Source organism: Scandinavium sp. (assembly GCF_051650185.1).
Taxonomy (GTDB): Bacteria; Pseudomonadota; Gammaproteobacteria; order Enterobacterales; family Enterobacteriaceae; genus Scandinavium.
Genome location: NZ_JBOFIN010000104.1, coordinates 1 through 50838, shown reverse-complemented (window position 1 = coordinate 50838; position 50838 = coordinate 1). Strand labels below are relative to the sequence as shown.

The 50838-nt window shown below is 53.4% G+C and carries 53 protein-coding genes; 32 read left to right on the top strand and 21 right to left on the bottom strand.

Annotated features, from left to right (window positions below; translation table 11 throughout):
• From fabF to ptsG, 7 genes are all read left to right on the top strand, one after another.
• Positions 1-1199 (top strand): beta-ketoacyl-ACP synthase II (fabF, locus tag ACRCWW_RS13750; protein WP_438682914.1); only part of this gene is annotated, 1199 nt, incomplete at its 5' end.
• Positions 1200-1310: 111 nt separating this feature from the next.
• Positions 1311-2126 carry an aminodeoxychorismate lyase gene (gene pabC, locus ACRCWW_RS13745; RefSeq protein ID WP_438682913.1) on the top strand — a complete coding sequence of 272 codons (816 nt, stop codon included), beginning with the start codon at positions 1311-1313 and terminating at the stop codon, positions 2124-2126.
• Complete coding sequence (gene yceG / locus ACRCWW_RS13740; RefSeq protein ID WP_438682912.1) at positions 2123-3145, top strand: cell division protein YceG; 1023 nt, start codon at positions 2123-2125, stop codon at positions 3143-3145. Before pabC ends, yceG begins: the two co-directional genes overlap by 4 nt.
• Entirely contained in the window at positions 3135-3776 is a 642-nt protein-coding gene (gene tmk / locus ACRCWW_RS13735; protein ID WP_438682911.1) for a dTMP kinase, read from the top strand. Before yceG ends, tmk begins: the two co-directional genes overlap by 11 nt.
• Positions 3773-4777: a DNA polymerase III subunit delta' gene (holB, locus tag ACRCWW_RS13730; protein ID WP_438682910.1), complete on the top strand. Its 1005-nt coding sequence runs from the start codon at positions 3773-3775 to the stop codon at positions 4775-4777. Before tmk ends, holB begins: the two co-directional genes overlap by 4 nt.
• A gap of 26 nt (positions 4778-4803) precedes the next feature.
• Positions 4804-5598 (top strand): metal-dependent hydrolase, encoded by a 795-nt coding sequence (locus tag ACRCWW_RS13725; protein ID WP_438682909.1) that lies wholly within the window; start codon positions 4804-4806, stop codon positions 5596-5598.
• A gap of 300 nt (positions 5599-5898) precedes the next feature.
• Entirely contained in the window at positions 5899-7332 is a 1434-nt protein-coding gene (gene ptsG / locus ACRCWW_RS13720) for a PTS glucose transporter subunit IIBC (protein ID WP_404659065.1), read from the top strand.
• A gap of 166 nt (positions 7333-7498) precedes the next feature.
• On the opposite strand, the gene fhuE is transcribed toward ptsG, so the two are convergent.
• Positions 7499-9682, bottom strand: a complete 2184-nt coding sequence (fhuE, locus tag ACRCWW_RS13715) for a ferric-rhodotorulic acid/ferric-coprogen receptor FhuE (RefSeq protein WP_438682908.1) — start codon at positions 9680-9682, stop codon at positions 7499-7501.
• A 298-nt stretch (positions 9683-9980) separates the two neighbouring features.
• Between fhuE and hinT the strand changes: the two genes are divergently transcribed.
• The 8 genes from hinT (at position 9981) to ACRCWW_RS13675 (ending at position 16071) form a co-directional block, all read left to right on the top strand.
• Positions 9981-10337: a purine nucleoside phosphoramidase gene (gene hinT / locus ACRCWW_RS13710; protein WP_438682907.1), complete on the top strand. Its 357-nt coding sequence runs from the start codon at positions 9981-9983 to the stop codon at positions 10335-10337.
• A gap of 4 nt (positions 10338-10341) precedes the next feature.
• Positions 10342-10716: a YcfL family protein gene (locus tag ACRCWW_RS13705; RefSeq protein ID WP_438682906.1), complete on the top strand. Its 375-nt coding sequence runs from the start codon at positions 10342-10344 to the stop codon at positions 10714-10716.
• 13 nt (positions 10717-10729) lie between these two features.
• On the top strand, positions 10730-11374 hold the full coding sequence (gene lpoB / locus ACRCWW_RS13700; protein WP_438682905.1) for a penicillin-binding protein activator LpoB: 645 nt from the start codon (positions 10730-10732) through the stop codon (positions 11372-11374).
• Positions 11355-12188 carry a thiamine kinase gene (gene thiK, locus ACRCWW_RS13695; RefSeq protein WP_438682904.1) on the top strand — a complete coding sequence of 278 codons (834 nt, stop codon included), beginning with the start codon at positions 11355-11357 and terminating at the stop codon, positions 12186-12188. Before lpoB ends, thiK begins: the two co-directional genes overlap by 20 nt.
• Positions 12189-12190: 2 nt before the next feature.
• Positions 12191-13216: a beta-N-acetylhexosaminidase gene (nagZ, locus tag ACRCWW_RS13690; protein ID WP_438682903.1), complete on the top strand. Its 1026-nt coding sequence runs from the start codon at positions 12191-12193 to the stop codon at positions 13214-13216.
• A 39-nt stretch (positions 13217-13255) separates the two neighbouring features.
• Positions 13256-13798, top strand: a complete 543-nt coding sequence (gene ycfP / locus ACRCWW_RS13685; RefSeq protein WP_330982020.1) for an alpha/beta hydrolase YcfP — start codon at positions 13256-13258, stop codon at positions 13796-13798.
• Positions 13799-14035: 237 nt separating this feature from the next.
• The gene (locus ACRCWW_RS13680; RefSeq protein ID WP_438682902.1) at positions 14036-15340 is read left to right on the top strand and encodes an NAD(P)/FAD-dependent oxidoreductase; all 1305 of its coding nucleotides are present in this window, start codon (positions 14036-14038) and stop codon (positions 15338-15340) included.
• Between the two features lie 191 nt (positions 15341-15531).
• A complete protein-coding gene (locus ACRCWW_RS13675) occupies positions 15532-16071 on the top strand; it encodes a glycine zipper 2TM domain-containing protein (protein ID WP_438682901.1) in 540 nt (179 codons plus the stop codon).
• A gap of 81 nt (positions 16072-16152) precedes the next feature.
• Here the strand turns inward: ACRCWW_RS13675 and ACRCWW_RS13670 are convergent, their stop codons facing one another.
• Positions 16153-16788: a TetR/AcrR family transcriptional regulator gene (locus ACRCWW_RS13670; RefSeq protein ID WP_438682900.1), complete on the bottom strand. Its 636-nt coding sequence runs from the start codon at positions 16786-16788 to the stop codon at positions 16153-16155.
• Between the two features lie 246 nt (positions 16789-17034).
• Here ACRCWW_RS13670 and bhsA point away from each other — a divergent pair, with 246 nt between their 5' ends.
• On the top strand, positions 17035-17292 hold the full coding sequence (bhsA, locus tag ACRCWW_RS13665) for a multiple stress resistance protein BhsA (protein ID WP_438682899.1): 258 nt from the start codon (positions 17035-17037) through the stop codon (positions 17290-17292).
• A 94-nt stretch (positions 17293-17386) separates the two neighbouring features.
• Here bhsA and ldtC read toward each other — a convergent pair whose 3' ends face one another.
• The gene (gene ldtC, locus ACRCWW_RS13660) at positions 17387-18352 is read right to left on the bottom strand and encodes a L,D-transpeptidase LdtC (RefSeq protein WP_438682898.1); all 966 of its coding nucleotides are present in this window, start codon (positions 18350-18352) and stop codon (positions 17387-17389) included.
• 141 nt (positions 18353-18493) lie between these two features.
• Complete coding sequence (gene mfd / locus ACRCWW_RS13655) at positions 18494-21949, bottom strand: transcription-repair coupling factor (protein ID WP_438682897.1); 3456 nt, start codon at positions 21947-21949, stop codon at positions 18494-18496.
• Positions 21950-22257: 308 nt separating this feature from the next.
• On the opposite strand from mfd, the gene ACRCWW_RS13650 reads away from it, so the two are divergent.
• The 6 genes from ACRCWW_RS13650 to cobB all read left to right on the top strand — a co-directional run bounded on the left by ACRCWW_RS13650 (position 22258) and on the right by cobB (position 28572).
• Positions 22258-23379 carry an OmpA family protein gene (locus tag ACRCWW_RS13650; RefSeq protein ID WP_438682896.1) on the top strand — a complete coding sequence of 374 codons (1122 nt, stop codon included), beginning with the start codon at positions 22258-22260 and terminating at the stop codon, positions 23377-23379.
• A gap of 234 nt (positions 23380-23613) precedes the next feature.
• On the top strand, positions 23614-24813 hold the full coding sequence (lolC, locus tag ACRCWW_RS13645) for a lipoprotein-releasing ABC transporter permease subunit LolC (protein WP_438682895.1): 1200 nt from the start codon (positions 23614-23616) through the stop codon (positions 24811-24813).
• Entirely contained in the window at positions 24806-25507 is a 702-nt protein-coding gene (gene lolD, locus ACRCWW_RS13640) for a lipoprotein-releasing ABC transporter ATP-binding protein LolD (protein WP_438682894.1), read from the top strand. Before lolC ends, lolD begins: the two co-directional genes overlap by 8 nt.
• Complete coding sequence (gene lolE, locus ACRCWW_RS13635; RefSeq protein WP_438682893.1) at positions 25508-26752, top strand: lipoprotein-releasing ABC transporter permease subunit LolE; 1245 nt, start codon at positions 25508-25510, stop codon at positions 26750-26752.
• A gap of 72 nt (positions 26753-26824) precedes the next feature.
• A complete protein-coding gene (nagK, locus tag ACRCWW_RS13630) occupies positions 26825-27736 on the top strand; it encodes an N-acetylglucosamine kinase (protein WP_438682892.1) in 912 nt (303 codons plus the stop codon).
• A gap of 14 nt (positions 27737-27750) precedes the next feature.
• Positions 27751-28572, top strand: a complete 822-nt coding sequence (cobB, locus tag ACRCWW_RS13625; RefSeq protein WP_438682891.1) for a Sir2 family NAD+-dependent deacetylase — start codon at positions 27751-27753, stop codon at positions 28570-28572.
• Positions 28573-28621: 49 nt separating this feature from the next.
• Here the strand turns inward: cobB and potD are convergent, their stop codons facing one another.
• From potD to potA, 4 genes are read right to left on the bottom strand one after another with little or no spacing between them, the layout of a single operon-like run.
• Positions 28622-29656 carry a spermidine/putrescine ABC transporter substrate-binding protein PotD gene (potD, locus tag ACRCWW_RS13620; protein ID WP_438682890.1) on the bottom strand — a complete coding sequence of 345 codons (1035 nt, stop codon included), beginning with the start codon at positions 29654-29656 and terminating at the stop codon, positions 28622-28624.
• Positions 29653-30444, bottom strand: a complete 792-nt coding sequence (potC, locus tag ACRCWW_RS13615) for a spermidine/putrescine ABC transporter permease PotC (RefSeq protein WP_438682889.1) — start codon at positions 30442-30444, stop codon at positions 29653-29655. Before potC ends, potD begins: the two co-directional genes overlap by 4 nt.
• Positions 30441-31298, bottom strand: a complete 858-nt coding sequence (gene potB / locus ACRCWW_RS13610; protein ID WP_438682888.1) for a spermidine/putrescine ABC transporter permease PotB — start codon at positions 31296-31298, stop codon at positions 30441-30443. The genes potC and potB overlap by 4 nt, the downstream gene beginning before the upstream one ends.
• Positions 31282-32418 carry a spermidine/putrescine ABC transporter ATP-binding protein PotA gene (gene potA / locus ACRCWW_RS13605; RefSeq protein ID WP_438682887.1) on the bottom strand — a complete coding sequence of 379 codons (1137 nt, stop codon included), beginning with the start codon at positions 32416-32418 and terminating at the stop codon, positions 31282-31284. The genes potB and potA overlap by 17 nt, the downstream gene beginning before the upstream one ends.
• A 254-nt stretch (positions 32419-32672) precedes the next feature.
• Between potA and pepT the strand changes: the two genes are divergently transcribed.
• Positions 32673-33899: a peptidase T gene (gene pepT / locus ACRCWW_RS13600; protein WP_438682886.1), complete on the top strand. Its 1227-nt coding sequence runs from the start codon at positions 32673-32675 to the stop codon at positions 33897-33899.
• Between the two features lie 80 nt (positions 33900-33979).
• Here pepT and ACRCWW_RS13595 read toward each other — a convergent pair whose 3' ends face one another.
• From ACRCWW_RS13595 to rluE, 8 genes are all read right to left on the bottom strand, one after another.
• Positions 33980-35101 (bottom strand): ribosomal protein uL16 3-hydroxylase, encoded by a 1122-nt coding sequence (locus ACRCWW_RS13595; protein ID WP_438682885.1) that lies wholly within the window; start codon positions 35099-35101, stop codon positions 33980-33982.
• Between the two features lie 85 nt (positions 35102-35186).
• The gene (gene phoQ / locus ACRCWW_RS13590) at positions 35187-36650 is read right to left on the bottom strand and encodes a two-component system sensor histidine kinase PhoQ (protein WP_438682884.1); all 1464 of its coding nucleotides are present in this window, start codon (positions 36648-36650) and stop codon (positions 35187-35189) included.
• Positions 36647-37321: a two-component system response regulator PhoP gene (gene phoP, locus ACRCWW_RS13585; protein WP_438682883.1), complete on the bottom strand. Its 675-nt coding sequence runs from the start codon at positions 37319-37321 to the stop codon at positions 36647-36649. The genes phoQ and phoP overlap by 4 nt, the downstream gene beginning before the upstream one ends.
• Positions 37322-37452: 131 nt before the next feature.
• A complete protein-coding gene (gene purB / locus ACRCWW_RS13580; protein WP_438682882.1) occupies positions 37453-38823 on the bottom strand; it encodes an adenylosuccinate lyase in 1371 nt (456 codons plus the stop codon).
• A gap of 3 nt (positions 38824-38826) precedes the next feature.
• Positions 38827-39468 carry a high frequency lysogenization protein HflD gene (gene hflD / locus ACRCWW_RS13575; RefSeq protein WP_330981999.1) on the bottom strand — a complete coding sequence of 214 codons (642 nt, stop codon included), beginning with the start codon at positions 39466-39468 and terminating at the stop codon, positions 38827-38829.
• A 30-nt stretch (positions 39469-39498) separates the two neighbouring features.
• Positions 39499-40605: a tRNA 2-thiouridine(34) synthase MnmA gene (gene mnmA / locus ACRCWW_RS13570; protein ID WP_438682881.1), complete on the bottom strand. Its 1107-nt coding sequence runs from the start codon at positions 40603-40605 to the stop codon at positions 39499-39501.
• Positions 40606-40646: 41 nt separating this feature from the next.
• Complete coding sequence (locus ACRCWW_RS13565; RefSeq protein WP_438682880.1) at positions 40647-41120, bottom strand: NUDIX hydrolase; 474 nt, start codon at positions 41118-41120, stop codon at positions 40647-40649.
• A 13-nt stretch (positions 41121-41133) separates the two neighbouring features.
• Positions 41134-41781, bottom strand: coding sequence for a 23S rRNA pseudouridine(2457) synthase RluE (rluE, locus tag ACRCWW_RS13560; protein ID WP_438682879.1), 648 nt, complete (start codon positions 41779-41781; stop codon positions 41134-41136).
• Between the two features lie 177 nt (positions 41782-41958).
• Here rluE and icd point away from each other — a divergent pair, with 177 nt between their 5' ends.
• Positions 41959-43209: an NADP-dependent isocitrate dehydrogenase gene (gene icd / locus ACRCWW_RS13555; RefSeq protein WP_330981994.1), complete on the top strand. Its 1251-nt coding sequence runs from the start codon at positions 41959-41961 to the stop codon at positions 43207-43209.
• 120 nt (positions 43210-43329) lie between these two features.
• Here icd and ACRCWW_RS13550 read toward each other — a convergent pair whose 3' ends face one another.
• Positions 43330-43500 carry a YnfU family zinc-binding protein gene (locus ACRCWW_RS13550; protein ID WP_438682878.1) on the bottom strand — a complete coding sequence of 57 codons (171 nt, stop codon included), beginning with the start codon at positions 43498-43500 and terminating at the stop codon, positions 43330-43332.
• Positions 43501-43816: 316 nt separating this feature from the next.
• On the opposite strand from ACRCWW_RS13550, the gene cspE reads away from it, so the two are divergent.
• The 3 genes from cspE (at position 43817) to ACRCWW_RS13535 (ending at position 44520) form a co-directional block, all read left to right on the top strand.
• On the top strand, positions 43817-44029 hold the full coding sequence (cspE, locus tag ACRCWW_RS13545; RefSeq protein ID WP_438682877.1) for a transcription antiterminator/RNA stability regulator CspE: 213 nt from the start codon (positions 43817-43819) through the stop codon (positions 44027-44029).
• 10 nt (positions 44030-44039) lie between these two features.
• Positions 44040-44228 carry a cold shock small protein YmcF gene (ymcF, locus tag ACRCWW_RS13540; RefSeq protein WP_438682916.1) on the top strand — a complete coding sequence of 63 codons (189 nt, stop codon included), beginning with the start codon at positions 44040-44042 and terminating at the stop codon, positions 44226-44228.
• Between the two features lie 64 nt (positions 44229-44292).
• On the top strand, positions 44293-44520 hold the full coding sequence (locus ACRCWW_RS13535) for a hypothetical protein (RefSeq protein ID WP_438682876.1): 228 nt from the start codon (positions 44293-44295) through the stop codon (positions 44518-44520).
• A gap of 58 nt (positions 44521-44578) precedes the next feature.
• Here the strand turns inward: ACRCWW_RS13535 and ACRCWW_RS13530 are convergent, their stop codons facing one another.
• Together ACRCWW_RS13530 and lysM are read right to left on the bottom strand one after the other, a co-directional pair.
• Positions 44579-44974 carry a YidB family protein gene (locus ACRCWW_RS13530; protein WP_438682875.1) on the bottom strand — a complete coding sequence of 132 codons (396 nt, stop codon included), beginning with the start codon at positions 44972-44974 and terminating at the stop codon, positions 44579-44581.
• Positions 44975-44984: 10 nt separating this feature from the next.
• On the bottom strand, positions 44985-45437 hold the full coding sequence (gene lysM, locus ACRCWW_RS13525) for a peptidoglycan-binding protein LysM (protein WP_438682874.1): 453 nt from the start codon (positions 45435-45437) through the stop codon (positions 44985-44987).
• A 241-nt stretch (positions 45438-45678) separates the two neighbouring features.
• Here lysM and ACRCWW_RS13520 point away from each other — a divergent pair, with 241 nt between their 5' ends.
• On the top strand, positions 45679-45939 hold the full coding sequence (locus ACRCWW_RS13520) for a DUF2534 family protein (protein WP_438682873.1): 261 nt from the start codon (positions 45679-45681) through the stop codon (positions 45937-45939).
• An 85-nt stretch (positions 45940-46024) separates the two neighbouring features.
• The gene (locus ACRCWW_RS13515) at positions 46025-47512 is read left to right on the top strand and encodes a GGDEF domain-containing protein (RefSeq protein ID WP_438682872.1); all 1488 of its coding nucleotides are present in this window, start codon (positions 46025-46027) and stop codon (positions 47510-47512) included.
• Here the strand turns inward: ACRCWW_RS13515 and ACRCWW_RS13510 are convergent.
• Positions 47488-48495, bottom strand: coding sequence for a sensor domain-containing diguanylate cyclase (locus tag ACRCWW_RS13510; RefSeq protein ID WP_438682871.1), 1008 nt, complete (start codon positions 48493-48495; stop codon positions 47488-47490). The genes ACRCWW_RS13515 and ACRCWW_RS13510 overlap by 25 nt on opposite strands.
• A gap of 313 nt (positions 48496-48808) precedes the next feature.
• On the opposite strand from ACRCWW_RS13510, the gene ACRCWW_RS13505 reads away from it, so the two are divergent.
• Complete coding sequence (locus ACRCWW_RS13505) at positions 48809-49033, top strand: putative hemolysin (protein ID WP_438682915.1); 225 nt, start codon at positions 48809-48811, stop codon at positions 49031-49033.
• 69 nt (positions 49034-49102) lie between these two features.
• Positions 49103-49408: a hypothetical protein gene (locus tag ACRCWW_RS13500; RefSeq protein ID WP_438682870.1), complete on the top strand. Its 306-nt coding sequence runs from the start codon at positions 49103-49105 to the stop codon at positions 49406-49408.
• On the opposite strand, the gene ACRCWW_RS13495 is transcribed toward ACRCWW_RS13500, so the two are convergent.
• On the bottom strand, positions 49398-49748 hold the full coding sequence (locus ACRCWW_RS13495; RefSeq protein WP_438682869.1) for a DUF488 domain-containing protein: 351 nt from the start codon (positions 49746-49748) through the stop codon (positions 49398-49400). The genes ACRCWW_RS13500 and ACRCWW_RS13495 overlap by 11 nt on opposite strands.
• 160 nt (positions 49749-49908) lie before the next feature.
• Between ACRCWW_RS13495 and ACRCWW_RS13490 the strand changes: the two genes are divergently transcribed.
• Positions 49909-50616, top strand: coding sequence for a CTP synthase C-terminal region-related (seleno)protein (locus ACRCWW_RS13490; protein WP_438682868.1), 708 nt, complete (start codon positions 49909-49911; stop codon positions 50614-50616).
• Positions 50617-50838: the final 222 nt, after the last annotated feature.

The window sequence follows — 50838 nt, the reverse complement described above, 5'->3', positions numbered from 1 at the left end:
CTCCTGTCGGCAATACCGTAGAGTCCACCTGGAAATCTCTTCTTGCCGGTCAGAGCGGCATCAGCCTAATCGACCATTTCGATACTAGCGCCTATGCAACGAAATTTGCTGGCTTAGTAAAGGATTTTAACTGTGAAGACATTATCTCGCGCAAAGAACAGCGCAAGATGGATGCTTTCATTCAATATGGAATTGTCGCTGGCGTTCAGGCCATGCAGGATTCTGGCCTTGAAGTGACGGAAGAGAACGCCACGCGTATCGGTGCTGCTATCGGCTCCGGCATCGGCGGTCTTGGTCTAATCGAAGAAAACCACAGTTCTCTGGTGAACGGCGGTCCACGTAAGATTAGTCCATTCTTCGTCCCGTCTACGATTGTTAACATGGTGGCCGGTCATCTGACCATCATGTTTGGTTTACGTGGCCCTAGCATTTCTATTGCCACGGCGTGTACTTCCGGTGTGCATAACATCGGTCATGCAGCACGTATGATTTCCTACGGCGACGCTGACGCGATGCTGGCAGGTGGTGCTGAGAAAGCCAGTACGCCACTGGGCGTAGGTGGTTTCGGTGCAGCACGCGCACTCTCTACTCGCAACGATAATCCACAGGGCGCAAGCCGTCCGTGGGATAAAGATCGTGATGGCTTTGTGCTGGGTGACGGCGCAGGCATCATCATGCTTGAAGAGTATGAGCACGCGAAAAAACGCGGTGCGAAAATTTATGCTGAAGTGGTTGGCTTTGGTATGAGCAGCGATGCCTACCACATGACATCCCCGCCGGAAAATGGCGCAGGTGCAGCCCTGGCAATGGTTAACGCAATTCGCGATGCGGGCATTGAACCGGGTCAGATTGGCTACGTTAACGCCCACGGCACGTCTACCCCGGCAGGCGATATCGCTGAAGCTCAGGCTGTGAAGTCTGTGTTTGGCGCAGACGCAAGCCGTGTGATGGTCAGCTCCACTAAGTCGATGACAGGTCACCTGTTAGGCGCGGCAGGAGCGGTTGAGTCAATCTACTCCATCCTGGCTCTGCGCGATCAGGCTGTTCCGCCGACCATTAACCTGGATAATCCGGAAGAGGGCCTTGGCCTGGATCTGGTTCCGCACGAAGCGCGTCAGGTTAGCGGCATGGAATACACACTGTGTAACTCCTTCGGCTTTGGCGGCACCAACGGTTCTCTGATCTTCAAAAAGGTCTGATGGCCACGCCAGATGAAAAAGGCCTGCTTAGCAGGCCTTTTCTTTAGGTATTATCCTCTGGATCCCTTGAGCTTTCCTGTCAGACTGAAAGGCCATTGATTAGGAGATGCCATGTTTATGATTAATGGTATTAACCAGGATTTTCTGAGCGCCAGCGATCGCGGCCTGCAGTTTGGTGATGGATGTTTCACCACGGCCCGCATTCAGCACGGTGAAATCGCGTTTTTCACGCAGCATCTTGAGCGTTTAGAGAAAACTACCGCCGCATTGTTTATCCCCTTTACCGATTGGGCCACTCTCGCTGAGGAAATGCGGGCTCTGGCAAAGACGGCTGGCGAAGGCGTGCTGAAAGTCGTTATTACGCGCGGCAGTGGCGGACGCGGATATAGCACTAACGGCTGCCAGTCACCTACTCGCATTCTGTCGATCTCTCCCGCTCCTGCACATTATCCACGCTGGCAAAGTGAAGGCATCACGCTCGCATTAAGCCCTGTACGTCTTGGGCGTAACGCCCAGCTTGCGGGATTAAAACACCTCAATCGCCTCGAACAGGTCTTAATCCGCTCGCATCTTGAACAGACTACGGCCGATGAGGCGTTGGTCCTTGACAGTGAAGGGTGGGTTACGGAATGCTGTGCGGCTAATTTATTCTGGCGAGCCGGTGATACCGTATTCACGCCACGGCTGGATCAGGCCGGAGTGAATGGCATTATGCGACAGCACTGCCTTTCATTGTTGGCACAAAGCCGTTATCGCGTTGTCGAAGTCAATGCCCACGAAGAGGCCGTCAGCCAGGCTGATGAAGTGATTGTCTGCAATGCCCTGATGCCCGTGGTTCCCGTGAACCAGTTTGCCGATGCCCGCTATCTTTCGCGCGAGCTGTTTGAATTTTTGGCCCCCCTTTGTGAGCAGTCGACTAAGTCATGAAGAAAATGTTTCGGTTTGTCCTCCTGCTGCTGGTTGTTTTTGCGATCGCGGCTGGGGTTGGGATGTGGAAGGTTCGCGAACTGGCGAGCAGCAAAATCCTTCTCAAAGATGAGGTGATCTTCACCCTGAAAGCAGGCACCGGTCGCCTGGCGTTAGGCACTCAGTTGTATGAAGAACATGTCATCAATCGCCCGCGTGTTTTCCAGTGGTTGCTGCGCGTTGAGCCTGAACTGTCTCACTTTAAAGCCGGCACCTATCGCATCACGCCGGGGATGAGCGTTCGTGAGGTGATGCAACTGCTTGCCAGCGGAAAAGAAGCACAGTTCCCGCTGCGTTTTATTGAAGGCATGCGTACCAGTGATTATCTCAAGCAGCTGCGTGAGGCACCGTACGTAAAACATACGCTGAAAGACGACAGCTATGCCGCCGTAGCCGAAGCCCTGAAGCTGGAACATGCGGATTGGGTTGAAGGCTGGTTCTGGCCGGATACCTGGATGTACACCGCCAACACCACGGATTTGCAAATCCTTAAACGCGCACACCAGAAAATGGTCAAAGCGGTCGATCAGGCGTGGGAAGGGCGGATGGACAATCTTCCCTACAAGGATAAAAACCAGCTTGTCACCATGGCCTCAATTATCGAAAAAGAGACTGCCGTCGCCAGCGAGCGCGACCAGGTGGCTTCAGTGTTTATTAACCGTCTGCGAATCGGCATGCGCCTGCAAACTGATCCAACGGTTATCTACGGCATGGGCGAGAGCTATAATGGCAAGCTGAGCCGCAAGGATCTGGAGACACCCACAGCCTACAACACCTATGTGATTGCAGGCATGCCGCCAGGTCCGATCGCCACGCCAGGCGAAGCTTCACTGAAAGCCGCGGCGAATCCGGCGAAAACGCCGTACCTTTATTTCGTTGCGGACGGTAAAGGGGGTCACACCTTTAACACCAATCTGGCGAGCCATAACCGCTCAGTACAGGATTATCTGAAAGCACTTAAGGAAAAAAATGCGCAGTAAGTATATCGTCATCGAAGGCCTGGAAGGCGCTGGCAAAACCACGGCACGCAATGTCGTGGTCGAAACGCTTAAAGAGATGGGCATTAGTGATTTAGTGTTCACCCGCGAGCCGGGCGGCACCATCCTGGCGGAAAAACTGCGCAGTCTGGTGCTGGATATCAAATCCGTTGGCGATGAAGCGATCACCGACAAAGCCGAAGTGCTGATGTTCTATGCCGCGCGTGTTCAGCTTGTCGATACAGTCATCAAACCTGCTCTGGCCGAAGGCAAATGGGTGATTGGCGACAGACACGATCTTTCGACACAAGCGTATCAGGGCGGAGGCCGGGGTATCGATCAACACCTTCTCGCCACGCTGCGTGATGCCGTTCTTGGCGATTTCCGCCCGGACCTGACGCTATACCTGGATGTGACCCCAGAAGTCGGGTTAAAACGTGCGCGAGCCCGTGGCGACCTGGATCGCATCGAGCAAGAGTCTTTCAATTTCTTCAACCGCACTCGCGCTCGTTATCTGGAACTTGCCGCGCAAGACCAGACTATCCGTACAGTTGATGCGACCCAACCTCTTGAAACCGTGATGCAAAATATTCGTTCTACGGTCATGCAGTGGGTCGAGGAGCAGGGCGCATGAAATGGTATCCGTGGTTGCGCCCGCCGTTTGAACAGCTTGTTTCCGGTTATCAATCCGGACGTGGCCACCACGCGCTATTAGTTCAGGCTTTACCGGGAATGGGGGCTGATGCGCTGGTTTATGCGCTGACCCGTTTTATGATGTGCCACTCCCCTGAAGGTCAGAAAAGCTGTGGTAAATGCCATAGCTGTCAGCTGATGCAGGCGGGCACGCACCCGGATTACTATCATCTGCTGCCGGAAAAGGGCAAAAGCACGCTTGGGATCGATGCGGTTCGCGAAGTCAGCGAAAAGCTGTATGAGCGTGCGCGTCTGGGTGGCGCCAAGGTGGTGTGGATAAGCGATGCCGCGCTCCTCACCGAAGCGGCAGCCAATGCTTTGTTAAAAACACTGGAAGAGCCGCCGCAAAATACCTGGTTTTTCCTGCAATGCGAAGAGCCTGCCCGGTTGCTCGCCACGTTGCGCAGCCGTTGTCGTCATTTCCATCTCGCTCCTCCGGCAGAAAACTACGGGCTGGCCTGGCTCGCCCGTGAAGTTACGGTGTCACAAGATAGTCTGCTAAGCGCACTGCGTCTTAAAGCCGGCGCACCCGCTGCGGCGCTGGATTTGTTACAGGAAGCCAACTTCGCCCCTCGCCAGCAGCTTTGTGCGGCGCTTGAAGCCACATTGCAAAACGGCGACTGGCTCTCAATGCTTGCGGTACTCAATCATGACCAGGTGGCTGAACGTCTTTACTGGCTGATTTCGCTGCTGCTCGATGGCATAAAAATGCAGCAGGGCGTGACCCAGTTGACCAATGTTGATGCCTGGGCTCTGGTTCAACTCATCGCCAATCGCATCCCGGCAACCCGTTTGCAGGCGATGGTGACTGATGCCTGTCTGTGCCGGGAACAGTTGCTGAGCGTGACCGGGCTGAACCGCGAACTGATGCTCAATGACAGCCTGCTACGCTGGGAGCACTGGTTGACGCCAGGCAGCACGCTTCCTCTTCCCCCTTTCTAAGAAATTCACCTGTAAGAAGAGACATTATGTTTTTAGTCGACTCGCACTGCCATCTTGATGGCCTGGATTATCAATCACTGCACAAAGATGTGGATGACGTACTGGCGAAAGCCGCCGCTCGTGATGTGAAGTTTTGTCTGGCTGTTGCCACGACGCTGCCCGGCTATCGAGGCATGCGTGAGCTGGTCGGTGAGCGTCAGAATGTTGTTTTCTCCTGCGGTGTACATCCGTTGAATCAGGATGAAGACTACGAGGTAGAAACTCTGCGCCAGTGGGCGGCAGAAGAGGGCGTGGTCGCGCTTGGCGAAACGGGCCTCGATTATTATTACACGCCAGAAACTAAAGCTCGCCAGCAGGCTTCGTTTGCTCACCACATCCGCATTGGGCGTGAGCTGAACAAACCTGTCATCGTCCATACGCGGGATGCACGCGAAGATACGCTGGCGATTTTGCGCGATGAAAAAGTGACGGATTGCGGTGGCGTACTACACTGTTTCACGGAAGACACAGAAACAGCAGGCAAACTGCTGGATTTAGGGTTCTACATCTCCTTCTCCGGCATTCTGACTTTCCGTAACGCGGAGCAACTGCGTGAAGCGGCGCGCTACGTGCCACTCGACCGCATTCTGGTGGAGACGGATTCACCGTATCTGGCACCTGTTCCGCATCGTGGTAAAGAGAATCAGCCTGCGATGACTCGTGATGTCGCAGAGTACATGGCCGTGTTGAAAGGGGTGTCGCTTGAGCAACTGGCGCAACAGACCACCGAAAACTTCGCCACGTTGTTCCACATCGACCCCGCCCGACTGCAATCTGCCTGATTCGCCTGCTTATTTTAAAGCTCGTAATTAATAATCAAAGCGAGTAAAGTTCACCGCCGCAAAAGGGGTGGTGAACGGTTTACCTGTAACCTTCAGAAACAACTTTTGTAAATTAATGCAAGGTTTTCGGCGATTGCTGGTTGAAACGTGATGGCCGTCAAACAAAAATAAACTGAATTATTTTACTCTGCGTAATAAATAAAAGGACACTTAGATGTCCTGTCTACGGCGAGGTTCTCCCCCCTCGCCAATGCGTGAAAGCGTAAAAAAAAGCACAAATACTCAGGAGCACTCTCAATTATGTTTAAGAATGCATTTGCTAACCTGCAGAAGGTCGGTAAATCGCTGATGCTGCCAGTATCCGTACTGCCTATCGCAGGTATCCTGCTGGGCGTCGGTTCTGCTAACTTCAGCTGGCTGCCAGCCGTCGTTTCCCACGTTATGGCGGAAGCGGGCGGTTCTGTCTTTGCTAACATGCCGCTGATCTTTGCTATCGGTGTTGCACTTGGCTTCACTAACAACGACGGTGTTTCTGCACTGGCGGCGGTAGTAGCCTACGGCATCATGGTGAAAACCATGGCGGTCGTTGCACCTCTGGTTCTGCATTTACCTGCTGAAGAAATCACGGCCAAGCATCTGGCGGATACGGGTGTTCTCGGCGGGATCATCGCCGGTGCTATCGCTGCCTACATGTTCAACCGTTTCTACCGCATCAAGCTGCCAGAATACCTGGGCTTCTTTGCGGGCAAGCGTTTTGTGCCGATCATTTCCGGTCTCGCCGCTATCTTCACCGGCGTGATCCTCTCCTTCATTTGGCCGCCAATCGGTAGCGCCATCCAGGAGTTCTCTCAGTGGGCTGCGTACCAGAACCCGGTTGTGGCGTTCGGTATCTACGGCTTCATTGAGCGTTGCCTGGTACCATTCGGTCTGCACCACATCTGGAACGTTCCATTCCAGATGCAGATTGGTGAATACACCAACGCCGCAGGCCAGGTGTTCCACGGCGATATCCCACGTTACATGGCAGGTGACCCAACAGCAGGTAAACTGTCTGGCGGCTTCCTGTTCAAAATGTACGGTCTGCCAGCGGCTGCGATCGCTATCTGGCACTCTGCGAAACCAGAGAACCGTGCAAAAGTGGGCGGTATCATGATCTCCGCAGCGTTGACCTCGTTCCTGACCGGTATCACCGAGCCAATCGAGTTCTCCTTCATGTTCGTTGCGCCGATCCTGTACGTAATCCACGCGATTCTGGCAGGCCTGGCGTTCCCAATCTGTATCCTGCTGGGTATGCGTGACGGTACGTCCTTCTCTCACGGCCTGATCGACTTCATCGTTCTGTCCGGTAACAGCAGCAAGCTGTGGCTGTTCCCTATCGTGGGTCTGTGCTACGCCGCGGTGTACTACACCGTGTTCCGTGTGCTGATTAAAGCACTGGATCTGAAGACTCCGGGTCGTGAAGACGCGACTGAAGACAGCAAAGCTGGCGCAACCAGCGAAATGGCTCCGGCCCTGATTGCTGCCTTCGGCGGTAAAGAAAACATCACCAACCTTGATGCCTGTATCACACGTCTGCGTGTGAGCGTGGCTGATGTGGCGAAAGTGGATCAGCCTGGTCTGAAGAAACTGGGTGCCGCAGGTGTGGTTGTTGCAGGTTCCGGCGTTCAGGCAATTTTCGGTACTAAATCCGATAACCTGAAAACCGAAATGGATGAGTACATCCGCAACAACTAAGCCATAAAGCCAGGGGAGACTAAGGCAGCCAATAGGCTGCCTTTTTTAATGCCTGAAATCGGTGGGAATTGCCGGGCGGCACGTTGTTTGCCCGGCCTACAAGGCTGGCGTAGGTATGTGAATTTGTAGGGCGGGTAAGCGAAGCGCCACCCGCCAGTTTTGGTAATCAGAAATCGTAGCTCGCGCTGACGGAGAAGTTCAGCGGCGCGCCGTACACCAGATAAGAACCAACGTAATCGTAATATTCTTTGTCGAACAGGTTGTTGACGTTGGCCTGCAGGGCAAAGTTCTTCGTGACCTGATAACGGCTAAACAGGTTAACCAGCCCATAGCTGCCCTGGTCGATATAGTCCCGACCCGCTGGCCCGCCGCTCACTTCACTCCAGATCTTGTTCTGCCAGTTCACGCCACCGCCTACGGTCAGTACTGGCATCATCGGCAGCTGATAGCGGGTAAACAACTTCATGGTGGTACGTGGCTGATCGGAGCTCACCGCATTGCCCTTTTTATCTTCCGCGACATAACGGGTTGCACCAAAGGTGAGCTGCCAGTTGTCAGTTAATGCGCCATTCAGCTCAAACTCAACGCCCTTACTGACCACGCCATCCAGCGATTCGTAAATCGACTCGCCGCTTGGCAGCCAGGTGTAGGTGTTGTTGGCAACATTGTCCTGCTCGATACGGAAAACGGCCAGTGAGGTGGTCAGGCGGGTATTAAACCAGTCGGCTTTCACGCCTGCTTCGTAACTCTTGCCGGTGGTCGGGTCGAGATAGCGCCCGTTGGCATCGCGTTTATCCTGTGGCTGGAAGATGCTGGTATAGCTGGCATACGCCGACCAGTCTTCATTGATGTCATAGACCAGACCAGCATAAGGCGTCACATCATCCTTGGTGCTTTCCAGACGCGTATTCGGTGCGCCCGCCGGGTTGTATTTAATGTTGTAGTTGGTATAGCGAGCGCCAACGATCAGGTGCAGCGGATCGGCCAGTGAGAAGCGAGCCGAAGAGTAGGCTGAGGACTGGCGGATATCATCCTTGCTGTAGAGCTTCCATGCGGTCCACTGCGGATCGGCGATGTTGCTGTTCCAGTTGTTGAAGCTGCCGATATCCACCATGCCGTACAGCGAGTCAGGCAGTGAGTTATCGTAATGGTTACGCTGACGGCTGAGGCTGCCACCGACCATCATTTCATGCTGACGACCAAACAGCTCGAAATCACCGCGCAGGAAGGCGTCGACCGCATCCTGTTTACGTTCGCCACGGTTCCAGCCGCCATAGCCGACCATTCCGCTGCCCGTTTCTTTGTCCGGATAACCGTACATGTACATCATTTTGGTGTCGAAGTTGGTGTCGGTATGCATCCCGTTGATGTGCGCTTCCCAGCCGTTATCGAAACGCTGGGTAAAATTGGCGAACACTTTGGTGCTGTCTTTGTCCGACCAGGCCCAGTCCGGCGCGACGGTATCGCTGCGGTTGTAATGGGTTTTGCTGCCATCACTGTACCAGGTTGGTAAGCCACCCCAGGTGGGGTCTGCGGTATTGCTTTCCTGATATTCGTAGCCCAGTGAGAGCGTGGTGCTGTCGGTTAAATCCGCATCAACAACGCCGTAGAGGAATTTTTTACGGTAGTGATAGTTGTCCATCCAGGAATCATTGTCCTGATAACCGGCAATCATGCGACCCCGCACGTTGCCTGATTCCACTAGTGGAGCCTGCAAATCAAGCACGTAGCGCTGCTTATCCCAGCTGCCGTAGCTGGCGGAAACATTGCCCTGAAACTCACGGCTGTCCGCATGCTTGCGAACCATATTGACGTATGCTGCGGGGTTACCAGTGCCGCTCATTAACCCGGTTGCGCCGCGTACGACTTCAATACGGTCATAAATGGCGGTGTCGGTGGCGGTGTCACCAAAGTTCCACACTTCGCTGATGGAAGTCGGCAAGTCGTCATAGGCATAGTTACTGACGAAGAAGCCGCGGGAATAGAACACTGTGCGATCGCTATCCTGCACCTGAGCGGTAACGCCAGTGGTGTTGGTCAGCACCTGGCCGATGGTTTGCAGGTTCTGATCCTTCATACGCTGCTGGCTGATAACGCTAACGGATTGCGGAATGTCACGCGGCACCAGCAGCAGTTTCGTTCCTGTTGTCGTGGTTTTAACGCTGTAATCCTGGTCCTGAGCGCTGCTTGTCGCATTATCCGTCGAACCTTCGACGACCACGGTTTCTTCATTATTTGTGGCAGCCAGGGCGGAAGAGGGCAACAGAGCTAAGGCAATGCAGGCAGCGAGAAGCGACGGCGCGGCCGGGAGTCTGCGCTCCCTTGTGCTTAAGTCAAAAGTGAAAGACATACGAAACCCTTGTGTTGTTAGTGTTATCGACACGGCGCTATTGCATGAAAATGCAAATGCGAAATATACGCATTCATATTATCGATGTAAATAAATGTAAGAACGGATTTGAAACTTTGGTGTAGTTGTGGGGGCGCGGGAATCGTCCGTAACTGATTATCTAACAGCCGCCGAATCCGATTCTCTCTAAGAAAAAGTGGGATCAGGTTGAAAGAAGAGGAGTAAGTCGCTCATACTCTTACGTTGTTATCTGAAGATCTGGTTACCGCACGGTAATAAGCAAAAAGGAAAAAATGACATGGCAGAAGAAACGATTTTCAGCAAAATTATCCGCCGCGAAATCCCGGCCGATATTGTGTACCAGGATGAACTGGTTACCGCGTTTCGTGATATCTCGCCGCAGGCTCCAACCCACATTCTGATTATCCCCAATAGCCTTATTCCCACGGTTAACGATGTCACCGCTGAGCATGAGCAGGCGCTCGGTCGCATGATGACGGTAGCGGCTAAGATTGCTGAAGCGGAAGGTATTGCTGAGGAAGGATATCGTCTGATCATGAACTGCAACCGTCACGGCGGGCAGGAAGTTTACCATATTCATATGCATCTTCTGGGCGGGCGTCCGCTTGGTCCAATGCTTGCGCACAAAGGATAACGGCATGAACTGTGGCCGAATGGGGGTCCTGCTGGCGGCTGTGCTCTTGGCCGGATGCGGTTCTCACCCTGAAATCCCTGTGGGCGATCAACAAACGCTGGTCATGGAAGCTAACGTTCTGGCGGCAGGGATCAGCGCCGAAAATCCTGAGCTGACGTCGTCTGAAATTCAGGCGACAGCCTCATCAAAACTCTATAACGAGCGCTCGACGTCTGTCACGGTTCACTATCGTTTCTATTGGTATGACGCCAGAGGGCTGGAAATGCATCCACTGGAAGCGCCGCGTACCGTGACCATCCCGGGGCAGTCTTCTGTGACGCTGTTCGGCAGCGCCAACAGTTTGGGTGCACATAAAGTCCGGCTTTATCTTTATCTTTAAGGGGTAAACAGTAATGAGTAAATTAAGTCGCTATGCGTTTATCGCGGCTGTCGCTGTCTTTCTTGCGGGCTGTGTGGGCCATCGCGAACAGCCTGCACCGGTTGAAGAGGCAAAACCTACGCCAGAACAGCCGCAGACGCCACCGCCGCCGCCGACAGTGCCCACTGTGCCAACGATCCCAACCCAGCCGGGGCCGATTGAAAATGGTGCTCAGCAGCCGGCACAGCCTGCACCGCGCGTTCGTCATTATGACTGGAATGGCGCAGCGCAGCCGCTGGTCAGCAAAATGGTTCAATCGGAAGGAATTACCTCGGGCAGCATCCTGCTGGTCGATAACGTGAATAACCGCACCAACGGCTCCATTAACAGCACGGAAGCGACCGCTGCCCTTAGCAATGCCCTGAAGGGAAACAGCAAATTTACACTGGTTTCAGCGCAACAGCTTGCCGTGGCGAAACAGCAACTGGGCCTGTCTCCGCAAGACAGCCTGGGATCGCGTAACAAAGCGATGGGCCTGGCCCGTACCGTCGGCGCGCAGTACGTGCTGTATTCCAACGCCACCGGTAATGCCAATGCGCCAACGCTTTCCTCACAACTGATGCTGGTCCAGACTGGCGAGATCATCTGGTCAGGTAAAGGTGCAGTTACACAGCAATAAGCTAACGCGCGACGAAGTGCTGTCGCGCCACTTTCCCGATTTCACTCCCGTCGAAGACGCCGCTGTTAAAGGGCTGAGCGGCGGGAGCTGTCTTATCGAACATCAGGGGCGGCATCTGGTTCTGCGTCAGCATCACGATGCGTCAGCGCCTGATTTTCATTTCCGCCGTCAATACCATGCTCTAAAGGCCCTACCTGCAACACTGGCTCCGAGGCCACTTGGATTCTGTGCAGGCTGGATGGCGGTGGAATATCTCCAGGGTGAGACCTGCACCACACTCCCGGGTAGCCAACCGATGGCATCGCTGTTGTATCATTTGCATCAGCAAAAAGGCTTTGGCTGGCGAGTGACGCTGCTACCACTGTTGCAGCATTACTGGCAGAACAGCAGCCCGCTAAGGCGGACGCCGCAGTGGCTTCGGCTTTTGCAAAGACTGAGAAAGCAGGGTGAACCGCCGCCGCTGCGGCTGGCACCCTTGCACATGGATGTCCATGCGGGCAACCTGGTAATGACCCCCGAAGGGCTGCGTTTAATCGACTGGGAGTATGCGGGCGACGGCGATGTCGCGCTTGAGCTGGCCGCCGTATGGACGGCCGATGAAACCAGCCGGGCAGCACTGATTGCGGAGTATGCGCGTCTGGCAAAAATGAATGCGACAGCGCTTGGCCTTCAGGTACGGCGCTGGCGTCCGTGGCTAAAAATGCTGATGACGACCTGGTATGAATATCGCTGGCAGCAGACCGGCGACCAACACTTTATCGCGCTGGCTGACGAAGGCTGGCGTGGTCTGATGAATAACAGAGAAGAGAGGTAAACGTGGGCCCAGTGATGTTGGATGTTGAAGGATTCGAGCTGGATGCAGAGGAACGAGAAATTCTGGCACATCCACTGGTTGGCGGGTTGATTTTGTTTACCCGTAACTATCATGATCCGGCCCAGCTTCGTGAGCTGGTACGCCAGATCCGCAGCGCGTCTAAAAACCATCTGGTGGTGGCAGTCGATCAGGAAGGCGGTCGCGTGCAGCGTTTCCGTGAAGGTTTTACGCGTCTGCCAGCGGCCCAGTCTTTTGCAGAATTGCTCGGGATGGAAGATGGCGGCCGCATGGCACAGGAAGCGGGTTGGTTGATGGCATCAGAAATGATAGCCATGGACATCGATATCAGTTTCGCTCCTGTGCTGGACGTTGGGCACATCAGCGCCGCCATCGGTGAGCGTTCTTACCATGCCGATCCCCATAAAGCCCTGGCGATGGCTCGCCACTTTATCGATGGTATGCACAATGCCGGAATGAAAACGACGGGCAAACACTTCCCGGGGCATGGCGCGGTGACAGCTGACTCGCATAAAGAAACACCGCAAGACCCTCGCGATGAAGCGGAAATTCGTGAAAAAGATATGTCGGTCTTCCGCACGCTGATTACTGAAAATCGACTGGATGCCATCATGCCAGCCCATGTTATCTACAGTGAAGTTGACTCCCGCCCGGCCAGCGGTTCTCCGCACTGGCTGAAAACCGTGCTTCGCGGTGAGTTGGGCTTCGACGGCGTTATTTTTTCTGATGATTTGTCGATGGAAGGCGCGGCAATCATGGGCAGCTACGCAGAACGTGGCCAGGCCTCTCTGGATGCAGGTTGCGATATGATCCTCGTCTGCAATAATCGTAAAGGTGCCGTTAGCGTGCTGGATAACCTGTCACCGATCAAAGCGGAGCGTGTTACGAAATTGTATCATAAAGGTTCATTTACCCGTCAGGAGCTGATGGATTCAGCTCGCTGGAAGACGGTCAGCGCGCAGCTCAATGAACTGCATGAACGCTGGCAGGCGCATAAAGCCACTTCTTAATCTTCCCCTCATCGGGATTAGTAGTGTTGCGAGGATGTAATGATAATTTATTTGCACGGTTTCGATTCAAACAGTCCGGGGAATCACGAGAAAGTCCTGCAATTGCAGTTTATCGACCCCGACGTTCGCCTGATTAGCTACAGCACGTTGCATCCAAAGCACGACATGCAGCACTTGCTGAAGGAAGTGGACAAAATGTTGCAGCTTAACGCCGACGACAGGCCCCTGATTTGTGGGGTGGGGCTCGGTGGCTACTGGGCTGAGCGCATCGGTTTTTTGTGTGATATCCGTCAGGTGATTTTCAATCCGAATCTGTTCCCGAATGAGAACATGGAAGGGAAGATTGATCGGCCGGAAGAGTACGCGGATATCGCGACCAAATGCGTGAGTAACTTCCGTGAGAAAAACCGCGATCGTTGTCTGGTGATCCTCTCCCGCCAGGACGAGGCCCTGAATAGCCAGCGTTCGGCTGAGTTTTTGCATCATTACTACGAGATAATCTGGGATGACGTGCAGACGCATAAGTTCAAGAATATCTCTCCGCACCTGCAGCGAATCAAAGCCTTTAAAACCCTCGGCTAACCCCGCTTTTGCCCGGTGACGTCCTGCTCACCGGGCACCTGAATTCCCGCTTATCCACTACACTTGCTCAACATTTCAGCGGCAAAACTTGATTCATATCAATTTTGGTATGACCAATGCACCTCCCATGGTATTCTTCGCTGAAGTTAGGTTTTCAGGCGCAGTAACCTGTTGTTAATTAAAGGTTATTTTAATAACTTTTAATTAACAATTGGTTAATAATTTGAGGGGGTCACGTTGACTACACCATTGAAAAAGATTGTGATTGTGGGCGGTGGTGCTGGCGGGCTTGAGCTGGCGACTCAGTTGGGTCGGAAGCTTGGCCGTGGCAAAAAAGCAAAAATCACGCTGGTCGATCGTAATCACAGCCATCTTTGGAAACCGCTGCTGCATGAAGTTGCTACCGGTTCACTGGATGAAGGCGTGGATGCGCTGAGCTATCTGGCCCATGCTCGTAACCACCATTTCCAGTTCCAGCTGGGCTCTGTGGTGGATATCAACCGTGAAACCAAAACCCTGACGCTGGCTGAGCTGCGCGACGAAAAAGGCGAGCTGCTGGTGCCAGAGCGCAAGCTGCCGTACGACACGCTGGTGATGGCGCTGGGCAGTACTTCTAATGACTTCAACACCCCGGGCGTAAAAGAGAACTGCATTTTCCTCGATAACCCGCATCAGGCGCGCCGTTTCCATCAGGAAATGCTCAACCTGTTCCTCAAGCACTCCAGTAACCTGGGCGCGAACGGTAAGGTCAATATCGCTATTGTTGGCGGTGGCGCCACGGGCGTTGAGCTTTCCGCAGAGCTGCATAACGCTGTGAAACAGCTTCACAGCTACGGCTACAAAGGGCTGACCAACGAAGCGCTGAACGTCACGCTGGTGGAAGCCGGCGAACGCATTCTGCCTGCACTGCCACCACGCATCTCAGGGGCCGCGCACAGCGAGCTGACCAAAATGGGCGTACGCGTACTGACGCAAACCATGGTCACCAGCGCCGATGCAGGCGGTTTGCACACCAAAGAAGGTGAGTACATCAATGCCGATCTGATGGTGTGGGCTGCGGGCATCAAAGCGCCAGATTTCATGAAAGACATTGGCGGCCTGGAAACCAACCGCATCAACCAGTTGGTGGTAGAGCCAACGCTGCAAACTACCCGTGATGCCGATATCTACGCGATCGGAGACTGTGCTTCCTGTGCTCGTCCGGAAGGCGGTTTTGTGCCTCCTCGTGCTCAGGCCGCACACCAGATGGCAACCTGCGCGCTGAATAACATTTTGGCGCAGAGCAAGGGCAAGCCGCTGAAGGCATATATCTACAAAGATCACGGCTCGCTGGTCTCATTGTCTAACTACTCCACCGTGGGCAGCCTGATGGGCAACCTGATGCGTGGCTCAATGATGGTAGAAGGGCGTATCGCCCGCTTCGTGTACATTTCGTTGTACCGTATGCACCAGATTGCGCTGCACGGTTACTTCAAAACCGGGTTGATGATGCTGGTAGGTAGCATTAACCGCGTGATCCGTCCTCGCCTTAAACTGCACTAATCCCCTTATGCCCGGTGGCACTGCGCCACCGGCATCTTTTCTACCTCCTTAAAATCTAATTTCAATCCTTCAGAATGCTCTGAATCACTCGAATTCACCGTTTTCCGGCGATTTTTTCAGGGGTTTTCTTATATCCAGCTTTACCTTCTGGTTGCAAAATTGTTACCAACAGCAACAAAGGAGGAACTCCCGTGAATAAATCAATGTTAGCGGGTATAGGGATTGGCGTAGCTGCTGCGCTGGGTGTGGCGGCGGTGGCCAGTCTGAACGTGCTTGATCGCGGCCCACAATATGCTCAGGTTATCTCTGCCACGCCCATTAAAGAGACCGTGAAAACACCCCGTCAGGAATGTCGGAACGTTGCGGTAACTCACCGCCGTCCGGTTCAGGATGAAAACCGTATTGCCGGTTCAGTGCTCGGTGCCGTAGCAGGGGGCGTGATTGGTCATCAGTTTGGTGGCGGACGTGGTAAAGATGTTGCGACCATCGCTGGTGCGTTAGGCGGCGGTTATGCCGGTAACCAGATCCAGGGCTCGATGCAGGATAACGATACGTACACCACCACGCAGCAGCGCTGCAAAACGGTGTATGACAAGTCAGACAAGATGTTGGGTTACGATGTGACCTACAAAATTGGCGATCAGCAGGGGAAAATCCGCATGGATAAAGATCCTGGTACTCAGATCCCACTCGACAGCAATGGTCAGCTGGTTTTGACTAACAAAGCCTAAAAAAGCAGTTTATCTGTTAATTGGCCCCTCATTCGCTCAGGCTGAGGGGCCTTTTTTATGGCTGCTATTGATGGATGGCAGTCAGATTTTCAGCATCTGTGGCCACAGTCGCAACGTGGTGTCCGTTATCTTCATCAGCGATTCGTAGCTAGCGCCTTCACGTGCGCTGATGGACATCCCTTGCAGAATGCAACTGAGGAACAGAGCCAGTTCGCAAACGGGCTTATCGGCAGGGATTTCACCGCGGGCCTGACGCTGAGTCAGAAACTCGCAGAGTGTTTTTTCCTGCATTGCGTGGCGTGATTTTAGCGTCAGCGCAATGTCCTTCGAGGAGGCCGCAAGCGTCGCCGACGTGTTAATCATAAAGCAGCCAGCCGGGGTGTCTTTGCTGGTAAAGCAAGTGGCAATCGCGCTGAAATAATCGCGGAGCGCTTGTTCTACTGGCTTCTCTTCACAAAAGAGCTGGGCTTCGTGCCTGGCGGCAAAGCGTGAAATATAACGATCCAGAACGGCCCGGAACAGGCCTTCTTTGTTGACGAATTCAGCATACAGCGTCGGCGCTTTCGCACCTGTCGCTTCGACTAAATCCGCGAGTGATGTTGCTTCATAGCCGTGCTGCCAGAAGAGTGTCATGGCCTTATCGAGCGCCGCTTCCCTGTCGAACACTTTTGGTCGGCCACGGCTTTTTTTTACGCAACTTGCAACGTCAGTTGTCATGGTGCCGTTGTACCTCTATGGATGTGTTGAACGTTCATTATAAAAATAAACCCTCAGCATAACCAGCGCCGGATGAGACAAAATAAAATTCTCATATCGATATGAAAAATAAGAGATAAATTATTTATATAATAATCATTATAAAAATCCGTTGACGCGTGACGCAGATCACACTATTATTTCCCTATCGATCGTTAAGTTAATAATGACGACCCGGCAAAATTCATCTGCAAAGGTAAAAAAATCATGAAAAGCATCAAAACTTTAGCTGTTGCTGCCGTCCTGAGCTCACTCTCATTCGCAAGCTTCGCTGCGGTAGAAGTTCAGTCCACACCCGTTGACCAACATAAAGTCGGTGTTATCTCTGCTGACGCAGGCACCAACCTGGGTTCTCTGGAAGACCAACTGGCACAGAAAGCAGACGCCATGGGCGCTAAATCATTCCGTATTACCTCAGTTACCGGTCCGAACTCCCTGCACGGGACTGCGGTAATTTATAAATAAGGCCCTCCTTATTTAACCCTCGGCAATGCCACTGCCATAAAAAAGACCACGACATTTGTCGTGGTCTTTTTTTTGTTGCCAGAGAGGGGATAGCTTACAGCGATTGCGCCGTTGCTTCACCGTGAGTGGTGACATCCACAGGCATACCGGAACGCACTTCCATGACATGTTCCATCACTGAAGCATCGGTCTGTGCGGAATCTTTGAAAGCCTGCAGGGTGCTGTTGAGCGAAATGGGCAGCACCTGCGGGTCATCATCAAGATGTTTAGACAGCGGCTGATGCACTTCCACAAGGTGAACGCCGTTTGGCTCAACGGATGCCTTGATTGGTGTGTTGATAATGTTCACTTTCGTGCCTGGCGTCACTTGCCTGAACAGCGTTTCGATATCGCCATCGCGCAGACGGATACAACCGGAGCTCACGCGCATGCCAATACCGAAGTCAGCGTTCGTCCCGTGCAGCAGATACACACCGCCATAGGCCGAGAGGCGAATGGCGTGATGACCCATCGGGTTATCTGGCCCGGCAGGCACTACGGCAGGTAAATCAATACCGTTGGCCTTGTAACGGGCGCGGATGTTGGCCGTTGGCGTCCACGTAGGATTCGCGCGCTTATCGGAAACCGTGGTCACCATTGTTGGCGTCAGCGTATCGCCCCCTAACTGGCCAATGCCAATCGGGTAAACCGTGACGCTATTTTTACCCGGTGGATAGTAATAGAGACGCAACTCCGCAAGGTTAATCACCATACCTTCTCGCGGCGCATCGGGCAGAAGCGTTTGCAGCGGGATCGTCAGCACGCTGCCGGCGCGTGGAACATAAGGGTCAACACCCGGGTTTGCCTGAAGCAAAGCCAAAAAACCGACATTGTATTTTTTAGCGATAGCTTCCAGAGAGCCGCCATCGTTGGCGACAACGTGAAAACGGTTTTCACCGACCAGACGGCTGCCGGCAGGAGGAAGAGGCCAGGTATTGGCGCGTGCGGGTAAAGCCACAGCAACGGTTGCAGCGAGGGCAAACAGCGCCATCAGCCGCAGGAAACGCGATTGAATCATCATCACAGCACATCCATAACGGTGATTGAGCAGGGGAAACCCTCATTATGGCGTCAGGCCGTGTCTGGATGTTTCAGTGAATTGCAAAGAGTGTGTAAAGAAGCGGGGAATAAGTCCCGGCGACAGGCGCCGCCGGGAAGGGGATCAGGCGACAGCGTTCTCTTCAAGCTGCTGCATAAAGTTGCGCACCCACTCCATTCGGGCTTTACGCTCGGTCAGCTCCTGGAAGAACTTCAGCCGTGTTGGCCCATCCAGACGATAGTGCTGAGGCTGCTTTTGCAACAGACCGATAAGCCAGGCAGGGTTCACGTGATTCTTTTCATTGAACTCAATCACGCCGCCTTTTTCATTGCCTTCGAGCTTACGAATCCCCAGTTTCTGCGCCTGCTGGCGAAGACGAGCAATATCCAGCAGGTTACGCGCGGCATCCGGCAGCAGGCCGAAGCGGTCGATAAGCTCCACTTTCAGCTCATCGAGCTCCTGCTCGCCTTTGGCACTGGCGATACGCTTGTAGAAAGAGAGACGCGTATTGACGTCAGGAATGAAATCGTCCGGCAGCAATGACGGCATACGCAGCTCAACTTCGGTCTGCTGGCTGGTGAGATCTTCGAGAGACGGCTCACGGCCCGCTTTCAGCGCATCCACCGCATTTTCCAGCAGTTCCATATACAGCGAGAAGCCAATCGTCTCCATCGAACCGCTCTGATCTTCACCCAGTAGCTCACCCGCGCCGCGAATTTCGAGGTCATGGGTCGCCAGCGCAAAGCCTGCGCCCAAATCTTCCAGCGAGGCGATGGCTTCCAGACGTTTTTGCGCGTCGGTGGTCATGGCTTTTGGATGCGGCGTCAGCAGCCATGCGTAGGCCTGGTGATGCGAACGCCCAACGCGACCACGTAACTGATGCAACTGAGCAAGGCCGAAGTGGTCGGCGCGTTCGATAATGATGGTGTTAGCCGTCGGAATGTCGATCCCGGTTTCAATTATCGTGGTGCACACCAGCACGTTGAAACGCTGATGGTGGAAATCGTTCATCACCCGTTCCAGCTCGCGTTCGCGCATCTGTCCATGACCGATGGCAATACGGGCTTCCGGCACCAGCTCTGCCAGTCGGTCGGCGGCTTTCTGGATGTTTTCGACATCGTTATAAAGGTAATAAACCTGACCGCCGCGCAGCACTTCACGCAGAATCGCTTCACGGACAACCAGATTGTCATACTCGCGTACGAAGGTTTTGACCGCCAGACGGCGAGCGGGTGGGGTGGCAATAATCGATAAGTCACGCATACCGCTCATCGCCATGTTCAGCGTACGCGGAATAGGCGTTGCCGTCAGGGTCAGAATGTCGACATCGGCACGCATCGCTTTAATGCGTTCTTTATGACGCACGCCGAAACGGTGCTCTTCATCAACAATTAACAAGCCGAGGTCACGCCACTTCACGTCGCTTTGCAGCAGTTTATGGGTGCCAATCAGAATGTCGATTTTGCCTTCACTGGCTTGTTCCAGAATCTGGGTTTGCTCTTTGGCACTGCGAAAACGTGAGAGCATTTCAATGCGCACTGGCCAGTTGGCAAAGCGATCGCGGAAGTTGTCGAAATGCTGCTGGGCAAGCAGGGTGGTCGGCACCAGTACGGCAACCTGTTTGTTGTTTTCTACGGCCAGGAAAGCGGCACGCATGGCCACTTCGGTTTTACCGAAGCCCACGTCGCCACAGACCAGTCTGTCCATCGCCAGCGGCTGGCACATATCGCTCAGCACGGCATTGATGGCCTGCGCCTGATCTGGCGTGGTCTCAAACGGGAAGCTGTCGCAGAAGAGTTGATACTGCTCGCGATCGTGTTTAAAGGCATAACCCGATTTTGCTGCCCGTTGCGCGTAGATATCGAGCAGCTCAGCCGCCACATCACGCACTTTCTCGGCCGCTTTTTGACGTGCTCGTGCCCAGGCATCGCCGCCCAGTTTGTGCAGCGGAGCATTGTCTTCCGCGCCACCGGCGTAACGGCTAATCAGATGCAGCGAAGAGACCGGAACATACAGTTTCGCGTCATTGGCATAGATGAGCATCAGGTATTCAGCGGTGATGCCGCCAGCTTCGAGCGTCGTCATGCCAGCGTAACGACCGACACCGTGTTCCAGGTGGACAACGGGTTGCCCTTCATGCAATTCGGCGAGATTGCGAATCAGCGTGTCCGGGTTGATCGTACGACGCGAATCCTGACGGCGACGCGCTACGCGCTCGCCAAGCAGATCGCTTTCGCAAATTAACGCCCGATTGCGCAGCGTATCAATGTAGCCGTGCTCGGCGGAGCCGGTTATCAGAAAACGTCCGTTCCCCGTGGCTTCATCAAGGCGCTGGATCCGTTTAGGTGACAGCTTGATGCGTGAGAGCAGTTCACCCAGCGCTTCGCGACGGCCTTCACTTTCTACTGAGAAAATCACCGGGCCTTCGAAAGACTCAAGGAAGCGGCGCAGATTATCGAGCGGCGATTTGTTCTGCGCCTGCACCGCCAGGTCAGGCAGCTTTTGATAACCAAGATTGACGTTCGCGGCTTTATCGGCGAGCTGTTCAGTTTTGAGCTGCACGCGCGGCCATTTTTTCAGCTCGCTAAACAGCTCATCGACACGAAGCCATAGCTGGGAGGGCGGCAGAAGAGGGCGCATGGGGTCAACGCCACGGTTTTCGAAACGTGCCTGAGTATCTGTTTCGAAACGCTGAGCGCTGGCTTCCGGATCGCCAGTGCTGACCAGCAGCGTATTAGCCGGGAAATAGCTGAACAGCGGTGGTAAAGGCTCGCTGAAGAAAAGCGGCTGCCAGTATTCAATGCCCGCAGGCAGCGTACCTTTGCTGACCTGCTGATAGATATGCTCGGCATCTCGTTTAACGTCAAACTTATCTCGCCATTGACTGCGGAACAGCTCGATAGCGGTTTTGTCCGTGGGGAACTCGTGAGCAGGTAATAAATTGATTGCTTCGACTTCTTCCAGCGTGCGTTGGGTATCGGTATCGAATAAACGCAGGCTGTCGATTTCATCATCGAAAAAGTCCAGTCGATACGGTTGCTCGCTGCCCATTGGGAACAAATCTAACAACGCGCCACGAGTGGCATATTCGCCGTGTTCCATGACCTGATCCACATGGCGATAACCCGCGCTATCGAGCTGTGAACGAAGCGCATCACGCGACAGCTGCTGGCCTTTTTTCATGACAAGAGCATGGCCATGCAGATAACTGTGCGGACAGACTCGCTGCATCAGAGTATTGACGGGAACAATCAATACGCCGCGCTGCATGGTGGGAAGCTGATAGAGCGTCGAAAGGCGCGAAGAAATAATTTCCTGATGGGGAGAGAAACTGTCATACGGCAAGGTTTCCCAGTCCGCCAGATTCATCACCATCTGATCGGTGAACTGACTGATCTCGTCATGCAGACGCAACGCGTTTTGCATATCGGGCGCAATCAGCACCACAGGGCCGCTGTGGCGTTCCACAATCTGAGCAACTTCGGTGGCGCAGGCAGCGCCGGTCAGTTCACCCAGCAGGCGTTGTTCACCTGCTTTGACAGGCAGGCTATATCGTTGATTTTCAGCTAGTTCAGGCATAGGTAATATCAGGATCCCTCGTGGGTTTGCCTGTGAGAGTGGGGGCAAACCGCCTTTCTTCAATGAGGCTTATTATCCTTGATCATCAGGGTTTAGCAAATCGTCGATCGCCTCGTCAGAGCGGCAGGAAAAGGTTGAATTATTTTTCTTACGCCGACGCCCTATTATCTGCCCTACAGTAGCGTGGTTTAAAACTCTCGAATTCCCTATTCGATTGACTTTAAAAGCACAGGAAATAGGATTTGCGGGTTTGTTGGATAGCGAAATTGGCCAGTATTTTACTGGGCGTCAGAAATTACAGGATTACTATGAACAAGAATATTATCAACGCAATTGAGCATGAATTGACCCCGCAATTGCTAGAGAAGGTGTCGGCTTACACTGGTGAGGGGCACAATCTCATTATTTCCTCACTGGAAAATGTGATCTCTTATTTATTTGATAAAGCAGATACCTGGCTTGAGTGGAATGAATCGCCGGCAACACTTTTAAATTTAATTAAAGACTGCCCTTCGCTGGATTTAGGTAAAACATCGCTGGATACCCTGATGCAATTTTCTGCCAAAGGTCATGTTATTCACGATATTCTGAACACTATCCTTCCTGATGGGCAGGAACATTTTGAACGCCATCTTGCAGAGAAAGTGGGTGTTAAACACAGTTCTGCGTCAACGTTGATGAGCCTGGGTGCGCTGCTGCTGTTCAAACCGATGAAAGCTTATTTGCAAACGAGAACGACGCAGGGACTGTCGCTGAAATCTTGGTTGAAAGATGAAAAAGTGCAGGGCGTTGATTTGCATCATCTGCTGAATAAAAAACCTGCAGTGAAAGTAGAAAATAAAAAATGCAAAACGAAAAAATGGCCCTGGTTGTTATTGCTGCTAGCTTTGCTTGCTGGCGCATTGTTCATGTTGCGTAGTTGTCATAACAATGATGCTCAGACAACAGCGCATACTACAGTATGGAAAAACCTGGGCGCATTCTTCAAGCGCGCGTTGCCAGATGGCACCACATTGAATATTCCTGAACTGGGCGTTGAAAATCAATTATTGAAGTTTATTGAAAGCGATCAGCCAGTGTCTGATACTTTATGGTTCTCATTTGACCGCTTGTTATTTGAAACAAACAGCCCGGTATTAAAGCCAGAATCGCAGGAACAGCTGAAAAATATCGCAGATATTATGAAAGCGTACCCGCGTGTTGACTTGCTGCTGGCCGGTTATACCGATAACACCGGCACCGATGACATCAACATGCAGCTGTCTCAGCAGCGGGCAGATTCAGTGCAACATGAACTGGTTAACATGGGTGTCGCCACTGAGCGCCTGATTGCGAAAGGTTATGGCTCAACAAACCCGGTCGCGCCAAATGATTCGGATGAAAATCGTGCGAAAAACCGCCGTATTGAGATTCAGGTGACGCAGAAGTAATCCGTTCACACGCGAATCCTTTCTATAAAACCGCCTTTGACCACGAAGGCGGTTTTTTTATGGTTTCGGATTTTTGTACCCCTGTTTCACGGCTGTGCAGCCATAATCAGTAACAGACTGTATTTTTTCATTTTAAAATGCTCTTACGGCAGGCCGTATCTGACTTCTCGCATTTACGCTCCCGGCTTTCGCTTATATACTCGGGCTCTAGCTAACAGCAACCAGACGGATTACATGTACCAACCTGTCGCACTATTCATTGGCCTGCGTTACATGCGTGGGCGCGCAGCAGACCGCTTCGGTCGCTTTGTCTCCTGGCTTTCGACTATCGGCATCACCCTTGGCGTCATGGCGCTGGTGACGGTGTTGTCGGTCATGAATGGCTTTGAGCGTGAGCTGCAAAACAACATCCTGGGGCTGATGCCGCAGGCGGTTCTCAGTTCTGAACAAGGTTCGGTTAATCCTCAGCAGCTTCCTGAAAGTAAAGCCAAATTGCAGGGCGTCACACGTGTTGCGCCGTTAACCACGGGTGATGTGGTTATTCAGAGCCCGCGTAGCGTGGCGGTGGGCGTCATGCTGGGTATTGATCCCGCGCAGAATGACCCGCTCACACCTTATCTCGTCAACGTGAAACAAACCGCGCTGGAAGCCGGGCAATATAACGTCATTCTTGGTGAACAACTGGCCGGGCAGCTTGGCGTCAAACGAGGTGACCAGATTCGCATTATGGTGCCCTCGGCAAGCCAGTTCACGCCGATGGGCCGTGTGCCGAGCCAGCGCCTGTTCAATGTTATTGGCACGTTTGCCGCCAACAGCGAAGTCGACGGCTATCAGATGCTGACCAACATCCAGGATGCATCACGCCTGATGCGTTATCCGCTCGGCAATATTACCGGCTGGCGACTGTGGCTGGATAAGCCGCTGGAAGTCGATACCCTGAGCGCGCAAAAATTACCTGAAGGCACCAAATGGCAGGACTGGCGCGAGCGCAAAGGCGAGCTGTTCCAGGCTGTGCGGATGGAAAAAAACATGATGGGCCTACTGCTGAGCCTGATTGTTGCCGTTGCCGCGTTTAACATCATTACTTCGCTTGGCCTGATGGTAATGGAGAAACAAGGTGAAGTGGCCATCCTGCAAACCCAGGGCCTGACGCCGCGCCAGATCATGGCGGTGTTTATGGTGCAGGGCGCAAGTGCAGGGGTGATAGGCGCACTGTTAGGCGCACTGCTCGGTTTGTTGCTGGCAAGCCAGCTGAATAATCTGATGCCGATCATCGGCGCGTTTGTCGATGGTGGCGCGTTACCGGTGGCGATTGAACCGCTGCAGGTGATCGTTATCGCGCTGGTGGCGATGCTGCTGGCACTGCTGTCTACGTTGTATCCTTCCTGGCGCGCTGCCGCCACTCAACCCGCTGAGGCTTTACGTTATGAATAAGATCCTGTTGCAATGCGACAACCTGTGCAAACGCTATCAGGAAGGCACCGTGCAGACCGACGTGTTGCACAATGTCAGCTTCAGCATTGAGGAAGGCGAAATGATGGCGATTGTCGGCAGCTCCGGCTCCGGCAAAAGTACGCTGCTGCACCTGTTGGGGGGCCTTGATACGCCCACTTCTGGCGATGTGATTTTTAGCGGTAAGCCACTTTCTAAGATGTCTTTGGCGGCAAAAGCCGAACTGCGTAACCGTGAGCTGGGCTTTATCTACCAGTTCCACCATCTGCTGCCAGATTTCACCGCGCAGGAAAACGTGGCCATGCCCCTGCTGATTGGTAAGAAGAAGCCTGCTGAAATCCAGGAGCGCGCGCGCGCGATGCTGGCAGCCGTGGGCCTCGATCATCGTCGCAGCCATCGCCCATCCGAGCTTTCCGGCGGTGAACGTCAACGCGTGGCGATTGCCCGTGCGCTGGTGAATAACCCGCGTCTGGTGATGGCAGATGAGCCCACCGGTAACCTGGATGCGCGTAATGCGGACAGCATTTTCCAGCTCCTTGGCGATCTGAACAAACAGCAGGGAACGGCGTTTCTGGTAGTCACCCACGATTTGCAACTGGCGAAGCGAGTGAGTCGCCAGCTGGAGATGCGTGACGGTCACCTGAATGCCGAGCTGACCCTGATGGGAGCGCAGTAAATGGCTTCTCCGTTATCCCTGCTTATTGGTTTACGCTTCAGCCGTGGTCGCCGTCGTGGCGGCATGGTGTCGCTGATTTCGGTCATTTCCACGGTAGGTATTGCGCTGGGCGTTGCGGTGTTGATCGTGGGCCTGAGTGCAATGAACGGTTTCGAACGCGAGCTGAACAACCGCATTCTGGCTGTCGTTCCACATGGCGAAATAGAGCCGGTGAATCAACCGTGGAATAACTGGAACGACGCGCTGAACAAGGTCGAAAAAGTGAAAGGGATTGCTGCAGCGGCACCCTATATCAATTTCACCGGCCTGATTGAGAGCGGCAGCAATCTGCGCGCCATTCAGATTAAAGGCGTCGATCCGCAGCAGGAAAGCAAGCTGAGTGCGCTGCCAAATTATGTGCAGAATAACGCCTGGGCGGATTTCAAAGCGGGCAGCCAGCAAATCATCCTGGGTAAAGGCGTGGCTGACGCGCTGAAGGTGAAGCAGGGCGATTGGGTGTCAATCATGATCCCTAACTCCGACAAAGAGCATCAGCTTCTGCAACCCAAACGTGTCCGTTTGCACGTGAGCGGTATTTTGCAACTGAGCGGTCAGCTTGACCACAGCTTTGCGATGATCCCCATGCCCGATGCCCAACAGTATCTGGACATGGGCAGCAGCGTGACCGGTATTGCCATCAAAGTGAATGACGTCTTCAACGCCAACAAACTGGTGCGCGACGCAGGGGAAGTGACGAACAGCTACGTCTATATCAAGAGCTGGATTGGCACGTATGGCTACATGTACCGCGACATCCAGATGATCCGCGCGATCATGTATCTGGCGATGATTCTGGTGATTGGCGTGGCCTGCTTTAACATCGTTTCCACGCTGGTGATGGCCGTAAAAGATAAGAGCAGCGACATCGCGGTGTTGCGCACGCTTGGTGCGAAAGATGGCCTGATCCGCGCTATTTTCGTCTGGTACGGTCTGCTGGCCGGCCTGTTGGGTAGCCTCAGTGGCGTCGTGATTGGCGTTCTTTGTGCCCTGAATCTGACGACCATTATCAAGGGGATCGAAACCCTGATTGGTCATCAGTTCCTGTCTGGCGATATCTATTTTATCGACTTCCTGCCGTCTGAACTGCACTGGCTGGATGTCTTTTATGTGCTGGTCACGGCACTGGTGCTGAGTTTGCTGGCGAGCTGGTATCCTGCCCGTCGCGCCAGCCGGATTGATCCTGCAAGAGTGTTAAGTGGCCAGTAATTCAGTGGCGTGCCATTTGGGCACGCCACTCTTTATGTCCTGATCTTTTGGGTCAGTTAAAGAGGAATTACTATGTACTACGGATTTGACATTGGCGGCAGCAAAATTGCCCTTGGCGTCTTCGACGGTCAGCGGTGCCTGCAGTGGGAAAAGCGCATCGCCACGCCGCGAGAGAGTTATGACGCCTTCCTTCAGGCTGTTTGTGGGCTGGTTGCAGAAGCCGACGAGCGCTTTGGCGTAAAAGGCAGCGTCGGGATTGGTATCCCGGGGATGCCGGAAACCGAAGACGGCACGCTCTATGCCGCCAACGTCCCAGCCGCCAGCGGCAAACCGCTGCGCCGCGACCTTTCCTCCCTTCTTGACCGCGATGTCCGCCTCGATAACGACGCCAATTGTTTTGCCCTCTCTGAAGCCTGGGACGATGAATTCACCCAATATCCGCTGGTGATGGGGCTGATCCTCGGCACTGGCGTTGGCGGCGGACTGGTGTTGAACGGTAAATCGATAACCGGTCATAGCTACATCACCGGTGAATTTGGGCATATCCGTCTGCCGGTTGATGCACTTGAGGTCGTCGGGCGTGATTTCCCGTTAACGCGCTGTGGCTGCGGTCAGTTAGGCTGTATCGAAAACTACCTGTCCGGCCGAGGTTTTGCGTGGCTGTATAACCATTTCAATCAGCAGTCGCTCTCTTCCCCTGAAATCGTGGCACTGTGGGAACAGGGTGACACTGCCGCCCGCGAGCATGTTGAGCGTTATCTCGACTTGCTTGCCGTCTGTCTGGGCAATATTCTGACCATTGTCGACCCAAATTTAGTGGTGATTGGCGGTGGATTGTCTAACTTTACTGCGATAACAGAAGGCCTGGCAGCTCGTTTGCCGCGTCATCTGTTACCTGTGGCACGCGTTCCTCGTATCGAGCGTGCTCGCCATGGTGATGCCGGAGGAATGCGCGGTGCCGCATTCCTGCATCTCAAAGACTAATTACAGGGGCTTCTATGCAGTCGCGTCGCTTTCATCGACTCAGTCGTTTTCGCCTTACCAAACGCCGGTTGCACGATCGTCTGCGCCAGCGGGTGTTCTTCAGAGACCGTATTGCGCCTGAAGAGATGGGCAAGCCGAGAGTCGTGGTATTGACCGGCGCGGGGATCTCGGCTGAGTCCGGGATCCGCACATTTCGTGCAGCGGACGGTTTATGGGAAGAACATCGGGTAGAAGACGTGGCGACGCCGGAAGGTTTCGCTCGCGACCCGGCACTGGTGCAGGCTTTTTACAACGCTCGTCGTCTGCAATTGCAGCAACCTGAAATCCAGCCCAATGCGGCGCATCTGGCGTTAGCGAAGCTGGAAGAAGCGCTGGGCGATCGTTTCCTGCTGGTGACGCAGAACATCGATAACCTGCATGAAAGGGCAGGAAGCCAGCGTGTCGTCCATATGCACGGCGAACTGCTCAAAGTGCGCTGTGCGTGGAGCGGGCAGGTGCTGGAATGGACCGGCGATGTAACCGTTAACGACAAATGCCACTGCTGTCAGTTCCCACAGCCTCTGCGCCCACACGTGGTGTGGTTTGGCGAAATGCCACTGGGAATGGACGAAATCTACGAAGCGCTTGCGACGGCAGACGTCTTTATTGCCATCGGGACATCAGGCCACGTTTATCCTGCGGCCGGGTTTGTTCATGAAGCCAAACTGCAAGGCGCACATACCGTAGAGCTCAACCTCGAACCAAGCCAGGTCGGCAGTGAGTTTGAAGAAAAGCACTACGGTCTTGCCAGCGCTGTTGTGCCGGAGTTTATCGAGCGGCTGTTGAAGGGTTTGTAAATCAAATCTTATGCCGGATAAGCGTTAGCGCCATCCGGCATTGAAGGCATTACCGTCCCGCTTTTAACTTCTGGTAATAATCTTCGTAAATCCGGCTGGCATCGCCGACGTCGTTCTGCCATTCACCCTTTTTGATGGTATCCGCATCCGGGTAGAGCGTTTTGTCATTGGCGACTTTCGGATCCAAAAGCTTACGTGCGGCAAGATTAGGCGTGGGATAACCGATGGTTTCTGCGACCTGTTTTGCCACATCCGGGCGCAGCAGGAAGTTAATCAGCTTCAACGCACCGTCGACGTTTTTTGCATTAGACGGAATAGCGAGGCTATCCATCCAGAAGATGCCGCCTTCTTTAGGCCAGACAACTTCAAGCGGTGTACCGGCCTGACGGGCTACCCATGCTGACCCATTCCAGACCATCCCCAGATTCACTTCGCCTTCCATATACGGGTTTGCCGGGTTGTCGGAGTTGAATGCCGCCACGTTTGGTATCAGCTTTTGCAGCTCTTTATACGCCGCTTCAATTTCTTTCGGGTCGGTGGTGTTTCCTGAAAGGCCCAGTTTGCGCAGCGCGACCTGGAACACTTCACGCGCGTCGTCGGTCAGCAACAGGCTGCCTTTGTACTCAGGCTTCCACAGGTCTGCCCAACTGGTGACCGTTTTGGGGTCGATGGCGTCGCTGTTGACGCCAATCGCAGTGGCGCCCCAGATGTACGGAATAGAGTAGTCGTTATTCGGGTCAAACGGCTTGTTCAGCATCTCCGGGTCGAGGTTGCTGAAGTTAGTCAGTTTGCTCTTATCAATCTTCTGGATCATGCCTTCTTTGCGCATCTTGTCGACAAAGTAAGTCGATGGCACCACCAGGTCGTATGCGCCTTGCTTGTAGGTTTTCAGCTTGGCGTACATGGTTTCATTCGACTCGTAGGTCGAATAAATCACCTTGATCCCGGTCTCTTTGGTGAACTGTTCCAGCAGGCCTGGCGGTACGTATTCAGTCCAGTTGTAGAAATAAAGCGTTTTGCTGTCATCGGCATGCGCGGCGCCCATACCGAGCACCAGCGCTGCGGCGGCAAGCATTTTTTTCATTTCGGGGTCCCCTGAGATTTCGTTTTATCACGAGCAACAATCTGGCTGGCAATGACCATGACCAGAGAAAGCACTAACAGAATGGTGGCCAGCGCGTTGACTTCCGGTGACACGCCGACTTTAACCATAGAGTAAATCTTAAGCGGTAAAATTTCGTAGCCCGGCCCGGTGACGAAGGAGGACACCACCACATCATCCATCGATAACGTAAAGCTTAGCAACCAGCCCGCAGCGACGGCAGGCATCGCCAGCGGCAAAATGATTTTGCGCAAAATCGTCATTTCACTGGCGCCTAAATCCTTCGCTGCTTCCAGCATTCGCACATCAAAGCCTTTCAGGCGGGAATAGACGGTGACCACCACAAAAGGCAGGCAGAAGGTGATGTGGGAAAACAGCAGTGACCAGAAGCCGAGCTGAATGCCAATCAGCATAAACAGCACCAGCAGGGAAATCGCCATCACGATATCCGGTGACATCATCACCACAAACAGCATGCCGCTGACGAAAGGTTTGCCGCGAAAACGGTAGCGGTAAAGTGCGACAGCCGTCAGCGAGCCAATCAGCGTGGCGAAGGTGGCTGACAGCACCGCCATCGTCAGCGAGTGCTGCGCGGCCTGAAGCAGGCTGTCGTTGTTCATCAGCAGCCCGTACCATTTGGTGGTAAAGCCTTGCCAGTTAATGCCAAAGCGCGAGCTGTTGAACGAATTGACGATCAAAATAATGATCGGGATGTAAAGGTAAGCATAAATGGCGGTCATAAAACCGCCGCGAAGCAGTCGGCCGATCATTCGAGTTCCACCTTCTTGTTCAGCAGGCGAGAAGCACGCCAGTAAACCAGCAGCATCAGGCCCATCACCACCGTCAGGGTGATGCTGGTGGCTGCGCCAAACGGCCAGTCGCGAATATTGAGGAACTGACTCTTGATGACGTTACCGATCAGCAGGTTTTTCGCGCCGCCCATCAGATCTGACACGTAGAACAAGCCCATCGCAGGCAGCATCACCAGCAGGCAGCCGGCGATAATACCCGGCATCGTCAGCGGAAAAATGATGCGGATGAAGGTCTGCAGCTTGCCAGCGCCTAAATCTTTCGCCGCTTCCAGCAGCGGTTTATCCAGCTTTTCAATACTGGAATAAAGTGGCATGACCATAAACGGCAACAGAATATAGACCAGCCCGATGATGACCGCACCTGGCGTGTACATGATGCGAATCGGCGTGTCGATAACCCCGAGCCACAGCAGGAACTCGTTGAGATAGCCTTTGGTGCTGAGGAATATTTTCAGCCCGTAAATACGGATCAGCGAGTTAGTCCAGAACGGCACAATCAGCAGGAACAGCAGCAGTGGACGCACTTTTTGCGGCAGTCTCGCCAGGAACCAGGCGAAGGGATAACCGAGGATCAGGCTGGCCAGTGTCGCCAGAAAGGCCATATTCAGCGAATGCAGCAGGACATCGAAATAGAGGGGGTCAAGCAGGCGAGTGTAGTTGTCCAGCGTAAAGACCAGCCTGACGAAGCTTGCGTCATCGCGGGTCAGGAAGCTGGTCCCGATAATCATCAGGTTGGGCAGGAACACAAACACCACAAGCCAGCCGACGATGGTGGCGATCACCCCTTTCTGGAATTTACTTGTGTTCTTCATCAGCCAGCACCACTTCCCAGCTTTCAACCCAATTGATGGCCATTTTTTGATCCAGCGAATGGTCAAAATCCGGATCGTCTTCGTTGAAGAATTCGTTGACCAGCACCATTTTGCCGTTTTCCAGCTCAACCACCGACTCCAGGGTCATGCCTTTGTAGTTACGCTCGCGCACGTAGCCAATCAGGCCTTCGATGTGGTTATCGTCATTGATTTCATCGACACGTAAATCTTCCGGGCGCAGCAGCACGTTCAATTTCTGGCCTGGCTCGACGGCAAAGTTGACGTAGATGTTGCACTCGCGGCCTTCCACATCGGCGCGAACTCGCTGTTCATCCAGTCGTTCAATTACCGTGGCGGTGAACTGGTTGATTTCACCGATGAAGCTGGCGACGAACAAATTTTCAGGCTCTTCGTAAATTTCGCGAGGGGTGCCATCTTGCTCAATTTTTCCGTCGCGCATGACCACGATGCGGTCTGACATCGTCAGTGCTTCTTCCTGGTCGTGGGTCACAAAAACGAAGGTGATACCGAGCTTACGTTGCAGTGCTTTCAGCTCGTTTTGCATCTGCTTACGCAGTTTGTAGTCCAGCGCGGAAAGGGATTCGTCCAGCAGGAGCAAGCGGGGTTTGTTCACCACCGCGCGCGCAATGGCGACTCGCTGCTGCTGACCGCCAGAGAGCTGATGCGGTTTACGTTGGGCGAACTCTTCCAGCTGTACCATTCGTAGGGCTTCTGTCACGCGCGGCGTGATCTGATCGGCGGGCGCTTTTTGCATCCGTAGGCCAAAGGCGACGTTTTCGAACACGCTCATGTGTGGAAACAGGGCATAGCTCTGGAAAACGGTATTGACGTGACGGTTTTCGGCGGGGACATCGGTGATATCCTGGCCTTCAAGATGAATGCGGCCTGTATCGACGTTCTCAAGCCCGGCGATAAGACGCAATACGGTTGTTTTACCGCAGCCAGAGGGGCCAAGCAGCGTAAGGAATTCACCGTTATTGATGGTGAGGTTGAGATCTGAAATGACTGTTTTACCTTCAAAGCCTTTGCGAATCCCCGCTAACTGCACCAGCGGTGAAAGCGAACGCGATTGTGTATTCAATTTTTTACTCTGTCCCATGCAGGCGTAACGAAAGGCTGTCGTTACGGGGTTTGTGGTTAACCACCTTAGAGGTCTGACACATAATTAAGGGCTGGCATTCTACGGCAATCCCCTGAAATCGCCAATCTTTCTGCGCCCTTGTGGGCTACCTTTAAACCATTCGCACACTGAGCGGCAAAAAAAACGCATTTGCCGGGACAAAAGTGATCTGACGCAAGAGTTGTCGATCGGGGCTTACTGATAATGTTGTCACAAAAAACGAGGGCGACGACATGGATAAATTACTTGAGCGGTTTTTGCAGTACGTATCTCTGGACACACAGTCGAAGCCTGGCGTGCGTCAGGTGCCGAGCACTGAAGGGCAATGGAAGCTGCTGCGATTGCTCAAAGATCAGCTCGAAGAGATGGGGCTGGTTAACGTCACCCTGAGTGAGAAGGGCACCGTAATGGCCACTCTGCCGGCAAACGTGCAAGGCGACATTCCGGCCATTGGCTTTATCTCGCACGTGGACACCTCCCCGGATTTCAGCGGTAAAAATGTGAACCCACAGATTGTTGAAAACTACCGTGGGGGTGATATCGCCCTTGGGATTGGCGATGAAGTGCTTTCTCCGGTGATGTTCCCGGTGTTGCATCAACTGCTTGGGCAGACGCTTATCACCACCGATGGCAAAACGCTGCTCGGCGCAGACGACAAGGCCGGTGTCGCTGAAATTATGACGGCGCTCGCCGTGCTGAAATCGAAAAACATTCCGCACGGTGATATCCGTGTCGCATTTACGCCGGATGAAGAAGTGGGCAAAGGTGCGAAGCATTTTGATGTGCCAGCTTTTGATGCTCAATGGGCTTATACCGTTGATGGCGGTGGCGTGGGTGAACTGGAGTATGAAAACTTCAATGCTGCGTCGGTGACCATCAAAATCGTGGGCAACAATGTGCATCCTGGTACCGCAAAAGGCGTGATGGTGAATGCGCTGTCGCTGGCTACCCGTATTCATGCGGAAGTCCCTGCTGAAGAGAGCGCTGAACAGACAGATGGCTACGAAGGCTTTTTCCATCTCACCAGTATCAAAGGCACTGTCGATACCGCGCAGATGCACTACATCATCCGTGACTTCGACCGCAAGCAGTTCGAAGCCCGCAAGCGTAAGATGATGGAAATTGCCAAAAAGGTCGGCAAGGGGTTACACCCGGACTGCTATATCGAACTCATCATTGAAGACAGCTACTACAACATGCATGAGAAGGTGATGGAGCATCCGCATATCATCGAGATTGCCCAACAGGCGATGCGTGATTGTGATATCGAACCGGACATGAAGCCGATTCGCGGCGGCACCGACGGTTCCCAGCTGTCCTTCATGGGATTACCGTGCCCGAACATCTTTACCGGCGGGTATAACTACCACGGCAAACATGAGTTTGTGACGCTGGAAGGAATGGAAAAAGCGGTTCAGGTGATCGTGCGAATTGCGGAACTGACCGCGAAAGCGAAATAAAAAAACGCCCGGGACGTCGGGCGTTTTCACATCTGGTTCGTAGGCCCGGTAAGCGGCAGCGCCACCGGGCATTTCTTCAATTAATCCTCAAAGAACCAGTACCCGCTGTTGACCAGCGCGGCTAACATCGCCAGGAAGGAAGGATCTTCCAGCGCATCACCGAACTGTTCTGCTGTCAGCACTATGTGGCTTGCCAGCGCATCCAGGGCCGGGCGGTGCGGAGAGTCAATTTTCTCGCCATTGACGAACACTTCGCCGTCAATGCGCAGTACGCGCAGGCCGCCGAGGCGCACCAGTTTGTCACCTTGTTGCAGCGCGTCATAAATCTCATCAGCCTGATAAGGCGGCTCCGGCGGGGAGACATCCAGCTCATGGCGAGACTGGCTGACAAACTCACCAAACCACTGCTTGAAGTGCTCTGGCTGGTTGATAAGGCCAAGCATCATCTCACGCAGTTTATCCAGCTCCTGCGGCAGAATATCGGCCGGATGGGCGCGTGGGGCGACATCAGGGTCGGTATAACGATAGGTGCCCAGCTCGCGCTGCAGAACGTAATCGGCGAAGCCGCTGATAAGCTCTTTGCCGCTTGGCGCGCGGAAGCCGACGGAGTAGTTCAGCGAGTTTTCCAGCGAGTAGCCTTCGTGCGGGAAGCCTGGTGGAATATAGAGGATATCGCCCGGCTCCATCTCTTCATCGATGATGGCATCGAACGGATCGACCTGCAGCAAATCCGGGTGTGGGCAGTGCTGTTTCATCGGCACTTTGTCGCCCACGCGCCAGCGACGGCGTCCGGTACCCTGGATGATAAACACGTCGTACTGATCGAGATGCGGACCCACGCCGCCGCCGGGCACGGAGAAGGAGATCATCAGATCGTCAATTCGCCAGTCCGGCAGGGCGCGGAAAGGGCGCATCAGCGCGGCGGTGGGCTCGTGCCAGTGGTTAACGGCCTGCACCAGCAGCGACCAGTTATTCTCGCTGAGGTGATCGTAGCTCTGGAACGGACCGTGGCTGACCTGCCATTTGCCTTCGTGATGGCTGACAAGGCGGCTGTCCACTTCGTCTTCCATGGCAAGGCCTGCCAGCTCATCCGGGGAGATCGGATCTACGAAGTTAGTGAAGCCGCGCTTCAGCACCACCGGGCGTTTTTGCCAGTAGCGTTCGATGAAGTCAGGCCAGTTAAGCGATAAGTGATAATCCATGATGTTTTATTCCACAGGCAGGTTTCTGTTGGGATTATAACGGATAGCGCCGCCCGGCGATGCAGGCGACGGTAAAATAAGTGACTCAGGGCTCTTTCGTTTCCGGATGCTGGCGACCGAATATGACTTCCATTTTCGCCCCGCCGAGAGGGCTGTCTCCTGGCAAAATTTTGCCGTCGTACTGTTCGACAATTTCCCTTGCGACAGAAAGCCCAACGCCCTGGCCGGGGCGCAGCGTGTCAGCCCTTTGCCCGCGGTCAAACACCATATCACGCTTGCTGTTGGGAATGCCCGGGCCGTCGTCTTCCACAATAATGTGCAGATGTTCATCGGTCTGGCGGGCCGAGACTTCAACGAACTCCAGGCAATATTTGCAGGCGTTATCGAGCACATTGCCCAGTACTTCCATAAAGTCATTACGCTCGCCAACGAAGCTAATCTCCGGCGAGATATCCAGCGTGATATTGACCCCTTTGCGTTGGTAAACCTTGTTCAAAGCAGACGTCAGGTTATCAAGCAAAGGTGCGACCGGATGCAGCTCACGGCTCAACAGCATATTGCCGCTGCGCATGCTGGCGCGATGCAGGTAATAGCCAATCTGCTGGGAAATGCGACTAATTTGCTCCAGCATCACCGGCTCGGCATCATCGACGCTCAGCTTATTGCCGCGAAGAGAACGCAAGGTGCTTTGCAGCACGGCGAGCGGGGTTTTCAGGCTGTGAGTCAGGTCGGTGAGCGTGGTGCGGTATTTGTCGTAGCGCTCACGCTCGCTTTTAAGCAGGCGATTAAGGTTCATCACCAGATGGGTCAGTTCGCGTGTGGTTTCCGGGTTCAGCGTTTCGCGGTTATGTTCTTCCAGCTCACGCACTTCTTTCACCAGTGACTCGATAGGGCGCAAACTCCACCAGGCCGCCACCCAAAGCAAAGGAATGACCAGCAGCAGGTTGGCAGCCAGCACGTAGATAAACCAGCTCCACACCATATACGAACGTTTAAGTTCGATAGGAATGGTGTCCACTACGACAATCGTCAGTTGCGGCATGCGTCCGGTCGCCGGATAGATATTGACCGCCACAGAGTGCGTCATCTCTGAACTGTCGTCCTGCTGGCGAAGCTCATCCAGCTGGCGCATAACTTCGTGGTCGTTACGCAAAAGCATGCTGGACGATCCCACATCGGCCTCGATTTCATGGAACCCGTTGTTTTTAAGCCAGTCGGGATGGATGCGTTTTTGCAGCCAGGGCAGATCGCGCTGCGCCCACATCAAATGCCCCTCTTTGTCGTAAATCAACGCCATCGTCGGGCTTTGCAGATTCAGGTTATCCGGAATTTTTACGCTGAGCTTGTTATCTTCCCAGCGGGCGAGGGTGTAGAAAAGGTTGCTCTCGCCACGCAGTAAGCGAAAGGTGGTTTTATCAAAGCTGACGCTGTACCCCACCAGCGCGACCATGCCATAGGCCAGCGAAAGCACCAGTACAACGGCGGCTGTCGCCAGCAAAAAGCGGACGCGCAGAGAGAGCGGTAACACGTGCCTGAGCATTTTTTTCATCCGCGAAGTTCGAACAGGTAGCCCTGGCCTCGCACGGTGGTGATCACATCATGAGGATACTGCGCCTGGATTTTCTTACGTAAGCGCCCCATCAGGACGTCGATGGTGTGGCTCTCGCGCAGTTCAGCATCCGGATAGAGTTGCAGCATCAGGGAGTCTTTGCTGACGACTTTGCCGTTGTTGCGGATCAGCGTTTCCATGATGGTGTATTCAAACGCGGTCAGCTTAATCACTTCGTTGTTCACCGACAGCTCGCGGCGAGAGAGATCAACCTGAAACGGTGGCAGCGTAATCACCTGAGAGGCCAGGCCGCTGTTCCGGCGCAATAAAGCCTGCATACGAGCCGCCACTTCTTCAATATGGAAGGGTTTGGTGACGTAATCATCGGCGCCCGCGCTCAGGACTTCGACTTTATCCTGCCAGCCTTCTCGAGCCGTCAGCACCAGCACGGGCACTGAAATTTCGTTACTGCGCCAGCGGCGAATCATGGTCAGGCCGTCTTCGTCCGGCAAACCGAGATCGACAATCGCGATGTCCGGCACATGTTCACCCAGATAGTAATCCGCTTCCTTCGCATCTTCCGCCGCATCAACCTGGTGGCCGAGTTCCTGAAGCTGAACCTTTAAGTGGTGACGCAAAAGTGCATTGTCTTCCACAACGAGTACGCGCATAGGGGGGCTCCCTTTTCATTTTCGATTTGAATAGTTTAACGCGATTATGTGGGGGCGGGGATAAACATCAGATAAACAGGGGAGGAAGGGCCTCTCTTTCCTGGCTGAGCAGGAAAGAGAGGCGAGACAACTTACTTCAGTTCGTCGACCATGGCGATCGCGCGGCCGATGTAGTTGGCTGGGGTCATTTCTTTCAGGCGAGTTTTTTCGTGCTCTGGCACGGCCAGGCTGTCGATAAACTGCTTCATGCCTTCGGCATCGACACGTTTACCGCGGGTCAGCTCTTTCAGCTTCTCGTACGGCTTTTCGATGCCGTAGCGGCGCATCACGGTCTGAATGGGCTCAGCCAGCACTTCCCAGTTGCTGTCCAGTTCAGCGAGCAGACGATCGCGGTTCACTTCCAGTTTGCTCACGCCCTTCAGGGTGGACTGATAAGCAATCAGTGCGTAGCCCATACCCACGCCGAGGTTACGCAGCACGGTGGAATCGGTCAGATCGCGCTGCCAGCGGGAAACCGGCAGTTTGCTCGCCAGGTGTTGCAGCACGGCGTTAGAGAGACCCAGGTTGCCTTCAGAGTTTTCGAAGTCAATCGGGTTAACTTTGTGCGGCATGGTGGACGAGCCAATTTCACCGGCAATGGTTTTTTGTTTGAAGTGGTTCAGGGCGATGTAGCCCCACACATCACGGTCGAAATCGATAATGATGGTGTTAAAGCGCGCCATGCAGTCGAACAGCTCGGCGATGTAGTCGTGCGGTTCAATCTGGGTGGTGTACGGGTTCCACTGAATGCCCAGTGAAGTGACAAACTCTTCGCTGAACTGGTGCCAGTCCACTTCCGGGTACGCGGCGATGTGGGCGTTATAGTTGCCCACCGCGCCGTTGATTTTGCCGAGGATTTCCACCTGGTTCAGCTGGCGATACTGACGTTCCAGACGGTACGCCACGTTAGCCATTTCTTTGCCCATGGTGGACGGCGTGGCGGGCTGACCGTGAGTACGGGAAAGCAGAGGGATATCGCGATACTGCACGGCGAGATCTTTTACCGCATCAATCAGTTTGCGCCAGTAAGGCAGCACCACTTCATCACGCGCGGTTTTCAGCATCAGTGCGTGGGAAAGGTTGTTGATGTCTTCAGAGGTACAGGCGAAGTGAATAAATTCAGACACGGCATGCAGGGCAGGGACTTCCGCCACTTTCTCTTTCAGGAAGTACTCAACCGCTTTGACGTCGTGGTTGGTGGTGCGCTCGATGGTTTTAATACGCGCAGCGTCTTCTTCGTTAAAGCCAGCGACGATTTTATCGAGGAAACCGTTTGCGTCGGCAGCAAAAGCAGGAACTTCCTTGATCGCTGCGTGCGCGGCTAATTTTTGCAGCCAGCGTACTTCAACCTGTACACGGAATTTCAGCAAACCGTATTCGCTGAAAATACCGCGCAGCGCGCTGACTTTATCCCCGTAGCGTCCATCGACAGGGGAAACGGCGGTCAGTGAGGATAATTCCATAGATCATAACTCCGGAGTTAAATGAGCAAGAATTTGTTTGGCCTGAGTGGTCAGGCGATGACGAGAAAACATCAGTTGCAGACGGCCACCGCCGACCTGGTGCCACAGCACTGCGGCGCGGATCCCGGCGAGCAGGCTGGCACGAACTTTGGCCTGAACCTGCGGGCTTTGCAGCACGGCAGGGGAGCCAGTGACCTGAATACGTGGGCCTAGTGGGCTAACCACATCAACATAAATGGCTGCCATGGCGCTCAGCAGCGTTTCAGACTGCAAATCAAAATGATCCAGCTGGCGCTGCAGGCCATTGATGCGATCGCCGAGCGTATCCATCGCGCCCTTGGCGGCAGCCAGTTTACGCTCCAGCACCATCAGGCTTAAGGTATAACGCGTCAGTTCAGCGTTCAGACCCTGGCGACTGCTGGCGTTGAGCACCCCGAGCAGGGTTTCCAGACCGAGGCGAAGATTGGCTTCACTGCCACCGAAAACACCCAGCGTGGAATCCGGGTTGAGATCGATAACGCTGTTCAGCGAGACGTGCAGGGCATCGCTATCGCAGTGCCCCTGATGCGCCAGCTGCTGAACCAGACGAGCTGACTGGCAAATCCCGGCCAGCGCCAGCGTGATGTCATAATAGTTCTTCGCCACTAAAACTCCTTTCGGTGTGCCGTGTAAGTCTTAAACTGGCAGCGGCAGGCGCTGCTCAATAATGCCGCCACCGAGGCACACTTCACCGCTGTAGAACACAGCAGACTGGCCTGGCGTTACGGCGGAAACGGGCTCGTCAAAGCGAACCTCAATTCTGTCTTCATCCAGTGCGGTAATGGTGCACGGAATGTCTGTCTGACGGTAGCGGGTTTTCACGGTGCAGCGCACGGTGCCTGCCAGCGGTTGGCGATCGACCCAGTGCAACTGCTGGGCAATCAGCCCCACAGACATCAGGCGAGGATGATCGTGACCCTGTGCAACCACCAGAATATTGTTCTCGACGTCTTTATCAACGGTGTACCACGGCTCTTCGCTGCCGTCTTTGGTGCCGCCAATTCCCAGGCCTTTACGCTGGCCGAGAGTGTGGTACATCAGACCCTGATGCTCACCAATCACGTCGCCGTCGACGGTAACGATTTTGCCCGGTTGGGCTGGCAGGTAGCGACCGAGGAACTCGCGGAATTTGCGCTCGCCGATAAAGCAGATACCGGTGGAATCTTTTTTCTTCGCGGTGATGAGATCGAGCTCTTCGGCAATGCGGCGTACTTCAGGCTTTTCCAGTTCGCCCACAGGGAACAGGCTTTGAGCGATTTGCTCATGACCCAGCGTATAGAGGAAATAGCTCTGGTCTTTGTTGCCGTCCAGACCGCGCAGAAGCTGGCTTTTGCCGTTGACGTCAGCACGGCGCACATAGTGGCCGGTGGCGATGTAATCGGCACCTAAATCTTCGGCAGCAAATTCGAGGAAGGCTTTAAATTTGATCTCTTTGTTGCACAGAATATCCGGGTTTGGCGTACGACCTGCTTTGTATTCTTCGAGGAAGTGCTCGAAGACGTTATCCCAGTACTCTGCGGCAAAGTTAACGGTGTGCAGCTCAATGCCGAGCTTATCGCACACGGCCTGGGCATCTGCCAGATCCGCGGCAGCAGTACAATATTCCTCGCCGTCGTCCTCTTCCCAGTTCTTCATGAACAGGCCTTCTACTTTATAGCCCTGCTGTTGCAGCAGGTAAGCAGAAACGGAGGAATCGACACCGCCGGACATCCCGACGATCACTTTTTTTGGGCTTTCTGACATTGGAATACTCACGACATTGAACTTCAAGGCGGCGTATTCTATCACGCAGCCCCGGTGTGATCACCCTTTGTGAAAGGCCAGTTAAATTCGCCGATACTCTCCAGCGGCAGACGTTGTCCGCTTTGCCAGCAGCGGATACTTTCAGCCACTAACGGAGAACGCAGGTGAGAGGCGGTAAGTATTTCTTCCGCACTGAGCCACAAACACCGATCGATGTCGTCGTCGTGGGGTTCAGTAGCGCACGTATCGTTAAGTTCTATCGAGAATAAAAAACGCAGGAAGGGCGTTTTATCGGGGGCGATCCATTGATGCATGCGAACCAGACTCTGGGGTGTCGCGCGAATGCCGGTTTCTTCCCACAGCTCGCGTTCCGCGGCCTGCACCAGCGTTTCGTCGGCTTCGAGATGCCCGGCAGGCTGATTCCAGGTGGCTTTGCCGTTGACGGTTTCTTCAACGATCAGGAACTTACCTTTGGCGTGAACAACGCAAGCGACGGTAACGTGCGGTTTAAACATGGTTAATTCCTTATCAGGCATCCCGCCATTCACCGTTAGCGAGATTATCCAGGGTGTAGTCGCCCATCGCGTAGCGAATCAGGCGCAGAGTGGGGTAGCCGACATGCGCCGTCATACGACGAACCTGACGGTTCCGTCCTTCATATAGCGTCACTTTCAACCAACTGGTCGGGATAGCTTTACGCTCGCGAATAGGCGGGTTGCGCGGCCAAAGCCACTCAGGTTCATCAACCAGTTCAATGCCCGCAGGCAGTGTCGGGCCGTCGTTGAGGGTCACGCCCGTACGCAAAGCATTCAGTGCGGATTCATCCGGCGCACCTTCCACCTGGACGAAATAGATTTTCCCTGTACGCTTGCCCGGCTGAGTCAGTCTTGCTTGTAACGCGCCATCGTTGGTCAGCACCAGTAACCCTTCGCTGTCGCGATCCAGTCGACCTGCCGCATACACACCCTGAACGTTGATATAGTCCTTCAGCGTGCTGCGCCCGGCCTCGTCGGTAAACTGGGGCAAAACATCGTAGGGTTTATTGAACAGAATCACCCTTTTTGGGTGGCTTTCTTTGCGTTGTCTGGTGTCAAGGCGTGAGCTGAATCGCTCAACCCGGTGATTTCTAAAAGAAGTTTTAGTCATGGTATTTTCAGGCTGGGTCAATTGCCGCATTATAGCCTAATAACGAAGACCTTTCATGGAACCCAACAATCAGGTAGTATCAACCAGCTCATTACAAATCATTAACAAAAAATATTGCTCACACTTGTTCGCGTTGCGGTAATAAAGCTTCGCACCCAGGACGCGAAGAGAACGGGCAATCACCAGAAGCGCTCGAAGGAGAAGTTGATGGAAAGCAAAGTAGTTGTTCCGGCGGAAGGCCAAAAAATCACCCTGCAAAACGGCAAACTCAACGTTCCTCACAACCCTATCATCCCTTTCATTGAAGGTGATGGTATCGGCGTTGACGTCACTCCGCCGATGATTAAAGTAGTGAATGCTGCCGTAGAGAAAGCCTACAAAGGCGAGCGTAAAATTTCCTGGATGGAAATTTACACCGGCGAAAAATCTACTCATGTCTATGGTCAGGATGTCTGGCTGCCAGCCGAAACGCTGGATCTAATTCGTGAATATCGCGTTGCCATCAAAGGCCCACTGACCACCCCAGTCGGTGGCGGTATTCGTTCTCTGAACGTTGCTCTGCGCCAGGAGCTGGATCTTTACGTTTGCCTGCGCCCGGTACGTTACTACCAGGGTACGCCAAGCCCGGTGAAACACCCGGAACTGACCGACATGGTTATCTTCCGTGAAAACTCCGAAGACATCTATGCGGGCATCGAATGGAAAGCGGACTCTGCTGATGCAGAAAAAGTGATCAAGTTCCTGCGTGAAGAGATGGGCGTGAAGAAAATTCGCTTCCCTGAACACTGCGGTATCGGCATCAAACCATGTTCAGAAGAAGGCACCAAACGTCTGGTGCGTGCAGCGATTGACTACGCTATCACCAACGATCGCGACTCTGTGACTCTGGTTCACAAAGGCAACATCATGAAGTTCACCGAAGGCGCTTTCAAAGACTGGGGTTACCAGCTGGCGAAAGAAGAATTCGGCGGTGAGCTGATCGATGGCGGCCCGTGGCAGAAGATCAAAAACCCGAAAACCGGCAAAGAAATCATCATCAAAGACGTTATCGCCGATGCGTTCCTGCAGCAGATCCTGCTGCGTCCGGCTGAGTACGACGTTATCGCCTGTATGAACCTGAACGGCGACTACATTTCTGACGCCCTGGCAGCACAGGTCGGTGGTATCGGTATCGCGCCAGGCGCGAACATCGGTGACGAGTGCGCACTGTTCGAAGCTACCCACGGCACCGCGCCTAAGTATGCTGGTCAGGATAAAGTGAACCCAGGTTCCGTGATCCTGTCCGCAGAAATGATGCTGCGTCATATGGAATGGTTCGAAGCCGCAGACCTGATTGTTAAAGGCATGGAAGGCGCAATTGCTGCCAAAACCGTGACCTATGACTTCGAACGTCTGATGGAAGGCGCTAAGCTGCTGAAATGTTCAGAGTTTGGTGACGCGATCATCGCGAACATGTAATCTGTTTGCTGGATTGCAATGAAAAATGGGAGCCGAAAGGTTCCCGTTTTTTTGTCACATATTTTCTTATTTGCCTGAACAATAAAGCAGGTGCAGCAGACAGAAACATAGCGATGTCGGTTATCTGGTGGTTAATTCAGATGCAGAAAATAACGTTCCGCAGTAAGGGCACAGGAGGGGGCTGTTTTTTTTGATTCGGGATGGACTGTGCATCGATTGTTTTTCGCATTTCGGACAGGTACATCCGGCAGGCTGGGAAGGGCGAAGTTGACGATTTTTACGTTCAGCCATGTGGTTTCCTTTTTTGGTTGGCGCGAAACAATACCTTAAGCAAAAACAAAAAGCGCTAACTCATTTCAGAAATACGCAGATTAAGAGGAAACCGAACCGCACTGACAAATCTTTCTGAGATATACCTTGCGTAGAAAAGTTAATCATGCGTTAATGGCTCATCGGTTTGAACAAAAACGTTATCTGAAACAGTTTTCTTAAGTCGTTCTCATCATCTTCTCTTCCTTTGATGTCTCTTCTTCAGTTTTCTCAGTACCCGATAGTTTCTTCAGACCAGCACTGCCTGCGGGCGAAATATAATTAAAGGTAAAAATATATGTCTACTAAAATGACTGGTTTAGTTAAATGGTTTAATGCCGAGAAAGGTTTCGGTTTTATTACCCCAAAAGACGGTAGCAAAGACGTGTTTGTGCACTTCTCCGCTATCCAGAGCAATGATTTCCGTACTCTTTACGAAAATCAGGAAGTTGAATTCTCCGTTGAAGCAGGTCCTAAAGGTCCATCCGCTGTCAACGTGGTCCCGCGTTGAGGGCCTGAAGATTACTGATTCAATCCACTTTCGCTGTCCTTGCTGCCACGGATTGCAATACCGTACCTCATCGTTTGATGTGTCGGAAAAAAATCCGCATGGTGCAAAATGTATATTTTGCAAATCAGCAATGGTGACCTTCGATAATATTTATACCTGGCATCGACCAGTTTCTGCTTCTGTCGAATACAGAAAATAGAGTCCGACTCGTCAGATAAATATTTCAGGACGGTGACCGACATTTATCCCGTACCGGAGCACAAATGAAAAAAGTCCTCGTGTTTTTTAACGCAGAACCGCTCGTTGTTGTCTCGGTAAAACCGGATGAAACATCAATATCACGTGAATATCCGAATGGCGAAACGGCAAATTTAAAAATAATGTCTGCCAGTTTTGCCTCATTGACGGGTGATCATCACGTGGTACATGTCGCCACAGACAGAGAATTAGCCGCAGAAGACATTCTTAAAGCCGCTGAAAAATATCTCTAATGTTTGATTGTCTTTTTAACCGCCCACCCGGGCGGTTTTTTTATGCCTGAAATAAATATCAGCTAAATAATTTGCCTTTCAGCAGAGTAAGACCTTCTGACAGTAAATCCTGCTGACTGTTGACCTTGCCTTCCGGCGAAAGCGTATCGACAACTTTCGGCAGATGTTCGGCAATCAGGTTAGAAGCTGTTTGCGGATCGATACCCAACTTTTCAGCCAGCGAAGCGACAGCAGGGGAGCCGAGCGCAGAGGTCACCTGGTCCGGCGATACGGGGTGGTTGGCTCCACTGCTTATCCATGATTCAACGATTCCGCCCAGCCCACCCTGCTGGAATTTCTCCACTAAGGCAGCAATGCCGCCTTGTTCATTAATCCAGGACAAAATGGCCTGATAGGTTCCGGCCTGGCCTTCTTGCCCACCGAACATACCGGCAACTTGATCGAAGAGACTCATCAGCGATTCCTCAGGGTTTGTTAGGAATGATCAATACCTGGCCCGGATAGATTTTATCCGGATGCTTAAGCATCGGCTTGTTGGCTTCAAAAATACGTGGGTATTCATTCGGGGTTCCGTACTCAGCTTTTGAAATCGCGCTGAGTGTATCGCCGGATTTCACCGTGTAGTAGCGGCTTTCAGCGCCGGGTTGTGCTGCGGTTAAGCTGTCATTGACCTGCGATATTCCGGCAACATTTCCTACGGCCACCAGGATTTTCTCTTTCGCTTCCTGAGTGAGTCCATCTCCTGTCACCGTGGCGGTGCCATCGCTGGCGACGTCAACTTTTACATTTTCCGCACCAGGAATGCCCAGTTCAGTAATGTGTGACTCCAGCTTTTTACTCTGCGCATCGCCGTCATGACTGGTGACGGCATCCCAGAGTTTTTCACCTGCCTCTTTAACAAAGCTAAATAATCCCATCGGGTTCTCCTCATTGAGAGAGGGCGGCTCTTGTGAGTCAAGAGCGCTTCACCGTGGTTAATTATATGCGACAGACCGCAGGTGAGGTTGTTTTTTGAACAGCGAAGAGGGCGGCAAAGCCCATTGCGAAGACTGATGAATGAAAAATCAACACCCAACATCTAAGGGACACAAAGAGATAGGTGTTTACAGGCTTTGATGTTAAAAATGCGCTCAGCATAGCCATTGAAGGACCGCTGTCATGTCGGCAGGAAAATATAAGACCAAAAAGGGAATACGCTTTGTGCTTGCCGTGGGGTTTATTTTTGTTATCGCGCTGGTCATTGTCGGGCGAGCAACCTTCGGCGGGGCAGTTCAGGACTCCGATTTTCAATACAGCGATGACTCTCTGTTCTTCATGCAGAGTGCGATAGTGTTCGTTTACAGCACAGTCTTTACTTTGCTCTGCGCCATTCCACTGGGTTTTGTTCTTCTGGAAGCAGATCCCAGCTCGCAAAAGTGATTTCGGGCTCTCAGATGGCAGAAAACGGCAGCTTCCGCTAAATTGTCTCTGAATAATAAAGCAATTTTTAGTTAGTGGTGTTGTGGTGAAGAATGTTCAGGATGCGCTGAGAAAACGACAGGCACTGCTGATATCAGCGGTCGTGACGTTGCTGTGTGTGACCGTTTACGTGATTTTCATCCATCAAAAGCGTCTGACCGGCGTGAATGAAGGCATGAACGCCATGGTCACGCAAATGACCACGGTCTTTAATGACAATGAACTGATAGCCGATGCAACAGGCGTGCGTTTTCAACAAATTCGTGGCACCAGCGAATGCGGCGGTTTATCAGGTTTTCGTCCTCGGGATGGCCATGCCTGGGCCATTAATGGCGACAGCGGTCATCTCAATCCTCGCATCGGCACGCTGGTTTCCCGCACTCAGAATTTAGATGCCAGCTGCATGTTTAGCGCCGCGGAATTTATTCGTTCCCGAATCAATGCCCTTAACCCTGGCCGCTTTGATGCGCATCGCTATATTATTTCCCGCGATGCCAGCTGGTTTTACTGGTTTATGCCCCACGACTCTGTTCCGTTCCACTTCTCTGACTCGAAAATGGCAGACGAGCCCAGTGAGTTTTTTAAAGCGCCAGATTCCTTCTACAACCGCCTGCTGCTCAAAGACGTCCGCGAGAAAGCGAGCAGCGCAACCAACTTTTACACTGACAAGATAACGGGCGAAACGGCCTATAGCGTCGTCAGCTATATCTATGATTTGTCCGGGGCCGAAGTCAGCGATCAGATTGTCGGCTATCTGCTTTACGATCATTCACTCTCCGAATTGCGCGAGTCTTTAGCGGCTGCTTTTGGTGGCACTGTTCCTCCGGCGTTAATGGTGGATTTAGTGAATACGCCGACCCGAAAATCCCTGTGTCTGACGGAGGTCTGCTACTGGATGGGGGACACTGAAACTCGCGAGGTGTCTGCTAAATACCAGTTCCGCTATGAGCTCCCGGTCTACCTGTTCGTACTCAATGATGCTTCAGCGTGGTCAGCGATTTTGCTGGCGCCTGTCATCTTCTTGCTGCTGGCCTGGATTGTGCGTCGTCGGTTAAATCTCAGTGATGTCAAAGTTTACACCGACCCGCTGACCGGCTGCTTTACGCGTAAAATTCTCGAGTTCGTGCGGGAGCGGGCGGAGGACTACTCGGTCGTGGTGCTGATGGATTGCAACAAGTTTAAAACCATCAACGATACCTGGGGGCATAACACCGGCGACAGGGCGCTTCAGGTGATTGCCCAGCGAATGATGTCCAGCGTGCGGGAAGAAAAAGATGTGGTGATTCGAACCGGCGGGGATGAGTTTGTGATCCTGCTTGAGCACGCCTCACTTGAGGCTGCACAAAATGTGGCGCAGCGAGTAGCCAGAGAAATCTCGGCGCATGATTTTATTGCCAGCGGTGAAGTCATCCATTTGTCGGTTTCATGGGGCCTGGCGGAGTTTCATGACGATCTGGACGTCACCATCCAGCAGGCGGACGCCGATATGTACCGAATGAAACAGGCGCGTCAGGATGCGACCCTGACCTGCTGACGGGCTTTTTTGTCGAGATACATCGCTGCGTCTGCGGCCTGAATCGCGCTTTCTGCGTCCATTTCCTGCGGGCAGACATCAATGGTGCCAATGCTCGCGCCGGGATAGTGGATCCCGTGATCGCCCAACTGATAAACGCCCTGAATTTGTCGACGTAGTAATTCGACAAAGGCCGTTTTTTTGATATTGGTCGTGATTTCACAGGCCACCAGGAACTCATCGCCCCCGATACGTCCGACAATATCTTCGTGGCTCATCACCGAAGTCAGGCGCTGTCCGACCTGGATCAGGAACTCATCGCCAGCCTGATGGCCGTGAATATCATTAATCTCTTTGAAATCATCCAAATCGATAAAGGCGACCAGCACGCGTGAGCCATTGTTACGCGCGTGGGTAAACAGAGCGTCAAGTTGCTCGTACACCGCACGGCGGTTAGAAAGGCCTGTCAGCGCATCCGTATAAGAGTGGGCAATTAATGCGGCGTTCGCTTCACGCAGCTGCGCGACAAGGGACTCTTTTTCGATATAACGGGCAATCAGGCTCGCAAACAGGTGCAGCACGTGCTCGCTGTTGATGCTGAAGTTATGTTGGTCGCGGCTGGAGGCGCACAGTGTCCCGTACAGGGAGCCGTCGGCAAGATGAACCGGGGTGGTGAAAAAGGTGTTGATGCCGAGCGCCTGGGCGGCTTCGCAGTCTCCCCAACGATGGCGAACATCGTTACTGAAATAGCACTCTTCATCCACTGCGCGTTTGCACAGAGACTCATCCCAGGGCAGGGAGTGGCCTTCGGGGATCTGCATATCGCTGGTGTTACGGGCATAAACCACGTGCTGCAAGCGAGTGCTGTTGTCGACACGTGTCAGATAGGTCGATTCCATATGCGTCACCATCTCAAGCATCTCCAGCAGTTGCCGGACGAGGCTCTCAAGGGATTGTTCCGTTGCAAGGGTTTGTGAAACGCGGGCGAGAATAATATCTGACATTTTCTGGAAACTCCCGTGCACTTCAACAGCGAAGACGGCACGCTATGCTGAATAAATCGACTATCCATCATAGTAAACCATGAATACATCAAATTTTATACATCGAAAGCAGGAGAATGGGACGAATTTCCCCTTAAAAAGCCCCGCCGGGGGCGGCGGGGAAAACTCATTGATTATGGAATGATCTGTTCTCTGGTCAGTGCGAGAACAGTCCTAATTTAATTTGCAAAAGTGCAGTTAAAATGAAGAAATAGTGAAGATTAAAGCGAAATCAACCCATTGTAAGGACGTTACCGTGAAGAAATATGCCGGAATGATGTTGCCCCTGCTGATGGCGGGATGTGCCAGCCAGCACAACGATGCGCCGCCACCGCCAGCCATTGGTATGGCAAATCCTGCTGCCGTTTATTGCCAACAGAAAGGCGGAACAAGCGTGCCAGTAGAAACCCCGCAAGGTGTTCGAAGCGACTGTAAACTGCCGAATGGCGAAGTGATCGATGAATGGACGCTTTACCGCCGAGATCATCCGCAGTCGTGACATTGCGTTGCTCTCCAGGGTAGAATGTTTATTAAGATTTTTCCTAATATCAATCCTGACGAGAGCACCATGATTCAGCTTAAACCGGGCACCGTGGCAATGATTATCGGGGCTCGTACTTCCGCTGGCCGAGTCAACATCGGCAAATCCGTTTCTTTGTTCGCCCTGTGCCAGCCTGGCGAGCGTCTGCTTAATCCCATCAACGGGGTCGTGACCGAACTGCCAGGAGAGGCGCTGCGGGCGTTATGGCTGGTGACGGGCGATATTCAATCTGTTGACGGTCAGGCCGGTTTTGCGTTTGTGCGCCCGGAGCATTTGATGCCGTTAACCCCGGACGCACTGCCTGCGGACGAACTCGCAAAAATCATGGAGTAAGGCTGGATAGCCACTCTGCCAGCACTCGCGCATGGTTACGCTGGGTGTTGGTGGCGGCATACAGCAACGTTACCGTTTGCTGCAGCCCAAGGGCTGCAAGTCTTTTGCCATCCTCCAGGTTGTTTTCAAGTTCCGCCCGGTAGTGCTGACAGAAGGTCGGGAAGTCAATCACCTCGCTGTGAAAGGCTTTGCGAAGCTCATTTGAGGGCGTCAGCGTTTTACACCACTCGTCGTGAGTCAACGCCTCTTTCCTGATGCCGCGAGGCCAAAGTCGATCAACCAGAACCCGATAGCCGTCATCCGCCGAAACAGGGTCATAGACACGCTTACACTGGATCATTCCTTTTCCTCCTGTTGCTGCTTTACCCAAGGGTAATACGTTGCGTGGGAAGAAGAAACTCTCGCCACCTGCCATTTAAGGGGATTGTGGCCTGAGGAAAATCCCGGTAATCTGAGGTTCCTTATGAAGTCCAAAAACTGCTGCTCATAAGGAACCCCTCATGGAACACACTCCCGCTAAAAAAACGTTGCGTATTGCCCTTGTGGGCGACTTCAATCCGGATGTGATTGCCCATCAGGCGATCCCGCTGGCCATCGATGATGCTGCCGCCGTACAGGAACTGACGGCTGATTACGACTGGATTGCCACCACTGAGGTAGGCAGTGCAGAAGATCTTGTTGGCTATGACGCAATCTGGGTTGTTCCGGCAAGCCCTTATAAGAATGCAGAAGGTGCGTTTACCGCTATTCGCTACGCGCGTGAAAATAGTATCCCTTTCCTTGGCACCTGTGGCGGTTTTCAGCACGCGATCATCGAATATGCCCGTAATGTGCTGGGCTGGCGTGACGCGGCGCACGCCGAAACCGACAGCGAAGGGCGCATGGTTATCGCCCCGCTAAGCTGTTCGCTGGTGGAAAAGTCAGATGTGATTGAGCTGCGGGCGAATACCCTGATTGCTAAAGCGTACGGTCGTCTGAGCATCGAAGAGGGCTATCACTGCAACTACGGTATATCCCAGGACTTTGCTTCAGAACTGGAAGAAGGCGCGCTGCGAGTGACGGGCTGGGATGAAGAAGGGGAGATTCGCGCAGTCGAGCTCATCACCCATCCGTTCTTTGTCGGGACGCTGTTCCAGCATGAGCGTAACGCGCTGGCCGGGCGTCCTGCTCCGCTGGTTCATGCGTTTTTACGTGCTGCGGCTAACTGATCCCGAGATCGCAGGCCGGGTCAGGCGTTAGCCGCCACCCGGCAAAATAGCCACCTTCGCTGAGGTGAAATGCCCGGCGGCGCTGTGTATGACCGGATACATAGGTGACAGATCAGACCGGGAACATAGGTAACACTTTTTAGTCTATCCGGACCACACTCTGGGTTTTGCGGTCGTAGTACGCAAGTGTTATTCCATTAAAGATGATGGCCTCCAGGCCAT

Excerpts from the sequence above, each read along its gene's own strand:
- pabC (WP_438682913.1), top strand. The coding sequence starts at position 1,311 with ATGTTTATGATTAATGGTATTAACCAGGATTTTCTGAGCGCCAGCGAT.
- yceG (WP_438682912.1), top strand. The coding sequence starts at position 2,123 with ATGAAGAAAATGTTTCGGTTTGTCCTCCTGCTGCTGGTTGTTTTTGCG.
- tmk (WP_438682911.1), top strand. The coding sequence starts at position 3,135 with ATGCGCAGTAAGTATATCGTCATCGAAGGCCTGGAAGGCGCTGGCAAA.
- holB (WP_438682910.1), top strand. The coding sequence starts at position 3,773 with ATGAAATGGTATCCGTGGTTGCGCCCGCCGTTTGAACAGCTTGTTTCC.
- ACRCWW_RS13725 (WP_438682909.1), top strand. The coding sequence starts at position 4,804 with ATGTTTTTAGTCGACTCGCACTGCCATCTTGATGGCCTGGATTATCAA.
- ptsG (WP_404659065.1), top strand. The coding sequence starts at position 5,899 with ATGTTTAAGAATGCATTTGCTAACCTGCAGAAGGTCGGTAAATCGCTG.
- fhuE (WP_438682908.1), bottom strand. The coding sequence starts at position 9,682 with ATGTCTTTCACTTTTGACTTAAGCACAAGGGAGCGCAGACTCCCGGCC.
- hinT (WP_438682907.1), top strand. The coding sequence starts at position 9,981 with ATGGCAGAAGAAACGATTTTCAGCAAAATTATCCGCCGCGAAATCCCG.
- ACRCWW_RS13705 (WP_438682906.1), top strand. The coding sequence starts at position 10,342 with ATGAACTGTGGCCGAATGGGGGTCCTGCTGGCGGCTGTGCTCTTGGCC.
- lpoB (WP_438682905.1), top strand. The coding sequence starts at position 10,730 with ATGAGTAAATTAAGTCGCTATGCGTTTATCGCGGCTGTCGCTGTCTTT.
- ycfP (WP_330982020.1), top strand. The coding sequence starts at position 13,256 with ATGATAATTTATTTGCACGGTTTCGATTCAAACAGTCCGGGGAATCAC.
- ACRCWW_RS13670 (WP_438682900.1), bottom strand. The coding sequence starts at position 16,788 with ATGACAACTGACGTTGCAAGTTGCGTAAAAAAAAGCCGTGGCCGACCA.
- bhsA (WP_438682899.1), top strand. The coding sequence starts at position 17,035 with ATGAAAAGCATCAAAACTTTAGCTGTTGCTGCCGTCCTGAGCTCACTC.
- ldtC (WP_438682898.1), bottom strand. The coding sequence starts at position 18,352 with ATGATGATTCAATCGCGTTTCCTGCGGCTGATGGCGCTGTTTGCCCTC.
- mfd (WP_438682897.1), bottom strand. The coding sequence starts at position 21,949 with ATGCCTGAACTAGCTGAAAATCAACGATATAGCCTGCCTGTCAAAGCA.
- ACRCWW_RS13650 (WP_438682896.1), top strand. The coding sequence starts at position 22,258 with ATGAACAAGAATATTATCAACGCAATTGAGCATGAATTGACCCCGCAA.
- lolC (WP_438682895.1), top strand. The coding sequence starts at position 23,614 with ATGTACCAACCTGTCGCACTATTCATTGGCCTGCGTTACATGCGTGGG.
- lolD (WP_438682894.1), top strand. The coding sequence starts at position 24,806 with ATGAATAAGATCCTGTTGCAATGCGACAACCTGTGCAAACGCTATCAG.
- lolE (WP_438682893.1), top strand. The coding sequence starts at position 25,508 with ATGGCTTCTCCGTTATCCCTGCTTATTGGTTTACGCTTCAGCCGTGGT.
- nagK (WP_438682892.1), top strand. The coding sequence starts at position 26,825 with ATGTACTACGGATTTGACATTGGCGGCAGCAAAATTGCCCTTGGCGTC.
- cobB (WP_438682891.1), top strand. The coding sequence starts at position 27,751 with ATGCAGTCGCGTCGCTTTCATCGACTCAGTCGTTTTCGCCTTACCAAA.
- potD (WP_438682890.1), bottom strand. The coding sequence starts at position 29,656 with ATGAAAAAAATGCTTGCCGCCGCAGCGCTGGTGCTCGGTATGGGCGCC.
- potC (WP_438682889.1), bottom strand. The coding sequence starts at position 30,444 with ATGATCGGCCGACTGCTTCGCGGCGGTTTTATGACCGCCATTTATGCT.
- potB (WP_438682888.1), bottom strand. The coding sequence starts at position 31,298 with ATGAAGAACACAAGTAAATTCCAGAAAGGGGTGATCGCCACCATCGTC.
- potA (WP_438682887.1), bottom strand. The coding sequence starts at position 32,418 with ATGGGACAGAGTAAAAAATTGAATACACAATCGCGTTCGCTTTCACCG.
- pepT (WP_438682886.1), top strand. The coding sequence starts at position 32,673 with ATGGATAAATTACTTGAGCGGTTTTTGCAGTACGTATCTCTGGACACA.
- ACRCWW_RS13595 (WP_438682885.1), bottom strand. The coding sequence starts at position 35,101 with ATGGATTATCACTTATCGCTTAACTGGCCTGACTTCATCGAACGCTAC.
- phoQ (WP_438682884.1), bottom strand. The coding sequence starts at position 36,650 with ATGAAAAAAATGCTCAGGCACGTGTTACCGCTCTCTCTGCGCGTCCGC.
- phoP (WP_438682883.1), bottom strand. The coding sequence starts at position 37,321 with ATGCGCGTACTCGTTGTGGAAGACAATGCACTTTTGCGTCACCACTTA.
- purB (WP_438682882.1), bottom strand. The coding sequence starts at position 38,823 with ATGGAATTATCCTCACTGACCGCCGTTTCCCCTGTCGATGGACGCTAC.
- mnmA (WP_438682881.1), bottom strand. The coding sequence starts at position 40,605 with ATGTCAGAAAGCCCAAAAAAAGTGATCGTCGGGATGTCCGGCGGTGTC.
- ACRCWW_RS13565 (WP_438682880.1), bottom strand. The coding sequence starts at position 41,120 with ATGTTTAAACCGCACGTTACCGTCGCTTGCGTTGTTCACGCCAAAGGT.
- rluE (WP_438682879.1), bottom strand. The coding sequence starts at position 41,781 with ATGCGGCAATTGACCCAGCCTGAAAATACCATGACTAAAACTTCTTTT.
- icd (WP_330981994.1), top strand. The coding sequence starts at position 41,959 with ATGGAAAGCAAAGTAGTTGTTCCGGCGGAAGGCCAAAAAATCACCCTG.
- ACRCWW_RS13550 (WP_438682878.1), bottom strand. The coding sequence starts at position 43,500 with ATGGCTGAACGTAAAAATCGTCAACTTCGCCCTTCCCAGCCTGCCGGA.
- cspE (WP_438682877.1), top strand. The coding sequence starts at position 43,817 with ATGTCTACTAAAATGACTGGTTTAGTTAAATGGTTTAATGCCGAGAAA.
- ACRCWW_RS13535 (WP_438682876.1), top strand. The coding sequence starts at position 44,293 with ATGAAAAAAGTCCTCGTGTTTTTTAACGCAGAACCGCTCGTTGTTGTC.
- ACRCWW_RS13530 (WP_438682875.1), bottom strand. The coding sequence starts at position 44,974 with ATGAGTCTCTTCGATCAAGTTGCCGGTATGTTCGGTGGGCAAGAAGGC.
- lysM (WP_438682874.1), bottom strand. The coding sequence starts at position 45,437 with ATGGGATTATTTAGCTTTGTTAAAGAGGCAGGTGAAAAACTCTGGGAT.
- ACRCWW_RS13520 (WP_438682873.1), top strand. The coding sequence starts at position 45,679 with ATGTCGGCAGGAAAATATAAGACCAAAAAGGGAATACGCTTTGTGCTT.
- ACRCWW_RS13510 (WP_438682871.1), bottom strand. The coding sequence starts at position 48,495 with ATGTCAGATATTATTCTCGCCCGCGTTTCACAAACCCTTGCAACGGAA.
- ACRCWW_RS13505 (WP_438682915.1), top strand. The coding sequence starts at position 48,809 with ATGATGTTGCCCCTGCTGATGGCGGGATGTGCCAGCCAGCACAACGAT.
- ACRCWW_RS13500 (WP_438682870.1), top strand. The coding sequence starts at position 49,103 with ATGATTCAGCTTAAACCGGGCACCGTGGCAATGATTATCGGGGCTCGT.
- ACRCWW_RS13495 (WP_438682869.1), bottom strand. The coding sequence starts at position 49,748 with ATGATCCAGTGTAAGCGTGTCTATGACCCTGTTTCGGCGGATGACGGC.
- ACRCWW_RS13490 (WP_438682868.1), top strand. The coding sequence starts at position 49,909 with ATGGAACACACTCCCGCTAAAAAAACGTTGCGTATTGCCCTTGTGGGC.